Genomic DNA, 57,671 nt, shown 5'->3' on the forward strand with positions numbered 1-57,671 from the left:
CCGACAAGAGGGCGACCATTGTGCAATCGCAAGAAGATGACGGGGCGGAATGTCAATCCTGGTCTAACAGAGCCAAACAAAAACGAGCGAGGACCTCAAAATCCTCGCTCGTTTTTTTTGACCGGCAGTTAGGGACGTTCCTTTTCTGCCGGCAGTTTAGGAACGTCCCTAACTGCCGGCTCGGGAACGACAAAGCGCTAGCTCACTTCGACGGGTTTGGCGCCGGGATAGAGCTCCTCAAAGTCTAGGCGGTACTTATTGTCATTGGTGCCCGCCACGTTGTCGCGCGACAGCGGCGCCACAATCTCATTCTTGTGGTCCGCAGGCTTGTCGTATTTCAGGCTGATCTCCCAGGCATCACAGATTGCGTCAATGCGGTGATCCAGGTCGTCGTACAGGGCGATGATGTCCTTCCAGGAGCTGTAGTTCTTGGAGCTCGTCGGGACGTCTAGGTCCTCGACGATGTCGTAATACTGCTCGATGGTGTCCTCCGTGCGCTCGGCGACGTCGGCGAGATTTTGACGGGTGGTTCGATCCTCTTCCAGATAGCTGCCGTTGAAGTTCTGCGCGCAGCCACGGACGTAGTTGTCGAGGTCTTCGAGCAAGTCGTAGTATTCGCTCAGTCGGCGGTAGAGGTTCTGCTCGGAGAGCGTTGCTTCGCCGCCATCCTCGTCGTCATCGTCATCATCGTCATCATCGTCGTACAGGCTGTTGGGATCGCCGAGAGGCTTTAGGTCATCGTCGTCGACGTCATGGTGTAGCTTAGCTACCTCGGCAGTCGTCTGCGTGGCGGCGTTGTCGAACGGTCTGATTACAAAGAAGATGACCAGGGCGATGATAATCGCCACCAGCACAACGATAACGGCGATAAGCGGCCCGGTGCCGCTCTTTTTGGGAGCGGGGGTCTGTGGCGAAGCGGGCGCGTATGCGGGAGCCGGCTGTTGTTGGGGCGAGCCGCTCGAGACGGGTATGCGCTGCGTGGTCTCGACGGTCGCGGGGCCTGCGGCGGGGTCGGGGCGATAGGCGAGGGGGTCGTCCGCCTTGGCTTGCGGCGTATCGAGGGAACCGGTCTGCTCAAAAGCGGGCTGGCTATCGCTCGCGGTTGTTTGCTCAACGGGTGCACCGCACGAGGTGCAGAACTTGGCATCATCTGCAAGAAGCTTGCCGCACGAGGCGCAATACCGAGACATTGCCACTCCTTTCGCCACATTTCAATGCAATACGACGATTATACCCAGCGTCCAAAATTCCCCATCATAAGTTGCGGTGAAATAGGGACTGTTTGGCGGTCTAAGAGCTTCAATCAGTCCCTATTTCACCGCAACTTTGGAAAGGCACCTTTAGCCATTGGGGACGCACCGAGCACTGGGGTATCATGGCTTGGTTGATATATATCTGCATTTACGCGCCTTGTAGGAAGGGGCTGCGCCCATGGCTTTTGAGCCCGCTCAACATAGCTTCATTACGCTCGAGGGTGTCGATGGCGCCGGTAAATCTACGCAGGCGCGCCTGCTTGCCCGTGCGCTCGACCTTGCCGGCTACCAGGTTGTGACCCTGCGCGAGCCGGGCGGTACCGCCATCAGCGAAAAGATCCGTGCTCTGCTGCTCGACCCCGCCAATACGGCGATGGGCGACACCTGCGAGTTGTTGCTCTACGAGGCCGCGCGCGCCCAGTTGGTGCACGAGGTCATCGCGCCTGCCCTTGCTGCCGGCAAGGTGGTCCTGTGCGACCGCTTCTACGATTCCACAACTTGCTATCAGGCGTTTGCCGACGGCCTCGATCGCCAGATGGTGCGCGACGCCAACAACCTGGCCGTTGCGGGTACGCACCCGGCGCTCACGCTCGTCTACCACATCACGCCCGAGCAGGCGGCGCTGCGCATGGCGGCCCGTGGCGCGGCCGACCGCATGGAGGCAAAGGGCATAGCCTTCCAAGAGCGCGTCTACCAGGGATTTTGCGCTATCGCTGCCGAGGAGCCCGCTCGCGTAAAGCTCATCGACGCCACTGCGCCGATCGAGGACGTCTTCGCGCAGACGGTCGAGCAGGTTCGCGCGTACGGCCTCGATATCCCGCAGGATGCCGTCGCCGCCGCGCTTGCCCAGGAGGCCGAGTAACATGGCCCCCGCGCAGACAAGCTTGCTCGCCAAGCTCGATACCCAAGAGCGTGTGCGCGACTTTTTGACCAACGCCGTCGCCAGCGGTCGTGCATCGCACGCCTATCTGTTCTTGGGAGCGCCTGGTGCCGGCAAGCTCGATGCCGCATGGGCGCTCGCCCAGGCATTCCTGTGCGAGCAGGACGGCTGCGGATCGTGCGACAGCTGCGTGCGCGTCGCGCGCCATACGCACCCCGACGTGCACTATTACACGCCCGAAAGTGCTACGGGTTACCTCATCGCCCAGACGCGCGAGCTACTCGACGACGTGCCCCTGGCGCCCATCCGTGCCAAGGCCAAGGTCTACATCATTGACCGTGCCGAGCAGCTGCGCGCCAACACCGCCAACGCATTGCTCAAAACGCTCGAGGAACCGCCCGAGGGCGTCATGTTCATCCTGCTGGGCACCTCGGCAGACGTGATGCTGCCCACCATCGTGAGCCGCTGCCAGTGTGTGCCGTTTCGGCTGGTGTCGCCCACCGTGGCCGCGCAGGCCGTGAGCCGCGCCACCGGTCAGGATATCGCGCGTTGTCGCATGGCCGTCGCCGTGGCGGGCAGCCCCACGCGCGGTATCGAGTTCCTTAAGAGTGCCGAGCGCCAGGACGCCCGCCGTCAGATGGTCCGTGCCATCGACTCACTCATTGCCGCCGACGAGGCCGACGTGCTCGGCCGCGCCAAGGCGCTCATCGTCGCCGTCAAGGCGCCGTTGGCCGAGGTTAAGTCCACGCAGGAAAAAGTGCTCGAGCAAAATGCCGACTACCTGTCGCGTGGAGCATTGAAGCAGCTTGAGGACCGCAATAAGCGCGAACTCAACGCGCGCGAGCGTTCGGGTATCATGGAAGCGCTGGCGAGCGCGCGGACGCTCATGCGCGACGTGCTGCTGACGCTTCAGGATGAGGCGGCCGACGTCGTGAACGAGGATGTGCGCGACACGATCGGTCGGCTTGCCGCCGCGACCAATGTTGCGGGTGCCACCCAGGCGCTCGAGGCGGTCGCAACCGCCGAGCGCAACATCGCCAGAAACGTTACTCCCCAGCTGGCCATCGAGGTCATGCTGTTCGATATCAGGAAGGCACTGAAATGCCGTTAGTCGTACCCGTTAAGTTTACCTACGCCTCGCGCGACCTGTGGTTCGACCCGCAGGATCTGGATATCCTCGAGGCCGATTATGCTATCTGCTCCACCGAGCGCGGAACCGAGATCGGCCTGGTCACGGCCGATCCCTTCGAGGTGCCGCTCGACGAAATCGGTCAGCCGCTCAAGCCCGTGTTGCGCGTAGCGAGCGACATCGACCTGCAGCTTGCCGACGACCTGGCTATCCAGGGTGACGAGGCCATGGTCGACTTCCGCCGCCTGGTCAAGGAACTCGACCTCGAGATGAAGCCGGTCGGCGTCGAGTACCTGTTTGGCGGCGAGAAGGCCGTGTTCTACTTTGCGGCCGAGGAGCGCGTCGATTTTCGCCAGCTCGTCAAGGATCTGTCCTCGACGCTGCACATTCGCGTCGACATGCGCCAGATCGGCGTGCGCGACGAGACCCGCCTGGTGGGCGGCTATGCCCAGTGCGGACAGGAGCTCTGCTGCACGCGCTTTGGCGGACAGTTTGAGCCCGTCTCGATCCGCATGGCAAAAGAGCAGGACCTGCCGCTCAACTCGTCCAAGATCAGCGGCGTGTGCGGCCGCCTGATGTGCTGCCTGCGTTATGAGTTCGAGGCGTACAAGGACTTTAAGAGCCGTGCGCCCAAAAAGAAGACGCTCATCGATACGCCGCTCGGTAAGGCGCGTATCCAGGAGTATGACACGCCGCGTGAGCAGCTGGTGCTGCGCCTGGAGAACGGCAAAGTCTTTAAGGTCAACCTGGCCGATATGACGTGCTCGGAGGGTTGCAAAAAGAAGGCCGCCGAGCAGGGCTGCAACTGCCGCCCCGACTGCGTGACGCGCGACGTGCTCGAGCGCATTGAGTCGCCCGAGATGCGCCTGGCGCTCATGGAGCTCGATCGCGAGAACGGCGTCGACGTGGGCGATGGCCTGTCGAGTGCCGACCGTCTGGCCGGCACGTCGATGCCCAAGCGCCGTCGTCGCGATGCTGAATCCGATGCTCGCGCCGGTCAGGGTCAGGGCGAGGGCCATGGCCGCGGAAAGGGCCGCGGCAAGGCCGAGGCACCCGAGGCCGAGGAGGCCGCCGGTGCCCGTCGCCGCCGCAAGCGCGCGGGCTCGGGCGATGCTACCGAGGCTGCAGCCGCGGGCAAGAACGCCTCTCGCGAGCGCGAGGTCCAGCAGCCCCAGCAGCAGAACCGCGGCGGTGGCATGAACCCCACACGTCGCCGCCGCCGTCATCTGTCGAGCGAGGAGCGCGAGGACGCCTTCCGCGCCGCAGCTGCTCGCGAGGCTGGTGCCGCTTCCAAGGGCCCCTCGGCCTCCGATGCGTCTGCCGACAAGGGCGGCAAGTCGCGTGGCGAGGAGGAACGCGCGCCGCGTCCGCGCCGTCGCCATTCCTCGGGCGCGCAACAGAAGCCCTCAGTGCCCTCCGTGGCCGATCAGGTCTCGGATGGCGAGGTCAAGGTCACGCGCCGTCGTCCCGGAGATGGCGGGGGAGCGGCTGCCAAGGCTTCGCGTGGCGCCGCTCGTGACGAGCGCGAGCCGCGCGAGGATCGCGGTGGCGAGGGCTCGGCCGACCAGGGTCAAAAGCGCCGTCGCCGTCGCCGTTCCCGCAAGCCGCGCCAGGATGGTGACGAGGGCTCGACCCCGTCTTCGTCCGCACCACAACCGCCCGCCGGCGAATAACACCCGCGAGCGGATTTAGCCCGCCTTGCCCCGAGCGCATCGGGGTATCATAGCGCCGAATCAACAACCCTCCCTGCGACCGAACGTAGGGAGGGTTGTGTCTTGAAGAGCCATCTGAACATATTGAGCCGTCTGCAGAGTGCCGGTGCCCTACCGTTTGCGGACGAATTGCTACCGTTTGCCGAGCGCGCGACGTACGAGGCGCTCGAGGCATTGTCGCCAACACGATGTACCGGCTGCGAGCGCGCCGGTGCGCTTATTTGCCAAGACTGCCTGGCCGCGCTCACGCTCATCGACCCACGTCATAGCTGCACCCGATGTGGCGCCCCGTTTGGGGATTTGCTGTGCACTGAGTGTTCGGTCGAGGGCACGTCCTCGGCAATGGCGGAGGCGCTCGACCGCTGCCTGGCGTGCGCCGTCTATGCGCATCCGCTGCCGCGCATCATTAAAGCGTACAAGGATGCGGGCGAGCGACGTCTGGCTCCGTATCTGGCGGAGCTGCTCTACGACACCGCCCTGCATGCCCAGGTCGTAGCGCCCGATCGCTACGGAGGTGTGCTGTCCGGTGCGGATGCGGTGGTGTTTGTGCCTGCGACGGCGGCAGCGTTTCGGCGGCGTGGTTTTGATCATATGGAGGCTATTGCGCGCCCATTTTGCGAGCTGTCGGGTGTTCCCCTGCTCGATGCGCTCGTCAAGTACGGGCATGGCGACCAGCGCGAACTCGGTCGTGAGGAGCGCCGCGAGCGTGCCCAAGGCATGTACGAGACGGTTGAGGACGTGCACGGCCGCCGCTTGCTGCTTATCGATGACGTTATCACCACGGGCGCGACGATGGCAGCGGCTTCGGCGGAACTCAAGCGCGCCGGCGCCGTAGCGGTCGATGGCCTCGCTATCGCACGCGTTTGGTAGGGGTGGTTTTGTGGCAGTGAAGATTGAGCGGCGCAACGAGCCGACAGACGAACAGCTAGCGGCTTCCGTAATCCTAACGGGCGCCTCGGCGCTACGCATGATGCGCGCCGAACGCCGGCAGATGGGCTACATAAGCTGGAAGGACCTCGATTCCGATGAAGAGCGCCGTGTGCTGCGCACGTCGTCGCCCTCGACCGAGGACATCTATCTTCCCGACTTGGTGCGGATTGGGGCCGCAAGCGGCGAGGTGCAAGAAGATCTTTGCTTGCTGGTGGGATCTGCGGCGCAGCGCCGCCGCATGCCTGGCGTGGGCTGGTCCGTATGCTCCGGGTTGCCCGCCGGCTCGATTCTAGAGGTGGAACCGGGGGTGTGCAGTCTATCTCCCGAGGCCCTTTGTGTTGTCGTCGCCCGCGAGGTCGGCTGTATCCAGGCATTTGCCCTGGCCCAGGAGCTGTGCTCTAAGATTTCGCTGAGTGACCGCGGGAAGTATCTGCCTCCCTACACCTCGCCTGTTACGAATAAACTTGCAAAGGACAAGGACCAGCCGCCGGATGTGGGCTACTTTGAGGTTGAGCCGGTGCTGACGCCCGAACGCTTGACAGATTACCTCGCGGCATGCAAGGGGAGTGCGGCCAAGCAGCTGCAGCGTTTGTGTCCCTATCTTTCGGAAAACCTGCGCTCGCCCATGGAGTGCATCATGCTTGCTCTGTTTTCGCTTCCATTTTCCTATGGCGGATTTGCCTGCGGTCCCTTTAAGACCGACTACAAGATCGAGTTCGATGACCGCGCGCAGGCAATTTCGGGGATGCCGCATGCGGTTTGCGATGCGTATCAAGAAACAGCCCGGTTTGACCTGGAATACAACGGTGAGCTGGGCCATTCATCCCGGAGGGGGCGTATCCATGATGAAAAACGCAACACGGGCTTGATTACTATGGGAATCGAGGTCGCGACGGTCAACAACGAAATGCTCTGCGACATGGAGGCAATGGAGGCGCTCGCATGGCGCATGCACCAGCGTATGCGAAAGCGGTACCGGAATCGCGTCGATGCCCGCAGGAAGAAGCAAGAGGCGTTGCTTAACATGCTGCGGGCGTGTTTTGGACTTAAGCCGGCCTAACAATGCTTGAAAACAGGGGGTTGGATATACACTCTGGCCAAAATATGGCAAATATGAGTACTGTCACTAAATCAGTAACAGCAAAATCAAGGTATTTAGGACTCGGAGGCGGCGTAAAGTAAGAAGATAATAACCAAATGTAGAATAACTAAGCATCAGGTTGGCGACACTGAGCGCAAAATCAGTCCGAGAGGCCAAAAATGCCTGTTACTAAATTGGTAACAGTACTCATATTTGCCATTTTTTGGCCACGGCACCCTAAGAAGGGCGCCCCGGAGCTCCCCGTAGGGGAGCTCCGGGCTTCATAGGGGCACGAACAGCCCACTCCGACCTGCGAAATCTGTACTCGCGATGCGAATAACGCCCCTAACCTTAAACTTTAGCTTGAACTTAGCTATAATGCGCTTCGTTCCTACCAGGCTGTGGTTGCGGACGGACGAAATGCCCGTCCTAGTCCAAGACAGACGCGGTCAAAGGGATCCACGTAAGCGACCGCGTGTGCGCGGCGCGATCATGGCGCGTCCTAGATGTAAGCCGCACCGTCCGTTCTACTTTCTTTGGGGCAATACCGCCTCGCGGGCGAGCGGGTCAGTCGTGAAGGTGGCTGCGGCCTCCCGAGCAAACACCCCGGTGCGCAAGTGTGGGGTCAAATACCAGGTCAGCTGGTGGGAACAACCTGATATTCCGCGCAACGCACGGATCGTATACGACACAGAAGGCAGGGTAGTGGACATGGTGAGGGGCAGCTTGATGCACGCGGCTCGGTTAGGTGCTGGGACCGCAGCGGTCATCGCCGTTTTGGGCCTGAGCGGATGCGCGTTCAACCCGCTGTCTACGTTCACGACTCCCACGATCGACCAGATCGAGTACGAGACCGTCACGCCGGCGGTGTCGGACGATGCCCTGGTCACTCCCGGAACCCTGACGGTCGCCCTCGATACTTCCGATGCGCCGCAGGCCATGCAGGGCGCCGACGGCGAGCTCACGGGATATGCGGTTGACGCCGCCCGCGCCCTCGCAAGCCGCATGGGCCTTAAGGTCGCCTTTGTCGATGCGTCCTCGGCAGGTTCCGCGCTCGGCGACAAAAAGGCCGATATCTTTATCGGCGAGATCAACTCCACGGACGGGGACGTTAGCTCGCTCGGTACCTGCCTGTACGATGCCGCTTCCGTGTTCGGTAAAACCTGCGATGGTGGGTCGCTAAGCGTTTCCACCGATACCCTTAACACGTCTACTCTGGGCGTTCAGATGTCCTCGGCCTCGCAGGAGGCGCTTGCTAAGCAGAGCATCACCGCCAACCAAAAGACCTACTCCAACATCAACGAGTGCTTTGAGGCGCTCGAGTCCGGCGAGGTCGACTATGTGATCTGCGACTCCACGGCCGGCGGCTACCTTGCACGCCTGATGAGCGAGGTCTCCTATGTCGGTGCGCTCGAGGCGCCCTCGACGCTTGGTGTTGCGGGCCTCTCGTCCAATGACGAACTGTGCCGTGCCGTGAGCGATGCCCTCGACGGTATTACGGCCGACGGCACGCTCGAGGCGGTCCACTCTGTCTGGTATGGCACAATGCCCTACGACCTCGCCACTAAGACGGTTTCGGGCGTTAACGTGCAGTCGGGCGACTCTGAGTCCGGTGAGACCATGTCCTCCGGCGATGAATCCTCCGATTCCAACAATGAGACCGCATCCTCCGAGGACAAATCGTCCAGCCAGGAAGGCACCATCACCGACGACGACATTAACAAACTCAATAGCTAGTTATTACTAGGGGTGGTGTCTCCCATACGTTGGAAAGGACATCTCTTCACGGTTTCAACACGCACTGCCGGGCTCCCCCAATAGGGGAGCCCGGCTTTTTTATCCCTATAAAACCAGCAGGTCAAAGCCAATTTTCGGGACCAAATACAAATCTGTCGGCTCCCTCCTATAGCGCACTTTGCCATGGAAAAGTGCGAGACTTCGGTATGCGGTATCAAGCAATCGTTATTCGGGTCTTTAGGAATCCGCGTGATTAAATGCACGGCAATGGGTACATAGCCAGTACAGTAAGTCCCCGAGGCAGATTGGAGCCACGTATGGATATCAAGGTTTCTGGACGCAAGACGACGGTAACCGATGCTCTGCGTGCGCATGTGGATGAGAAGATCGGCGAGGCGCTCAAGGTTTTCGATATCGAGCCCATGACGGTCGACGTTGTACTTCGCTATGAGAAGAACCCCTCGAATCCCAACCCGGCAATCGTCGAGGTCACGGTTCGTGCCCGCGGTTCGGTGATTCGCGTTGCCGAGCACGGTGCAGATATGTACGCCGCCATCGACCTCTCCGCCGATAAGGTCACCCGCCAGCTGCGCAAGTTCAAGACCAAGGTCGTGGACAACCGCCAGGGCGGTGCCAGCGCCGCGGATGTCGTGCCGGTCGAGCGCGTCGAGGATCTGGCCGACCTGCTGCTGCCCGAGGAGGAGGACGACCTGCTCGTCCGCGAGAAGGTCATCGACGTCACCCCGATGACTGAGGAGCAGGCGCTGGTGCAGACCGATCTGCTGGGCCACGACTTCTACGTGTTCGAGAACGCGACGACCGGTCTCATCAATGTGGTGTATCACCGTAAGAATGGTGGATATGGCATCATCAAGCCCCGTATCGAAACACTTGACGAGTAAAATACGTTAACTTGCATGAGTTAACGGTTGGCGGCCATCCCATGCGGGTGGCCGCCTTTTTACGTAAGGAGTCGCTTTGATGGACAAGGCCGCATCTACCGGTCATTCGGACCGTTGCCGCATCGTCGTCGATACCTGCTGCGACTTTAGCCCCGAGGTCGCCGCGAACCTCGATGTCGATATCCTGGGTTTCCCCTTCATTATCGATGGCGAGGAGCGCACGGACGACATCTGGTCGAGCATCACGCCCAAGGAGTTCTATGACCGCATGCGCGCTGGTGCCCGCGTGTCCACCTCGGCTGTGTCGCTCGGTCGCTATATCGAGTTCTTTACCGAGTGCGCCAAAGAGGGCACGCCCACGGTCTACCTGTGCTTTACCTCGGCGCTGTCGTCGAGCTACAACTCCGCGTGCCAGGCGGCAGATGCCGTGCGCGCCGAGTATCCCAACTTTGAGCTCTACGTGGTCGACAACGCTCTGCCCTGCGCGACCGGCGCGCTCTTGGCGCTCGAGGCCGTGCGCCAGCGTTCGGCGGGACTGACCGCCAAGCAGCTGGTCGATTGGGCAAACGAGGCAAAGACCTACGTCCACGGCTACTTTACGCTCGAGAGCTTCGACGCGCTGGCTGCCGGCGGCCGCATTCCGCCCGCGGCGGCGCAGCTCACGGCAAAACTCGACGTCAAGCCCGAGCTTTCCTACGACCTGGCCGGCTCGCTGTCGCTGATCGGCGTCAACCGCGGCCGCAAGAAGGCGCTCAAGTCCATCCTCAAGTCGTTCCGCGAGAACTACGTGCCCGACCGCACCATGCCCATCGCCATCATGACGGCCGATGCCGAGAAGGACGGCGACTGGCTCGAAGCCGCCATCCGTAAGGAGGAGGGCTGCGCCGACGTCACGATCATTCGCAGCTCCGTGGGCCCCACCATCGGCTCGCACGTGGGCCCCGGCATGGTGGCCTGCGCGTTTTGGGGCAAGAACCGCGCCGACAAGGCGTCGCTTTCCGACCGCATCGCCCGCCGCGTGCGCGGTCAGTAGGCAAGTAACGCGGCCGTAATCGATCCCAACTCACAGCCCAAACGCTGGCACCGAGTATTCAACCTGGTAATAACACCCAACCCAAAAGGAAAGGTTTCATGGCAAATAAACTCTCTGTCGCATTTATCGGCACCGGAATCATGGGTGCCCCCATCGCCGGCCACATCCTGGATGCCGGCTATCCCGTCACGGTCAACAACCGCACCAAGTCCAAGGCCGCAGCGCTTATCGAGCGCGGTGCCGCCTGGGCCGATACGCCGGCCGATGCCGTGGCTAACGCCGATGTCGTCTTTACCATGGTGGGTTATCCCTCCGAGGTCGAGGAGCTCTACCTGGCGGGCGACGGTCTGCTCGCGTGCACTAAGCCCGGCGCGGTCCTGATCGACCTTACCACGAGCTCGCCCGAGCTGGCGCGCGACATTGCCGAGGCCGCCCAGGTTTCCGGCCGCATGGCGTTTGACTGCCCCGTCACCGGCGGCGAGTCGGGTGCTATCGCCGGCACGCTCACTGCTATCGTGGGCGCCACCGAGAATGACATCGCGCCGGTCCGCGACATCCTTGCCACCTTCGCGGCCAACATCTGCTGCTTCGACGGCGCCGGCAAGGGCCAGGCTGCCAAGCTCGCCAACCAGGTGTCGCTGGGCGCCTGCATGGTCGGCATGGCAGACGCCATGGCATTTGCCGAGCTGAGCGGCCTTGACCTGGAGAAGACCCGCCAGATGATCCTGGGCGGTACCGGCAAGTCCGGCGCCATGGAGAGCCTGGCTCCCAAGGCGCTCGACGGCGACTACAAGCCCGGCTTTATGGTCGAGCACTTCATTAAGGACCTGCGCTTGGCGCTCGCCTATGCCGACGATCGCGAGCTTGCGCTGCCCGGCGCCGACGTGGCCTTTACGCTCTACGACATGCTCGACGCCATCGGTGGTGCCAAGCTGGGCACCCAGGCCATCACAGTCCTCTACAAGGAGGAGGCCGACGCCATCGCCGCCGGTCTGGACTGGTCGCAGTATCGTCCTGAGGAGCATGGCGCTCACGAGGACGGCTGCGGTTGCGGCGAGCACGGCGACGACCATGAGTGCGGTTGCGGTCACCACCACGGCGAGGACCACGAGTGCTGCGGAGGCCACGGCCATGACGACGGCCACGAGTGCTGCTGCGGCCACCATCACGGGGAGTAGCGCCCATGAGCTGGACGTTCGTGGTGCTTGCGCTGGTGCTCTTTCTCTTTGCGATCTACATTGGCTTTTTGTGCGGTCAGTGGGCGTGCGAAAAGCGCGTCATCACCAAGCGCGACTACTGGATTGCCAACTTTGCGGGAGCGGCGGCAGTCGTCCTGCTGACCTGGGTGTTCTCGCTGTTCCCGCTGGTGCAGTTTGCGCCGATCGGCTGGCTCGGCGGCTTTATCGCCGGTCTTAAGATGAGTTTTGGCGAGTCTGTCGGCCCGTGGCGCAAGCACGACGAGGTCTTTAATGTCAACAAGGCCCATCGCGCCGCCGCCGATGCGGGCGACGCCGAGGACCGCCGCCGCACACGCCACAATGGCGCTGCCGACCGACAGCTCATCTCGGTCACCGATGACAGCAAGGATGCTGGCAAGCACGCCAAGAAATAAAAAGAAGAGGTAACTATGGCAGAAAACAAAGACGAACAGCTCACCGACGAGGAGCTGGCACAGCTTCAGCTGGCAGAGGAGAACGAGAACGCCGTCGACCGTCTGGTCAAGGAGCTCGGCTGCCCCACGCGCCGCATCCGCCAGTTTGCCGCCCGCGTGCTGCATCTGCTGGCCGAGCGTGACCCGCAGCGCGTCGTGCCCTGCGTGCCCGCGCTGATCGAGGCGCTCGACCGCCCCGAGGCGCAGACCCGCTGGGAGGCCCTCGATGCCCTGACGGCGCTCGCCATCACCTGCCCCGAGCAGCTGGGCGATGCCTTTGAGGGCGCCGAGACCGCGCTGTTCGACGAGATTTCCTCCACGCTGCGCTATGCCGCCTTCCGCCTGCTGTGCGTGTGGGGCGCCACAAGTGTCGAGCGTTCGCGCGAGGCTTGGCCCATCCTGGACGAGGCCATCCAGTGCTACCACGGCGACCTCGAGTATCGCGATATGCTCGGTTGCCTGTACGAGTTTGGCCAGGGTGAGATTGACGCCGAGGTCGCCGAGAAGCTCGCGCTGCGCCTTAAGTTCGACGCCGAGAACGGCAAGGGCAGCTATCTCAAGGCCCGTTCGAGCGAGATTTGCGAAATGCTTGTTAAACGTTTTGGCCTGGATCTCTCCAAAAAGAAGAAGCGTGCTAGCGTTAAAAAATCTGAGGCCGCCGAAGACGAGGAGTAACAGATTATGGCGCACGATGTAGTCCTGATTCCCGGTGACGGTATCGGTCCCGAGATTACGCAGGCCATGCGCCGCGTGGTCGAGGCCACCGGTGTCCAGATCAACTGGAACGTCCAGGAGGCCGGTGCCGGCGTCATGGACGAGTTTGGCACGCCGCTGCCCCAGCATGTGCTCGATGCGGTCGCCGAGACCAAGGTTGCCATCAAGGGCCCCATCACCACGCCGGTCGGCACGGGCTTCCGCAGCGTCAATGTGGCCCTGCGCAAACACTTCGACCTGTACGCCTGCGTGCGCCCTTGCCTGTCGCAGCCGGGCGACGGCTCTCGTTTCCGCGACGTCGACCTGGTTATCGTGCGCGAGAACACCGAGGACCTCTACGCCGGCATCGAGTTCGATGAGGGCGCTGCCGAAGTCGAGGAGCTCTCGCAGCTCGTCGAGCGTTCGGGCCAAAAGACCTTCGCCACCGATTCCGCGATCTCGATCAAGCCGATCTCTATCGCCAAGAGCCGCCGCATTGTGGAGTATGCCTTTGAGTATGCCCGCCGCTGCGGCCGCAAAAAGGTGACGGCCGTGCACAAGGCCAACATCATGAAGGCGACCGACGGCCTGTTCCTGCGCGTGGCGCGCGAGGTGGCCGCCAGCTATCCCGATATCGAGTTCAACGACAAGATTGTCGACGCCACCTGCATGGGTCTGGTCCAGAACCCCAATGACTTCGATGTCCTGGTGCTGCCCAACTTGTACGGCGATATCGTCAGCGACCTGTGCGCCGGCCTGGTGGGCGGCTTAGGGATGGCCCCCGGCTCCAACATCGGTGCCGACTGCGCAATCTTTGAGGCAACGCACGGCTCCGCGCCCGATATCGCGGGCCAGGATATCGCCAACCCCACGGCCGAGATTCTGTCTGCGGCTATGATGCTCGATCATCTGGGCGAGAACGATGCGGCCAATCGCATCCGCGCCGCCGTGTCCGCCACGCTCGACGAGGGCAAGCAGGTTACCGGCGACGTACGTCGTGCCCAGACCGGTTCCGTTGAGGGTGCGGTGGGTACGCAGGCCTTTGCCGATGCCGTTATTGAGCACCTGGCCTAAGACATGCACGCTGCAAACGCCTAAATAGTACTTAAGTGTTTGCGTATAACCTGAGAATCAATACGCCCGGCGCTCTGCCGGGCGTATTCTATTGGGGACTATGTTTCCTAACAAGGAGTAACTGATATGGGTCTGATTCAAAAGAAGGACGAGAAGGACGAGATCGACGGCATCCAGATCATCGAGCGCGGCGAAGGCCCCGACGGTGACGAGGACGAGAAGATCGACCTGGTCGCCGGCACGTCTGCCGAACATATTGCCGCCGTCACGACCGCCGAGGAGGAGGACGCCCGCCTGGAGGCTCAGATTGCCGCGGATGCCGCTGACGAGAACCTGATGCCCGAGGATCAAGACGAGGACGACGACTCCGACGAAGACGACCATGCATCCAAGCACAAGAAGACGATGGTTGCCGCCTTCGTGGTTGCAGTCGTGATCGCTGCGGTGGTCGGCTTCTTTATTGGCAATGGAGGCTTTGGCGGCAAGGGCGTCGGCTCGGCGACCCTCACCGAGGACCAGCTTGATTCGACCGTGGCAAGCTACAGCTACAACGGCAAGAAGAGCGACATCACCGCGCGTGAGGCCATCGAGAGCCAGTACAGCCTTGATACCGTCAAGGATGGCGATGGTAACTACACCGCTCCTTCCGCCGACGTCATCCTGTCTTACGTGCGCAACAAGATCCTGCTCGATGCTGCCGAGGACGAGGGCATCACCGTCTCTTCTAAGGAAATGAAGAAGTACGCCGAGGATTCCATCGGCACTTCGGACTACAAGACCATGGCCACGCAGTATGGCGTGTCCAAGGACCAGGCCAAGCAGATCATCCGCCAGTCCGCGACGTTGCAGAAGCTCTACAAGAAGAAGGTCGGTGACAGCTCCGCAAGCATGCCGACCGCCCCGACCGAGCCTGCTGACGGCAACGAGGAGACCGCGAGCAAGGACTACGCCGACTACATCATCAACCTTGCCGGCGACGAGTGGGATAGCGAGAAAGGAACCTGGAAGGACGCCGATGGCACCTACGCTAAGGCCTTCGCTGACGATGCCTTTACGGCTGATAGCGCTACCTACAAGCAGGCCATGACCGCCTATTACACCGCCTACCAGCAGTACTCTTCGCAGGCTTCGAGCGCCAGCTCCAAGTGGACCGAGTACGCCAACGGCCTCTACGCCAAGGCCAATATCAGCATCTACGGCCTGTTTGCGTAAGGTTTGCCTGCACTACTGCGCGTTAACCGATCACCTGATTAAGCCCGCTAGAACGGACAACGTTCTAGCGGGCTTTTTGTTGCCGAAATCAATAGGATAGGCCTCGCGCCCGCGCAAGCGCTCCATCGGGTTCCCCTAATTCATATGGGAAAATAGCTGCAAACGATTGCAAGTAACCGGTGAACGGTCGAAAACTATCGTTCACCGATAATCTCAAAACTGGTTCTAACTGGTATTAAGTCAAAAAGACCAATTCACATATCTTCACAATGACCTGCAATTTTTCTACACGCTATTTTTAGCCGCCCTGCGTTGTTTAGACACAGGAAAAGATCCGAATTTTTGCCAAAGCATTTCGAAACGGTTTCAAAACCGCAGGTAGAAGTGTTAACGACCGGTAAACGGTCGATTTATCACCGTGAGCGGTGCAAAAACGTTTTACCGTATGAATCAACGAAAGCGACCTCTTCTGGGGTGATATAGTGACAACAACACGTCACGTGGTTACTACCAGTTTAGAAACCACTGGTCTTCAAAGAACGCTTTCTAAGAAGCTTTAAGGGCGAGTGCCCGCTGGCTTCCGAAAATCATCGGACTCAGATTGTACACACCTTCGGAAGGGAAATTTGAATGGTTGGCTTTATTCTTACCGGTCATGGACAGTTCGCACCCGGCCTTGCAAGCGCTATCGCTATGGTTGCCGGCGACCAGCCTGCTTTTACCGTCGTTCCTTTTGAGGGCGACCAGGCCGCATCCTACGGTGAGGATCTCCGCGCCGCTATTACCGCCATGCGCGAGGAGTGCGATGGCGTGCTTGTCTTTACCGACCTGCTTGGCGGCACCCCGTTCAACCAGTCGATGATGATTGCCCAGGATGTCGACAACGTCGAGGTTCTGACTGGCACCAACCTTCCCATGGTTATTGAGCTTCTGTTCCTCCGCGGCAATGCCACGCTCGCCGAGCTTGGCGAGCAGGCCGTGACCGTTGGCCAGACGGGCATCACCGCCCAGACGGTCGCATCCGTTGCCGGCTCCGAGGAAGAGGATATCTTCGGCGACGAGGACGGCATCTAATGGCCGATTTCGGAGCCAACGTCCTGAGCTCCTCGGTCGCCCTTTTAGGCCTGCTTGTCATCATGGGCTTGATTTACACCATCTGGTCGCAAATCAACATGAAGAAGAAGCAGAAGTACTTCAAGGAGCTGCACACCGAGCTCAAGCCGGGTCAGGAGGTTCTTTTCGCCGGCGGTATCTACGGAACCGTAAAAGGCATCGAAGGCGAAAAGGTCCAGATCAAAGTCCGATCCGGAGCCGTCGTAGACGTTTCGCGTTACGCGATTCAGGAGATCAAGTAACTGTCGTCAGCAAATAACGAAAGGAAGCTGATCAACATGGCAGAACCCAACATTCTTCTTACCCGCATCGATAACCGACTGGTTCATGGTCAGGTTGCCACCCAGTGGAACTCCACTCTGGGCTCCAACCTCATCCTCGTTGCCAACGACGACGTGGCGACCAACACCATGCGCCAGAACCTCATGAAGATGGCCGCTCCCGCCGGCGTCGCTACGCGTTTCTTCTCTCTGCAGAAGACCATCGACGTCATTGGCAAGGCGAGCCCGCGCCAGAAGATCTTCATCGTGGCCGAAACACCGGAAGACGTGCTTACGCTCGTCAAGGGCGGTGTGCCTATAAAGAAGGTAAACATCGGCAACATGCACATGTCGGAAGGAAAGCGCCAAGTCGCCACCTCCGTCGCAGTTAACGACGAGGATGTCGCTGCGTTTAAAGAGCTGCAGGAATTGGGGGTGGAGTTGGAGATCAGGCGCGTTCCGAGCACGCCTGTTGAGGACACGAGCAAGCTCTTCTCGTAATCCTCATGATCCACGTTGTCAGGAATGAAAACCTGACATTCTGTACGTGAAATCCAAAGTGCGTACATACATTTTGAAAGGAGGAGCAAGATGGAATACTCGATCATCCAGGTCGCTCTGGTCTTCATCGTCACGTTCGTCGCGGCAATCGACCAGTTCAACTTCCTCGAGTCTCTCTATCAGCCCATCGTCACCGGCGCCGTCATCGGTCTTATCCTTGGCGACCTCAACACCGGTCTTCTCGTGGGTGGTACTTATCAGCTCATGACGATCGGCAACATGCCGATCGGAGGCGCTCAGCCGCCTAACGCCGTCATCGGCGGCATCATGGCAGCCATTCTCGCTATCGCTACGGGCCTTGAGCCCAACGCGGCAGTCGGCCTTGCCATTCCGTTCGCTCTGCTTGGTCAGCTCGGCGTTACCCTGGTCTTCACGCTTATGTCGCCGCTCATGTCCTCCGCGGACAACATGGCTCACAACGCTGACACCAAGGGTATCGAGCGTCTGAACTACTTCGCCATGGCTCTGCTCGGCCTGATCTTCGCTGTCGTCGTCACCCTGTTCTTCATCGCTGGCGCTACCATCGGTCAGACCATCGCTTCCGCAATCCCGACTTGGCTGCAGACCGGTCTCTCCGCTGCAGGCGGCATGATGCGCTTCGTCGGCTTCGCCGTCCTGCTCAAGGTTATGATGAACCGCGATATGTGGGGCTTCTTCCTCATGGGCTTTGGCCTCGCGCTCATCACCGTTGCCAACGATTCGCTGGCAACCCCTGCTCTGCTCATCCTCGCTCTCATCGGCTTCGGCATCGCTTTCTGGGACTTCCAGCAGCAGACCGAGCTGAAGGGTGCAGCTGTTTCTGACGGAGGTGACTTCGAAGATGGCATCTAATGAGTATGTGATCCCGGAGCACTACGAGGATCTCACTCCTGCTCCGCAGCTCGACCAGAAGACCCTCAACAAGATGGCTTGGCGCTCCTGCTTCCTGCAGGCCTCGTTCAACTACGAGCGTATGCAGGCCGCTGGCTGGCTCTACTCCATCATCCCCGGTCTGGAGAAGATCCACACCAACAAGAACGACCTCGCGGCTTCCATGAGCCACAACCTGGAGTTCTTCAACACCCACCCGTTCCTCGTCACCTTTGTTATGGGCATCGTGCTTTCGCTCGAGCAGAACAAGGTTGACATCCCCACGATCCGCGCCGTCCGCGTCGCCGCAATGGGCCCGCTCGGTGGTATCGGTGACGCCCTGTTCTGGCTGACGCTCGTGCCTATCACGGCCGGCATTACCTCCAACATGGCCATCAACGGCAACGCCGCTGCACCGATCATCTTCCTGGTGATCTTCAACGTCGTCCAGTTCGCTCTCCGCTTCTGGCTCATGAACTGGTCCTACAAGCTTGGCACCAGCGCTATTGACGCTCTGACTGCCAACATGCAGGCCTTCACGCGTGCCGCTTCCATCATGGGCGTCTTCGTCGTCGGTTGCCTGGTCGTCACCATGGGTGGCACCCAGATCAACCTCCAGATCCCCAACGGCACCACCCGTGGCCTCTCCGCTACTACCGTGATCGTCTCCGAGAAGGAGGCCGAGAACTTCACCGGTATGGAGGGCATCGATACCGAGACCGCTGAGGCCGGTACCATCGCCATGACCGATGAGGACGGCAACGCCCTCACCGCTTCCGATGCCGACGGCAACGCTGTCGAGTGCGGCGTCACCGATCTGGGCAACGGCATGGAGTCCGTTACCTACGGCACCGTTACCGAGGATCCGGTCAACTTCTCTGTTGCCGACACCCTCAACACCATCGTCCCGAAGCTCGTCCCGCTTATGCTTACGCTGCTGCTTTACTACATGTTCGCTAAGCACAGCTGGACCCCGACCAAGGGCATTCTCCTGCTCTTCGTCCTTGGCATCCTGGGCGCTGGCCCGCTTGGTCTCTGGCCGAGCATCTGGTAAGGCTCTAGCTTGAGGGGTGTGTCCCTACGCGGCTCACACCCCGACCCCTTAAGCCATGTGTATGTTAAAAGCCGCGTGCTCGAAAGAGCGCGCGGCTTTTGTTTTCTTGATGATTCGGGTGTGGCAGACAGATAATGCTAAACACCCTAGGTAGTTAGCCGAATTCGAGCAAAAGGGAGGATAGGATGGCGATCGGAGCGCGTAAGCAACCGCTGTACGATCAGCTGGTCGATATTCTGACCGAAAAGATCGACCATGAATATCGCGCCGGTGACATGATTCCTTCCGAGCGCGAACTTTCGGAGCGCTATGGTCTCTCGCGCACTACGGTACGCCTGGCTCTGCAGGAACTAGAGCGTTTAGGACTGGTGGTTCGGCAGCACGGTCGCGGTACCTTTGTGACCGACCGTTCGGCAAAGGCAACCAATCTTATGCAGTCCTACAGCTTTACCGAGCAGATGCGCGCGATGGGTCGCGACCCCGAGACCACGATTCTCGAGTTTTGCGAGATGGAGGCCGATAAGAATCTGGCCGAGCATATGGGATTGCGTATCGGTGATCGCATTTTTAAGCTTAAGCGCCTTCGTTCTGCCGACAATATGCCCATGATGGTCGAACGCAGCTATCTACCAGTTCGTCAATTTCTGTCCCTAAAGCGACCGCTGCTGGAGCGTAAGCCGCTTTACGATGTGATTGAGCAAGACTTTCAGCAAAAGATACGCGTGGCCGAAGAGGAGTTCTATGCGAGCATAGCCCGTCCCACCGACGCCCACCTTTTGGGAATTGTCGAGGGCTCGCCTGTGCTCGATTTGGTCAGGACTACGTATAACGAGTCATACGAGGTTGTGGAGTATACACTCTCGGTTGCTCGTGCCGATCAGTTTAAATACAAGGTTTACCACCAGCGTAGCGACTAGTGTTCGCATCGTATCCATATGATGATTCTTTGCATTTAACTGGTTACTACCAGATAACCAACTGAAGTGTATAATTGCACGTCAAAGGATTACTTCTAGAGAGAGGTATTAGAAATGTTCGAGAAGAGTGTCGAGGAGCTCACCGAGCTCGGCGCCCAGATCACCACGGCCGAGATTGCTCAGCAGCCCGAGCTTTGGCGTGATACGCTCAACATCTATCGCGAGAACAAGGAGGCCATCGAGGCCTTCCTGGCCGAGGCTCGCGCTATGGGCGAGGGCCGTCTGTCCGTTGTCTTCACCGGTGCCGGTACGTCCGACTACGTTGGCGATACCTGTGCCCCGTACCTGCGTCACGCTGGCAACACTGATCTCTACGACTTTAAGCCCATCGCCACGACCGACATCGTGAGCGCCCCGCGTGACTTCCTGCGCGCCGAGGATCCCACGCTCGTGGTTTCCTTTGCCCGCTCTGGCAACAGCCCCGAGAGCCTTGCCGCCGTTGCCGTTGCCAAGGAGCTCGTCCACAACGTCAAGTTCCTCAACATCACCTGCGCTCCCGAGGGCAAGCTCGCCGTCGAGTCTGCCGATGATCCCAACGCGCTGACGCTGCTCATTCCGCGCGCCAACGACAAGGGCTTCGCCATGACCGGTTCTTATTCCTGCATGACCCTGCTCTCCACCCTTATTTTCGACACTGCCTCTGACGAGCAGAAGGCCGAGTGGGTCGAGACAATTGCCAAGATGGGCGAGGAGGTCATCTCCCGTGAGCCCGAGATCGCCGATTACCTGGCTGGCGACTTCAACCGCGTGACCTACTTGGGTTCTGGCTCCTTCGGTGGCCTTGCCCAGGAGAGCCAGCTCAAGATCCTTGAGCTCGCTCACGGTCTGGTCGCTACTTCCTACGACACCTCCATGGGCTATCGTCACGGACCTAAGTCCTTCGTCGACGATAAGACGCTCGTCTTCGTGTTCGTCAATAACGACGCCTACACCCGTCAGTACGACATCGACATCCTCAACGAGATCGGTGGCGACGAGATCGCTCAGCACACCATCGCCGTTCAGCAGGAAGGTGCCACCGTCTATGAGGGTGAGTCCTTCACCTTTAAGGGCTACGAGGCACTTCCCGAGGGCTACCTTGCTCTGCCGTTCGTGATGTTTGCCCAGGCTATCAGCCTGCTCAACTCCGTGCGCGTGGGCAACACGCCCGATACGCCGAGCCCCACCGGCACGGTCAACCGCGTGGTTAAGGGCGTGACGATTCACCCCTTCACCGCTTAATCGCGTCCCCCCTGTAAGGGCGCCCGTCCGCTCATAACGGCGGGCGGGCGCTTTTTGTTTTTACATGGACCGGGTATAAGTATCACCACGGTCAACTGCTTCAAGAAGCAAGGAGTGCATATGAGCACATACGCAATTAAGGCTGACAAGTTCTTCTTGCCGGCAGGCCCGCAACTGGGCGGCTATCTTATGGTCGAGGATGGCGTCTTTGGCGCCTGGCAGGCCGACGAGCCCTCTTGCGAGATTAAGGACTACACGGGATCGTGGATCGCACCGGGCATGGTCGATACTCACATCCATGGTTTCTACAACCACTCAACTACCGATAACGATCCCGAGGGCATCGATATAAGCTCGACCGAGCTCGCCCGTCGCGGTACCACCAGCTGGCTGCCCACGACGTTCACCGATGGCGTCGAGCAGATCAAGGACGCCTGCGCCGCCATCGCCCAGGCGGACGAGGGCCGCGGCCCCGACTTCTGTGGTGCTCGTATCCAAGGCATCTACCTGGAGGGCCCCTTCTTTACCATGAAGCACGTGGGTGCGCAGAACCCCGCTTATCTTATCGATCCCTCCGAGGAGGTCTTCGATCAGTGGCAGGAGGCTGCCGGCGGCCGCATCGTCAAGAGCGCCATGGCGGCCGAGCGCGATGGTGCCGCTGCTTATGCGGCTGCTCTGAACGCTAAGGGTGTGGTGACCAGTATCGGTCACTCCGACGCCACCTACGATGAGTGCATCGCCGCCATCAACGCCGGTGCCAGCTGCTTTACGCATACCTATAACGGCCAGCGCGGGCTGCATCACCGTGAGCCCGGCGTCGTGGGCGCTGCCATGTCCACGCCCGAGACCTACGCCGAGATCATCTGTGACGGCAAGCACGTAAACCCTGCCGCCATCAAGGCGCTGCTGCAGGCAAAGGGCTGGCAGCACACGGTGCTCATCACCGACTGCCTGGGTTGCGGCGGCATGCCTGAGGGCAGCTACACCAGTGGTGGCATGGACGTCATCATGAAGGACAACCTGTGCTGGCTCGCCGACGGCAAGAGCATTGCCGGCTCGGTGCTCACGCTTGCCCAGGGCGTCAAGAACATCGTCGACTGGGGCATCGCCAGCGCCGATATCGCCATTCGCATGGCAACCGAGGTGCCGGCACGCTCCGCGCACATCGAGGATAAGTGCGGCAGCATCATGCCGGGTCGCGACGCCGACTTTGTCGTGTTCGACCATGAGCTCACCCTCGTCGAGACGTATGTTGGCGGCCAGAGCGTCGGCAACGCCTTTACCGAGTAACGATAGAAAAAGACGGCGGGCCCGAATCTGCTCGGACCCGCCGTATGGGTTAAACGCTCAAAAGCACCTTAACAGTTACAGCTTGTTAGCGATCTTCTTTGCCGTGCGCTTAACGCCGGCCACCAGGCCTCCTGCAGGATGCTCCTTCTCGTATGCTAGGCGCTTCTCGCGCTTGGCGTACTCTTCGACGATGATGTCGCCATACTCGTCTTCGATCTTGTCGAAAAAGTCGACGGCGCCCTTAATTTCCTCAGCGGTCGGGTGTCCCTTTTGGACACCGCCGGCGAGCTTGAACGGACCCCACGTATCAAAGCCGGGGCAGCCGTAGACACCCATAAAGATGGCCTGCCTCATGCGGCAGATGCCATCGATATCCTTGCCGTACCACTTGTTTTTGCCACCGTAGGTCATAAGGCCAAACACCTTGTCCTGCGGCTGCAGCACGTTCGTGAGCACGCGTGCCATGTCCTTGTCGATCTCGGAGTAATAGATGCCCGTGGCGACACCGATCAGATGATATTCGTGCAGGTTGGGATACTCGTTTTTACCGAGTGACTTCACGTCGAGGGTATCGATTTCGGGGTGCGCCTCGACGATGGCGTCCACGAGCTTTTTCGTATTGCCGTGATGGCGCGAGGCGTAGAGGATGATGGTTCGCATAAGAAGGCCTTTCAGCTGTAATTGCATCAATGTCTGTATGGTACCCCGTTACATGGCGGGGATACCGGACGCATCGATGAACGTGCGGGTTTGTCCTTTGGTCAGGGCCGAGACGGGTTCTTGCGAGCAAAAAGCAGTTGTTCGAAAGGATGGGCAATGGAATACGCTCTCTCCAACGATTCGATTTCTATTAAGGTGTCCACGGCTGGTGGTTCGTTTACCTCGATTGAGGCCGGAGGTCGCGAGTATCTGTGGCAGGGCGATCCCGCCGTGTGGTCCGGCCAGGCACCAATTTGCTTCCCGATTTGCGGAGGCTTGCGCGATAACAGCGCCATGACGTTTGCCGGGCATCATGTAAAGCTCGCTCGCCACGGGCTTGCGCGCAAACAGGAGTGGAGGCTGCTGAGTCAAGGCGAGAACGAGCTGGCGATGTGCCTGGCTTCGGAGGATAACGCCGCGCTGCTGAGCGATTATCCGTACCCGTTTAAGCTCGTCGCCCGCTATGCGCTTGAGGGGACTGCCGTGCGCGTCTCCTACGAGGTGACCAACGAGGGCACCGAGGACATGCCGTTCTTTATCGGTGGACACCCGGGATTTAGGTGTCCGCTCGATGAGGGCGAGGCCTATACGGACTACGAGCTGCGCTTTGAGAAAGACGAGGCTGCGGAGCTCTGCACCGCCGTTCCCTCGACTGGATTGATTGACGTGGCAAACCGCTCCAAGAACCCCATGGTGGGAAAGACGCTGCCTCTGTCGCATGAGCTCTTCGATTTTGCGGAGACCATCTTTGACGTGCTCGAGAGCCGTCAGGTCACGCTTTCCAAGAAGGGTGAGGACAAGGGCGTTCGCCTGAGCTTTGAGGGCTTCCCGTATCTCATTGTGTGGAGTAAGCCCGAGGGCGATTTTGTGGCAGTTGAACCCTGGGGCGGCCTTTCGACCTGCTCCGATGAGGACGACGTGCTTGAGCACAAGCGCGGCTGCCTTATCGCCAAGCCCAAAGAAACCATCGTGCGCTCGTTCACGATTGAGATCCTGTAATTCCGTTTTGTCGACTCGTATCGCGAGGCACAAGGAGCCTGCGAGATAAGGAGCTAAAAATGATCCTCACCGTTACGATGAACCCGTCTGTCGATACGCGCTATCAGCTCGATGAGCTCGTCATCGACGACGTCAACCGTGTGACGCCCGAAAAGACCGCCGGCGGCAAGGGCCTTAACGTAGCCCGCGTCCTTGGTCAGCTGGGCGACGACGTTGTGGCAACCGGTCTGCTCGGCGGCCACATGGGCGCCTACATGGCTGAGCTCATGGATGCCAACGGCATTAAGAATGATTTTGTACCCATCAAGGGCGAGACTCGTATTTGCCTCAACATCCTCCACGCCGGCAACCAGACCGAGCTGCTCGAGAGCGGCCCGACGATTGCTCCCGAGGAGCTCGATGCCTTTACCGCCAAGTTTACCGAGCTTGCGAGCAAGGCCGCTGTCGTTACCATCTCGGGTTCGCTACCCCGCGGTGTCGAGGCAGACTACTATGCCAAGATCACGGGCATTGCCGAGAACGCCGGTGCCAAGGTGCTGCTCGATACCTCGGGTGCTTCGCTCGAGGCCGCCCTTAAGTCCGAAATTAAGCCCGAGCTGGTCAAGCCTAACCTGACCGAGATCAACGGCCTTTTGGGTACGAGCTTTACCACCGACGATGTGGACGAGCTCCGCGCCGCGCTCGCCTCTGATGCCCGCTTCTCCGATATCCCCTGGGTCGTCGTGTCCATGGGTGCTGCCGGCTCCGTTGGCTTCCACAATGGCCGTGCGTTCCGCGCAAAGACGCCCGATATCCCTGCCGTTAACGCCACGGGCTCTGGTGACTCCACTATCGCAGGCTTCGCGCATGCCATCGCTGCCGGCGCAGACGACGAGACGGTGCTGCGTACCGCCAACACCTGCGGCAAGCTCAACGCCATGGATCCCATGACCGGCCATCTGGTCATGGACCGTTGGGACGAGGTCTACAACGGCGTTGTCGTGACCGAGCTGTAAGAGTTTGGGTGACGGCCCCGGCATCGCTTGCTAGCTCCTGTCGACGATAAGTGCAGTAGCATTATGCCGGGGCGCGACGCTGACACAGTCGTGTTCAATCCCGACCTTACCCTGGTCGAGACGTATGTGGGTGGCAAGAGCGTCGGCAATGCGTTTGCCGAGTAGCCGCCAAAGAAACGATCCGAGAGGGGATTTAGATGATTTACGGTGCATTGGGCGATATCGAGGAGTACCGCGGAATGCTCAAGGGCCTCGACGTGCTGATCGACTGGCTCGAGGAGAACGACCCGGCGCAGCTCGAGGTCGGCAGCCATCCGATTCTGGGCGACAAGGTCTATGCGAACGTCATGGCTCCCACGACGCGTCCCGAGGCCGAGGCTCACTATGAGACGCATCAGCGCTATCACGACCTGCAGATCGACGTTGAGGGTCGTGAGGCCTTTAAGGTCGCTACGGGCAGCCTGACGCTGGTCCAGGAGTTTGACGAGAAGGACGACTACGATCTGGTCGATTCCGACGCCTCGATCGCCGGCGATCTTGCTGACGATAAGTTTGCGCTGTTCGTTGCCGGCGAGCCTCATATGCCCACGCTCGAGTTCCCGGGCGATGGCGCACAGCCGGTCAAGAAGATCTGCTTTAAGCTGCTTGCAGACGCTTACTGGGAGGAGTAGCGAACTGCCTGGCAGAGCTATTCGTCTGATGGCGTGATTCCCCTAGGGAAATCACGCTAGGACCCCGCTAAACGTGTTTCCCTAGGGGAATCACGTTTAGCGGGGTTTTCTGTTTTTGAATAGGGAAGCCTCATTTATTTGCGAAGAACATCGGCTAGCCGCAGGATTGAAATCATCGACCGATAAGTGAGTTCCACTTTTTCGCCCGCAAGCAGTCGTTTCGAGCCAATCTCATCTAGCCCCACAAGCCGAGAAAACAGCGGGCCGCTCATCGTGCCATCGTCAATTGATTCCCTTATGGTCTTCAAAACGTCCGTATCATGAAGCGATGCCGAGCTGTAGGGGGCAACACGAGCGGAACTCTCAATTAACGACGAGACAAAAGGATGGAGATGCTTTGGACATAGTCCATCAAACACCACATCCCCATTGTCGTTCGAGCCGACCAGGCGCCAAGTATAATGATCGACCCAGTCATCTCCGTCATATATGGCGTCCATGAGCAACTTCCCGTCTAGAGAGAGAAACCTATTTGGACATCGGGGCGCAAGACCGCAATCCATATCGGGCCTGCAGCAGCTCCAACCCAACGCACCACATAGGTTCCCTTTCGTACATGTGTATCAATCTGCCCCGAAATGCCGGTGAATGCAATTCCAGACCCGTTTGTCGGATAGCAATCGACGTATTTTTGTTTTCCGCTCACAACCTTGTATAGAAATATCGTTCCAGCAAAAGAGAAGGTATCGTGGCTATTTTAAATCTATATGGCCAATTCGAGCCCTCACCATGGCAATTGTTGCAGCTGGGTTTCTTTTCATTAAAATTTCACTTTGGTAAATCCCCGCCCCCTAAGCATTAAATCCGAAGTCCACCGAGTGGGCGAATCGGCAACAAAAAAGCCGCCCGAAGGCGGCTATCTTGTGCAATGGAGCCAGCGACCGGGCTCGAACCGGTGACCCCCGCTTTACGAGAGCGGTGCTCTACCAACTGAGCTACGCTGGCGGCCATGTGGTGACGCAACTGAGGCGTCAACGGCTGTCTATGATACGGGACATCGCACATCCGTGCAAGTGTTCTGACGGCTTTTCTCACTTTAAATGCACTAATATTGGAGACGTGATGTCTCGCTCTTACGAGTCTCAAACAGAATGGGACTGCCATGGCTCAACCCAAGATCCTTCTCACGCGTATCGATGACCGGTTTATTTACGGGCAAGACGTCGAGCTGTGGAACGAGGCTATGGGTTCCAACCTCGTCCTAATCGTCAACGACGAGATTGCGGCGGATTCGCGCAAGTGGGCGCCTATGAGGGTCGCGGCGCCCGAGGGCGTGTGGACGCGGTTTTTCTCGGTGCAAAGGACCATCGACATCATTCATACCGCAACGCCGCGCCAATGGATTCTCATCATGGTGGCGTCGCCCGCGGATGCGCTCGCGCTGGTCAAGGGCGGTGTGCCCATTACCAAGATCAGTATCGGTCACATGCAAGCAGGGGAGGGCAAGCGTCCCGCGACGCCCACAGTTGCCGTAGACGACACAGACGTCGCCGCCTTCAAAGAGCTGCAAGAACTCGGCATAGAGCTAGAAATCCGCTCCCTCCCCAGCTCCAATCCCGACCCCATTCAACTAGTCGTTGGGGACACCCTTGGCACTTGGGGACGTTCCTTTTAATATGAGCAGGACATTGTCAAGAGGCAAAATCGGGCCTGGCCCCAACGATATGGGGTCAGGCCCCCTCCCTATATCAGCCCGTCCGCGGCGACCTCGGCGTGTCTTCCCGACGCTCGTCTTTGCAGTTTAATATCCGCCCGCGGCGATCTCTCGCTGGGCAATCCGTTGCTACGGCTGAGGCTTCTTCGTCGAACCGACAGTCTGCGCACGCGTGTGGCGCCCTGGGCGCTCGCAGAAAAGGGACCTGAGGTTCGCCTCAACGGCTTCGGATACAACCGCTTCCGGGGTGATCGGCTTATGTGCGGGGGAACGCCCCCCTACGCCTCCTCGGCCATGAGGCCGACCGCCCATACCCAGCAGGCGAGCACGCGCGCCGTGGCGACGTTCTGCCGTGGACCCCGCGCGCGAGCAGGGCCTCGCGCCTCTCGACCAGCCTCCGCACGCCCTTGGCGGCATGCCTCCGGGCGCCCCGGTCCGGGTCCTGGCCCCTGGCGAGGCCCTTCGGCCGAGCGGAGCACGTCGGGTAGTGCCACGCGGCCTCGACCAGAGCCTTCCTCAGGTGCTTGTTGCCGGCCTTGGTGATCGCGCCCCTGCTGTCGCTCTCCCCGCTGGAGTGCTCGGAGGGCGTCAGGCCGACCCACGCCGCGAACGAGCGGGCGTTCGACTGGATAGAAAAACGCCCGTCGGCGGTGGTGCCGGCGGGCGCTGCTGTGCGATATGTTGCGTTGTGGGCTTAGTGCCTCATAAAGTGGTACTCGATCACATTGCTATAGGGGTGACCCGGGCCCACAATGCCCTGCGGGAACAGCGGCTGGTGCGGCGTGTCGGGGTACATCTCTGCCTCGAGGGCAAAGCCAGCGCCCCAGCCATAGTTGGCATCGTCCTTGGCATGTTCGTCGCCCAGCCAGTTGCCGGTGTAGAGCTGCACGCCCGGGGCGGTGGTGTAGTAGTCCAGCTCACGACCGGTCCACATCTCCTCGACGTGCATCGCGCGGCGCAGATTACGGCCGTACTGATAGCCATCGATGCACAGACAGTGGTCGTAGCCACGGGCTTGCTTAATCTGCGGGTCGTCGGCCTCCATGCCAGGCGCGACGGGGTGCAGCTCACGGAAGTCAAACGGCGTGCCCTCGACCGGAGCAATCTCGCCGGTGGGGATGTTCTGCTCGTTGATGGGCAGGTAGTGGGTAGCGTTGGCAACAAAGAAGTGTTCGCAGTCCATGCCGGCGTTATGGCCGGCAAGGTTAAAGTACGTGTGGTTGGTCATGGAAACGTAGGTGGCGCGGTCGCTCTCGCAGCCATACTCGACACGAAAGACGCCGGTGCGCGTCACGGTAAACACGGCCGTAAAGGTGCGGTTGCCGGGGAGACCCAGCTCGCCATCCTCAAGCGAGGTGGTCATGCGCACGGCATTGTGGACCTCGTCGAGCTCAACATCCCACACGCGCTTGTGCAGACCATGCTCAAGATCGCTGTGCAGGTTGTTGGCGCCTTCGTTGGCCGGCATATGCCAGTCGGTGCCGTTAATATTAATCGTGGCGCCTGCGGTGCGGTTTGCCACGGGGCCGATAGTCGCGCCAAAGCAGGCGGGGTTGTCAAGGTAATCCTCGAGCTTATCGAAGCCCAGCACCACATCGCGCACGTTGCCGGGAATGTCGGGCACGTCGATACCAAGCACGGTGGCACCATAGTCCATAATGCGAACGCAGATCTCGGGCCCGTTGAGGGTGTAACGATGAACGGGGGTACCGCACGGCGCGGTGCCGAAAAGCTCGGAAGTGATCATTTGGTTCCTAACATCGAGGTATTTCCGACAAACTGTAGCGCGAACAGGCGAGATTATCACTACACCCCACTAAAGCAGGAGGTATTTTTCTCAAAAAAGTGATGATTGGAGCTGTGCGGGCGTTCATTTCTGACGCGCGCGAGTCTGATACAATTTGTTCGTTATTGTTTGAATTGACGTGAGCGTGGAACAGCGAGGACTCATCGTGATTAAAGCGGAGCGACAGGATAAGGTTCGGCAGCTGCTCGAGGAACAGGGAACGGTCTCGGTCAAGGAGATTTCGGATGCGTTAGGTGTCTCGGATATGACGATCCGCCGTGACCTTGAGGAGCTTGCGAGCCTGGGCGAGATCGAGCGCGTGCACGGCGGAGCCCGCAGTGCGCAGGGCCGTCCACACGCTATGCTGCGCCATGAGTATTCGCACAGCGAAAAGCGCACCAAGCATGCCGAGGAAAAGTTGCAGATCGCGCGCCGCGCCGTGGAGCTTATCGAGGAGGGCTCGACCATCTTTTTGGGTACGGGCACCACGGTTGAGCAGATGGCCTCGATGCTGCCGGCATTTCGTCTGCGCATCGTGACCAATTCGCTTTCGGTGTTTAACCTGCTCGAGGCGCGCGAGGACTGCGACCTGTGCCTAGTGGGCGGCATGTACCGTCGCCGTACCGCCGCTTTTGTGGGACCAACGGCCGAGGATACCCTGCGTGCGCTGGGTATCGACGCGGCGTTTATCGGCGCCAACGGCATTCTGGATGGCGACGTGTCTACGTCTAATATGGATGAGGGTCGTATCCAGCAGCTCGCCTTTAGCAAGGCCGACTCGCGCTATCTGATCGCCGACTCCAGTAAGATCGGCAAGCGCGACTTCTACACCTTCTGCCGTCTGGACAGCCTGGACGCCGTGGTGTGCGAGCCGGGTATTACCGCCGAGGACCGCACTGCCATCGAGGAGCACACGCAGGTCATCTGCTAGCTAACGCTGCAGGCGATACTTCTGCCCCCTGCCGGCGCGGGGATTATCGCTTCACAATGACGCGTAAATAATTTTGGGCAACAAGGATGAGACTATTCTGGGATATGACTAGACTCCGTATTTCGTCTTTATGTCCCTTGAGAATGAATCGTAGTCTTCATAGAGCCCCTCTCTGCTTTCATCCTCGGCGCGGTTTACACGTTCAAGAAGCTTATCCTTTGGAGCCTCTTTTGTTATTGCGGCCTCGCTGTCGGGTATTGTGGATTGCAAGAATAGTTCTAGAGCATGGACGTCTTTGAGTATGTAGCCCGTCGAACGACCCGCTCCTGTTTTTTCGATTGCGCTGCAGCTAACAAGCTGGCCGAGGGTTCGTTTAACGGTTACCTCGCTGATATCGGGGCAGCTGGACCGGATGTCGGATTTCTTAATGACGCCGGGTCTCTGTTGAAATAGAACAGCGATGCGCGCTTGCTTCGACATGGGACGAGTGCTTGATTCAATTAAGGTACGCTGCTCGAGCTGTCGGTAGGCGGCCAGGGTTGTTCCGAGCATGAAACGGATAAAGGGTACTTCGGTGTTTTGATTTTCATTCCATCCAGTGGAGCTTGCAGCGAGGGCGTTGTAGTAAAGCGCTTTGTTGTCTTCAATAAGTCGTTCGATGCTGATGTAACGCGCAACATCGTATCCAGTCTTTTCGAGCAGCAGCGTTGTAAGGAGCCGGCTCATCCTGCCATTGCCATCGTTGAAGGGATGAATGCTAACAAAATCGAAGATAAAGCGGAGCGATATAAGGAGGGGATCGCAAACTTGGCGAGATAAAGCATCGTTGAGGGACTGGCAGGCTTCTTTAATAAGTCCCGGGGTTGCTAGAGCCGAAGGGGGCCTAAAGCGCACAAATCGATTACCTTGATCGTCAATGGAGACGATTTCGTTATCGCCATCTTTCCAATGGCCTCCATACGAGATTGCCGTGTGCGCCATGAGGTCACGATGCAACTGCAGAATGACCGATGGCGTTACGGGAATGGAATCGTGTTGCTCGTGAATAAGCGACAGCACATCTCGGTATCCAGCGATTTCTTCCTCTGCGCGGGAGCTTGGCTTGGCGGAATACGCCATGATCGCTTTGAGTCTTTTTTGGGTGGTAACAATTCCTTCAAGTCCGTTGGAGGATCGGGTGCTTTGGATCTTAGCCTCCTCCATTAGGGACGATAGAAGCTCGGGTTTGACTTGACTCAGAGCAAGCTGACGGCCTTTATGCTCGCGTATCGAGAGGAGGAGGTTGGTGATTGGAGTTGCTTCGAGTTCCGCTGGGACTGTGGTGTAATCGAACTGGCGCATGCGGCTCCTTTCGGTATCACGAACATACTTTCGGTATCATAATACCATTAAATGATACCGAAAGTATGTTCGTGATACCGAAAACTGGAAACCATGGTTCATAACTGCTTGGAAAGTTCGGATTTGACTATCTTATTGTCTCGATCTGTAACAGTTAGACGGTTAAAAGTGGGCTACGTGTTACAGATTGAGATCTTTCAGCCCTGGTCGCCCGTTCGTCTAAATCTATAACAGTTAGGATTGAAAATCCCTGCTAGATGTTACAGATCGAGATAAACGGTCCGCACGGGCTCACCAAAAACAAAAAGACCGCATGCGAACCCGTGGAGGGATTCGCATGCGGCCGACAGGGGGTATGCGGCAAAAGTTAGGCCATAAGCAGGCCGGTCTCCGCGACGTTCTTGTACCAGTACGCGCTCGCCTTGGGATAGCGCTTCTGGGTCTCAAAGTCGATGTAGAACAGGCCATAACGCTTGTTGTAGCCGTTGGTCCAGGAGAACTGGTCCTGCAGCGACCACACAAAGTAACCGTCGACGTTTACGCCGCCGTCGATTGCCTTGAGGATCCACGCGAGATGCTGACGCATGTAGTCGATACGAGGGGCGTCATCGATAAAGCCATCCTCGAAGTCGTCCTTATAGCCCATGCCGTTCTCGGTGATGTAGATCTTCTTGTAGTTGGGGTAATCGTTCTTAATGCGGAGCAGCAGGTCGTACAGGCCCTCGGGATAGATGATCCAGTCCCAATCGGTGGTGGGTACGCCTTCGCGCACGCACGACTCGCCCACGCCCTTGAGGAACCAGCGCGAGGAGCCCTTGTCGCCGGTGCCATTGTGGTTGATGTCGTTTTCGCCCTCGGCGGCACGCAGGAACTGGCACTTGTAGGTGTTGACGCCCAGGCAATCGTTGTAGGGGAGCGCGGCGGTCAGCGCGGCGATGTCCTCGTCGCGGACGTCGAGCTCGCCGCCGGCGATATGGGCCAGCTTGGTTGCGGCTTCCATGGTGTCGGCTGCATAGTGGCCGCGGAAGGTGGCGTCGAGCACCCAGCGGTTGTTGATGACGTCGGCCATGCGAGCTGCCTCGCAGTCGGCGGCATTGTTGGGGTTGAGGGGATACTTGGGCTCCAGGTTCTGGACAATGCCGATCTCGCCCTCAAAGCCGCCCTCATGGAAGGCGACGACGGCCTTGGCGTGGGCCACCATCATGTTGTGCATGAGCTGGAAGGCCTTGTCCAGGCGGTACTTCTCGCCGTGCGGCCAGTTGCCGACGATAAAGCTGCCCTCGGCGGTCGCGGGAATCTCGTTAAAGGTAAACCAGTGCTTGACCTCGGTGAACTCGGCAAAGCAGAACTTGGCGTACTCGACAAAGGCATCGATGGTCGTGCGCGTCAGGAAGCCCTCGCCGCCGTTCTGGTAGAAGACCTCGGGCGTATCGAAGTGATCGAGCGTGACATAGGGGATAACGCCGGCTTTGTTGCAGGTGGCGAAAAGCTCGTGATAGAAAGAGACGCCCTCGGGGTTAATCTCACCAGTGCCGTTGGGGAAGATGCGGCTCCAAGCGATGGAGACGCGAATGCCGTTGATGCCGAAGCGCTGGCACAGGTCGATATCGACCGGATACTTGTTGTAGAAATCGCTTGCGGGGTCGGGGGAGAAGCGACCCTGAGCAGCCAGGAAATCGTCCCAGGGCACTTTGCCCTTGCCGTGCGTGCGGGTCTCGCCCTCAACCTGGTAAGCGGCGGTGGCGCCGCCAAACACAAAGCCGTCGGGGAACTGCATGGGGTTGGTCATGAGTCATCCTTTCTGTGGGATACGAATAGGGAGAGGTGCCCGAACCGGGAATCCGGGCACCAACAGAGGGAGGAACTAGTCGAGGTTCTCGCGGAGCCACTTGATGGCGCCAGCGGGGTCGCGAGTAAGGTCGATATATTCCTTACCGCGCGGGGCGAGCAGCTTAATGCCCAGGCGATCGGTATCGGCCTTCATGTCGTTGTAGTAGCTACGAACCTGCGGGGCAAGCACGATAACGTCGTACTGATCCATGATGGCAGTGTGCTGACCGTAGGCGCCTGCGGAGGAAGCTATGTTCTCTCCGGTCTGTGCGGCACCTTCCTTGATGGCGTTGGCGAGCATGGCAGAGGTGCCGGCGCCGGCGCACAGGACGAGGACCTTCAGACCGTCGACATCCTTCTTAGCGGATGCGTCGGAGGCGGGCTCGGGCTGATCGGCGACAGGCTTGCTGTCGACGGAAGCGGCGGTCTGCTCGACAGCGGGCGCAGAGGTGCTGGCGGCGATGGTGGCGGCACCATCGGACTCAAGACCCAGCTCGGCGGCGCGCTCGGCCTCCTGGTCGCAGAGCAGCTTATCGTATGCCTTCAAGAACGGCAGGTAGATGATGGCGTCCAGCAAGATGATGATTGCGACAAACACCAGGGCGATAAGCTGGAAGTTCGTGGTGATGAAGATGCCGATGGGGGCAGGGGTAGCCCAAGGCACCACGAAGGAGAAGCCGTTCATGCCCACGTTATCGATAAAGAACTTGGCAACACTCACGTTGACGCAGCCGGCGGCAACAAAGGGGATGAGCATGTAGGGGTTAAGGATCATCGGCGCGCCAAAGAGCAGCGGCTCGTTGACAGCAAAGGCAACAGGAACAATCGAGGCCTTACCGACGGCTTTGAGCTGCTTGGACTTCATAAAGAGAATCAGCAGAAGCGGCACGATGAACGTGGCGCCGGTGCCGCCGAACTCACCCACGAGCGACATGTTGAAGGTGAGGGAATGGGCGGGGTGACCACCGGCCAGCAGAACCTGCAGGTTCTCGGCCTGGTTGGCAAGACGGATGGGGTCGATGCCCGGCTGGACGATCGAGGGGCCGTGGACGCCGATGAACCAGAAGAACGCGGTGGCTGCCTGGATAAGGATAAGTCCGGGGTAGGTCTCTGCTGCAGTGAAAAGCGGGGAGAGCAGTTTGATAAGCAGCTCGGAGAACGGAACGCCCATGAGGTTACGCACGACGACATCGATGATGCCGCAGATGATGACGGCGCCGCCAAAGGGGATAATGTCGCGGAAGTTCTGAGCGATGGCGCCCGGGACCTCCTTGGGCAGCTTAATGGTCAGATCGCGCGAGACACAGAACTTATAGACCCAAACGGTAATGAACGCGGCGATATAGGCCGAGAACAGACCGCGCGTGCCCATGCTGGTGCAATCGAAGACCGAAAGTTCGGAGCCGTCGAACTTGGTGGTGAACTGCGTAACAGCGAGCAGCAGCATGCTGCACTGGGCGGCCACCATGGTGGAGCCGTCGTTGAGCACCTTGCCGGCGGGCATGCGACGGTTCATGGAAGCCGTGAAGTTCTTGGCGGTGGTACCGGCAACCATGATGCCCATGACGCCCATGGTGAAGTTGTACAGCTTGTCGCACCAGTCGATGAGCGGCTGGGGCAGCGTGATGCCAACTACGCCAGGAAGGGTGGCAATGAGCAGAAAGATCGAAGAGGTGAGGACGATGGGCATGCACCCAAGGAATCCGTCCTTAATAGCCTGGAGGTAGATGTTCCTCGAGATCTTCTCAAAGAACGGCTGATGCTTTTCGAGCATCTTTACGATGGCGTCCATAAAGCTCCTTTGCTACTTGATGCGCGATGCATGTGGATGGAACTGGTCGTCGATGGATGGTCAGGACTGCCCGGAAACCTTCCTGCTTAAGGAAGGCATTGCGAAATGACAACGTTGTCATTTCGTTAATGACAACGTAAGACATTTTTGGAAGAGCAACAAGGATACACGGGTGAGCGGTCGATATTGTCCGATAAACGGTTGATTTATCAGTCAGGCAGGTAGTGTATGCTAGAACGCAAAAAACAAGCGATAGAGAACCGAGTGGAGAAGCAGTGGCAACGATGGACAAGAAAAATGTCTCAATGAATGATGTGGCAGTTGCCGCGGGCGTTTCTCTCAAGACGGTTTCGCGTGTGATCAACGAGCCCAATAGCGTGCGAGAGTCGACACGCGATAAGGTCCATTCGGCTATGGAGGCGCTCGGGTTTCGAACCAACTTTGCCGCGCGTTCGCTCAAGTTGGGCCGTTACGGGTGCATCGGCGTGGTGATGTTCCACTTGTCGGGCGGCGCCGTGGACATGATTGACGGTATCGCCGATGCCGCCGAAGAACGCGGCTTTGCGCTCACGATGATTAAGAAGCGGGCGGGGGAGAAGATGACCCTTGCCGAAGCGGCGCGTAGGATGTCGCAGCTGCCTGTTGATGGCATGATCTTCAACCTGCGTCAGATGGTCGATGACTTTGATACCTTTGAGGCACCGAAGGACCTCAAGACGGTGATTATCACACCGATGGAACATCCTACCTGCTCCACCGTCAGTGACGACCAAGAGGGCGGCGCGCGCATGGCGTGCGAGTACTTCTTGAACCACGGGCATAAAAACGTGTACTTCGTCTCTGGTAAGAAAGAGTCGTTGTCGAGCCAGTGCCGTATGAAAGGTTGGCGTGCGGCACTCGAGGCGCGTGGCATTGAGCCGCCCGAGCCTCTGCAAGGCGATTGGAATGCGGATAGTGGCTATGCCGCGGGCCTTGTGCTTGCCGATAAGCCCGATTGCACGGCGGTCCTCGCTGCTAACGACTGCATGGCAAACGGCGTGATGATGGCTCTACGTGACAAAGGGCTCAGTGTGCCCAATGATGTGTCCGTGATCGGCTTCGACGATGAGCTCTATAAGACGATTCCCAACTCGATTCTGACGTCGGTGAAGTTCCGTCACCGCGAGCTGGGCGTCCGTGCGCTTAACGAGGTCGTCGCAGGTCTGGAAGCCCCGAGCTCCAGAAGCCGTACGCTCGTCTCGGGCGTGTTGGTCGAACGTTCCAGCGTAAAGGACCTGCGGGCGTAGGGTTTTTCGGCCCGTTCGTCTCAATCTGTAACAGTTAGGACCGAAAAACTCAGCTAAATATTACAGATTGAGATATTTCTGCTCGGGCGTTCTGTTTGTCTCGATCTGTAACAGCTAGGATCCAAAAACTCGGCTAGATGTTACAGATTGAGATGAACAGGAGGGCGGGTGCGGTCTAAACAAAATGGCCCGCGCATCACGCATCGATGCACGGGCCATTTTTTGTCTGCGAGCGGCAGGTGGCGTCAGCGTCTTATGCCTTGAGGTTTTCCTCGATCCAGGCGACGGCACCCTTGGGATCCTTAGTGAGGTCGATGTACTGTTTGCCCTTGGGCGACAGCAGCGTGATGCCCAGGCGGTCGGTGTCGGCCTTCATCTCGTTGTAATAGGTGCGAACCTGCGGAGCCAGGACGATGACGTTGTACTGGTCCATGATGGCGTAGTGGCTGCCGTAGGCACCGGCGTTGGCGGTAATGTCGATGCCCAGCTCGTCGGCGCCTTCCTTAAGCGCGTTGGCGAGCAGTGCAGAGGTGCCGGCGCCAGCGCACAGAACCAGAACCCTCAGATCCTTGCCCTTAAGGGCGGACGGAGCTGCGGAGGCCTCGGTGGCAGAAGCGGTCTCGACAACAGGAGCCTCAACGGCGGGGGCGGCAGCGGTCTTGACGGCCTTGGTCTCCTCGGCCTCTTCTTCGGCCAGGGTCTCGGCCTCCTGCTTGCACAGGACGTTGTCGTAGGCCTTGCAGAACGGGTAGTAGATCAAGAAGTCAACGACCAGCAGGACGACAACCAGGACCAGAGAGATCGGCTGGAAGTTGGTGTCGATGAAGGTGCCGATCGGTCCGGGGAGTGCCCACGGCATGGCATAGATAAAGCCGTTCATGCCCAAAAAGTCGATGAAGAACTTACCAATGAGGACGTTGGCCACGGGGGCAAACAGGAACGGGATCAGGAAGTACGGGTTGAGGATGATGGGCGCGGCGAACAGCAGCGGCTCGTTGACGGCGAACATCACGGGTACGACAGAGGCTTTGCCGACGGCCTTGAGCTGCTTGGAGCGCATAAAGAGCAGGAAGATGATCGGGACAATGAACGTGGCGCCGGTGCCGCCGAGTTCGCCGATGTAGTTACCGAAGTTCTCGGTCAGGGCGAGGGCGGGGTGACCGCCGGCCTGCAGCGTGGCGAGGTTGGTGGTGATGTTGCCAAACAGCGCGGCGTTGAGGGCAGGCTTAACGACCGAGGGGCCGTGGATGCCCATGAACCAGAACAGCGGGATCATGAACCAGATGAGGGCGAGGCCGGCGTAGGAATCGGCAGCGGCGAACAGCGGGCTCACCAGCGTGGAGATGACGTTGGCAAACGGGACGGCCAAGCAGGTGCGGCAGATAACGTCGATGACGGCGACAAACAGGATGGAGAAGCTGAAGGCGAAGATGTCGCGGAAGTTCTGGGCGATGGCGCCGGGGACTTCTTTGGGCAGCTTGATGGTGATGTCTCGCTTAATGCAGAAGGCATAGATGTTGACCGTGGCAAATGCGGCGACAAAGGAGCTCAGCAGGCCCTTGGTGCCCATGTTGTCGGTAAAGAACACCGAGACATCGGCGCCGTCGATCTTGGCACTCGTCTGGGTAACGGCCAAGATGAGCATAGCGCACATGGCGGCGACCATGGTGCTCGTGGCGTTGATGGCCTTGCCGGCAGGCATGCGGCGGTTCTTGGAGCCGGTCAGCGCGCTTGCGGTGGTGCCGGCGACCATGATGCCCACGACGCCCATCGTGAAGTTGTAAACCTTGTTGCAGAAGTTCACGACGTCGACGTTCCACCAGTCGGGCAGCGTAAAGCCGCCGACCGTGGCGACAACGCCCGGCAGGGTCGAAATAAGCAGGAAGACAGAAGAAGACAGGATGATGGGCATTGCTGCCAAAAAGCCGTCTTTAATGGCCTGAAGGTAGATGTTCTTAGAGACCTTGTCGAAGTACGGCTGACCTTTCTCCAAGAACTTAACGATCGATTCCATAGTTCACGCTCCTCTTTGCATGAAATCTTAATGGCATGGACGTTGAAAACCTATATGGTCTCCCGCTTGCTAAAAGCCCGGGTGCAGGCGGGGTCGGTCCCAGGGGGAGAGAGGGGAGCGGCTGGGTTTGTATCGCATAGGGCCGCTCCCTTCTCGGGGGAAAGCGAGGCGATGCGCTACTGCGCGTCCGCCATAGTGTCGGCGAGCTCCTTGTACCAGAGTGCCGACTGCTTGATGTAGCGTTTTTGCGTGTCGAAGTCGATGTAGAACAGGCCGTAGCGCTTGTTATAGCCATTGGCCCACGAGAACTGGTCCTGCAGGCTCCAGATAAAGTAGCCCTGGACGTCGACGCCCTCGGCGCGCGCCTGGAGCACCTTCTCCATGTGCTGGTCGACAAAGTCGATGCGCTCGGGATCGGCGACGATGCCGTTTGCGTCGGGCTCGGGGTCCTTGTGGCCCAGGCCGTTTTCGGTGATATAGATGACGGGGAGGTTGGGATAGGTGGCGCTGATGTGCTTGAGCGTGTCGTAGAGGCCTTGCGGGTAGATGAGCCAATCCCAGTCGGTGGTGGGGATACCCGGCATATCGACCTGCTGCCCGACGCCCTTAAACTTAAAGCACGAGGTGCCCTTGTCTCCGGTGCCGTTAAAGCTGTTGGTGGACTCGCCATCGTAGGCGGCGATAAACGCCGACTGATAGTAGTTGAGGCCGAACATATCGTTGCGGGGCGCCGCCTTGGCGAGCTCCTCCATGTCGCTGTCCTCAACCGTAAGTGTGGCGTTGTTGGCACGCAGAATCTCGTTGATGAGTGAGAGGGTGCGCGCGGAGTAGTGACCCAGGAAGGCGCCGTCCATGATGAAGTCGGTGTAGAAGGCGTTGTACAGGTCGGCGGCGTGCTGGTCGGCGGGCGAGTCGGTGGCAGGATATGCCGGCGTCAGGACGTTGACCATGCCAATGCGTCCGCCCAGGTGCTCGGTCTCGTCAAGATCCTTATACAGGTTGACGGCGCGGGCGTGGGCAACGAGCTCGTTGTGCTGGCTCTGGATGCCGCTCGTCACATCAAAGTGATGGTTGGGCGGGAAGTTGCCTTGGATGTATTGGGAGTGCGAGAGGCTGATGAGCTCGTTGATGGTGAACCAATTCTTGACCTCGCGGAACTCGCGGAAGCAGAACTCGGCATAGCGCACATAGGCGTCGACGGTCTTGCGGTTGAGCCAGTCGCCCTGGTTGAACAGGGCGGCGGGGGAGTCAAAGTGATGCAGGGACACATAGGGCTCGACGCCATACTTTTTGCAGCAGGCGAACAGCTCGTGGTAGTGCTTAACGCCCTCGGCGAGGGGTTCGGCATCGTCGCCGTTGGGGAAGATGCGGGTCCAGGCGATGGACACACGAATGGCGTTGAGTCCATGCTCGGCAGAAAGGCGGATATCCTCCTCGTAGCGGTTGTAGAAATCACTGGCCGGGTCGGGCAAAAAGCGACCCTGGGCGACAAGGTAATCGTCCCACATGGTCTTACCCTTGCCTGCCACCTTCGTGGAACCTTCCGTTTGGTACGCGGCGGTTGCGGCGCCCCAAACAAAGCCCTTCGGCAGCTGCTGTACGCGGTTTAGCAAAGACATATGCATACACCCTCTCGTCTCGCTGTTCGATATTGTTCGTTTGCGCTCAGGAGGCTCCCTGGTTAGCGTTCAGCGGTGAAAAAGCCCGATAAACACTATCTTAAAATGATTAGAACCAAAATGAGCACGTGAACATTTGACAATGAGCACGTTAACATCCGGCTGGGATGTATAGAAACAAAACAACTTCAAACAGCCGCGAACGGTTGTATTTGTTCGGTAAGCGGTTTTGATTGACAGAAGTTTTCATGTTGTGGTATATGGCTCGGGTATCATGAGCACGTTATCAATGTATGTACGATGCGCCATGGGCGCGGGGAATAGTTGGGAAGCAGGTTAGCGTGGAAGGCATGGATCAGCAGACAAGGAATGGTCGTTCGGCGAGCGCGGCAGAGGTTGCGGCGCTCGCTGGCGTGAGCCGCCAGACTGTGTCTCGCGTGGTCAACGGTATGCCCAACGTGACGGAAAAGACGCGCAAGCGTGTGCTGGCCGCCATGGAAGAGCTGGGCTTTCGTCCCAATTTTGCTGGAGCGGCGTTGCGCGGCGGGTCGTATCGTTCTATTGGCCTGTGCATGTACAACATCACACGTGTCGGTAACCTGGCGACGCTCGAGGGTATCATGCAAGCGGCGCGCGAGCACGATTTTGCCGTCACTATGATCGAGATGGGCGGCGACAAGCCCTATGCACTTGCCGATGCCTCGCGCCGCATGGTCGAGCGACCCGTCGACGGTATGATTCTCAACATGAACCGCATGGCTCCCGATTTTGAGGAGTTTGTTCCCCAGCCGGGAGTGCGAACGGTCATCCTGTCCATGTATGCGCATCCGCGCTGCACGACGATCGACTCCGACCAGTATGGTTCGTGCGAGCTGTTGACCAATTATCTGCTGGAACATGGTCACTCGAATATGCGGTTTGTGGCGGGTCCGGAAAACTCGATTTCCTCACGTTTTCGTGAGGCCGGTTGGCGCGATACGCTGGGTCGTGCTCATGTCGATGCCGCTCCGATGCTGCGTGGCGATTGGAGTGCGGACAGTGGGTACGCCATGGGCGAGCGGATTGCGGCCGAGGTGCTTGCCGGCGGGTCGCAGGCGCCGACTGCCGTGCTTGCGGCAAATGACCAGATGGCGCTGGGCGTTATCGCCGCGCTCGAGAACGCGGGCCTGTCCGTGCCCGACGACGTGAGCGTGGTTGGTATCGACGACGCACTCGAGGGACTTGTTCCTCACAATCGGCTGACGACGCTGCGATTTGATTTGCGCGGTGTCGGTAAGCTTGCGTTTGAGGCGGCGATTGGAGAGAGCTCGTCTATCGAGGCGATTCATGTGCCGAGCACGCTGGTCGAACGCTCGACTGTTAGGGACATACGGGGTTAGGTCCTACTCCGTTTGTCTCGATTTGTAACAGGTAGACGGTCAAAAGCGGGCTACGTGTTACAGATTTAGATTCTTCGGAAAGAGCAATCCTGTTCGTCTCAATCTGTAACAGCTAGGACCCAAAAACTCGGCTAGATGTTACAGATTGAGACAAACGGACTCCGAACCGCCCAAAAAGGCCGGGGGCGGCGCGCCGTGTGACGTGCCACCCCCGGCTGAGAAATGGGGGACAGGTTATGTGGGCGGTGCAACTCCGCCAACCGCTCGTCGCAAGCCGCTAGTCCAGACGACGGGTTTGCGCCACGTGCTTATACCAGTATGCGCTTGCCTTGGGTGTGCGCTTCTGGGTTTCAAAGTCAACGTAGAAGAAGCCGTAACGCTTGTTGTAGCCATTGGTCCAGGAGAACTGATCCTGCAGGCTCCACAGGAAGTAGCCGCCCACGTTGACGCCCACCTCCATGGCCTTGAGCAACCAGCGCAGGTGCTGCTCGATGTAGTCGATGCGCGGCTGGTCGTCCACAAAACCGTCCTTGTAGGGGTCCTTGTAGCCCATGCCGTTCTCGGTGATGAAGATCTGCTTGTAGTTGGGGTAGCGCTGCTTAATGTAGACGAGCAGATCGAACAGACCCTCGGGATAGATGATCCAGTCCCAGTCGGTGGTGGGGATGCCAGGCTTGTTCACGTGCTCGCCAATGCCCTTGACGCGCCAGCGGCCGGTGCCCTTCTCGCCCGTACCGTTGTGGTGCAGGTCGTTCTCGCCATCGTAAGCCTTCAAGAAACGGCACTGGTAGTTGTTAACGCCCAGGTAGTCGTTGTAGAGCGCGGCCTCGCGCATGATCTCGAGGTCCTCATCCGGGATCTCGATGGTGCCGCCCGAGACGGCAGCCAGGCGGTTAGCGCACTCGAGCGTATCGGGCGCATAGTCGCCGCGGAAGGTGGCGTCGAGCAAAAACTGGTTCTGCAGCACGTGCTCGTTGTTGGCGGCTTTGATGTCGGCGGGGTCGTTCTCGTTGAGCGGATACTTAAACTCCAACGACTGGATGACGCCGATCTTGCCCTTAAAACCGCCGTTGTGGAAGGCCAGTACTGCCTTGGCGTGGGCGAGCATCATGTTGTGCTCGCACTGGAAGGCCTCGGCCAGATGCGCCTTGACGCCACCGGGGAAGGTGCCCTCGATGTAGGTGTTGGAGGCGTCGGCCCAGATCTCGTTAAAGGTGAACCAATAGGTCACCTGGTCGGCGTACTCCTTAAAGCAGAAGGTGGCAAAGTCCACAAAGGCGTCGATGGTCTCGCGGTTGAGGAAGTCGCCCTTCTCAAAGAGGGACAGCGGCGTATCAAAGTGATGCAGCGTGACAAACGGCTCAACGTGGTGCTTGTGGCACTCGGCGAAGAGATCGTGATAGAACTGGACGCCCTCGGGGTTAATCTCACCGGTGCCGTTGGGAAAGATGCGGCTCCAGGCGATGGAGAGGCGAATGCCGTTGATGCCGAACTCCTCGCACAGCTCCAAATCGACGGGGTACTGGTTGTAGAAGTCCGAAGCGGGATCGGGGGAGAAACGGCCCTGGGCCTCCAGGAAGTCGTCCCAGGCAACCTTGCCCTTACCGTGAGTGCGGGTCTCGCCCTCTACCTGGTAGGCAGCAGTGGCGCCGCCAAAGACAAAGTCCTCGGGAAACTGCGCGGGCGGGTTGGTTACGCTAGCAGGGTTAACGGACATGATGATCCAATCGTCTAAATCGAAGGGCCAGCCGGTCTCGGATAGTCGGCTGGCCCTGAGCGTTACTTACTTCGAGAGTTGCTCGCTTACGAAGGCGAGAGACTTGTCGCCGTTCTGGGAGAGCTCGATGTACTGCTTACCGCGGCAGGCGACGCATTTGTTGCCCACGCGCTCGCAGTCCTTCTGCAGGTCGGCCAGGTAGCTTGCGGCCTGCGGGGCCAGGACGACCAGGTCAAAGTCGGGGAGCATGTCAACGTGGTTGCCATAGGCCTCGGCAGCGGTCTCAAGATTGATGCCGCGCTCTTTGGCAGCCTTGGCCAGCGCGTTGGCGAGAAGGCCCGAGGTACCGCCGCCCTGGCAGAGCACGAGCACGCGCTTGCCGTTGAGGTCGCTGGCGGCCGTTGTCTCAGTGGCGACAACGGCGGGAGCGTCGGCCTTCACGGCCTCGACAGCAGCGCCGGCGGCAACGCTCTTGGCGTCAGCCTTGCCCTGGAAGGCATCGTTGAGCTTAGCGGCCTTCTCCGCGTTCTTGGCGGCGAGCTCCTCCTGGGAGATCTCGGCCTCCTCGGCGCACTTCTGGGCGTCATAGGCACGGAAGAACGGATAGTACAGGACGAAGTCGACGACCAGGATAAGGGCGAGCATCACAAAGGCGAGCGGCTGGAAGCCCAGGCCCATGATGGTGCCGATGGGGCCGGGGACGGTCCAGGGCAGGGTGTACATAAAGCCGTTCATGCCCAAGAAGTCGATAAAGATCTTGAGGATCCAGATGTTGGCGATCGGGGCAAAGACAAACGGGACAAAGAAGACGGGATTGAGCACGATGGGTGCGGCGAACAGCAGCGGCTCGTTGACGGCAAAGCACACGGGGACGATGGCGGCCTTACCGACGGCGCGCATCTCCTGGGACTTGGCCAGGAAGCAGAACATAAAGACCAGGACGAGCGTGGCGCCGGTGCCACCCATGCAGACGACGAAGTACTGGGCACCCTGGGTCAGGACAGCGGAAGCGTGCTGGCCAGCCTGGAACGCAGCCAGGTTGTCGGTCATGTTGGCAACGAGAGCGGCGGCGATGGCGGGCTCGACGATCGAGGGGCCGTGGACGCCGACGAACCAGAAGAGGCTCATGGCGCCGTAGATCACAGCGAGGCCGATATAGCCGTCGGCAGCGGTGAACAGGGGCTGGAACACCTGGATGACGCCCTGGGCAAAGCAGAAGCCAAAAGCAGCGCGGAAGACGATGTCAAAAACCCAAAAGACGGTGATGCAGACGGAGAAGGGGATGATGTCCTTGAAGGTCTGCGAGATGTTGGGCGGAACCTGCTCGGGCATCTTGACGGTGATGTTGCGCTTAATGAAGAACTTGTAGATGATGCCGGTCACAAACGCAGCGATGAAAGCGGTCAGCAGGCCCTTGGAACCAAGGTAGGTGGTGTTGAAACCGCTGGCGGCGTCCGTGGCGATCGTGTCGCTCGAAAGGAGCAAGAAGCCGATGATGGCCGCGCACATGCACGAGATGAAGTTGATCTGGTTGTTCTTGGGCAGATCGCGGTTCTGAGCGTCGGCGAAGTGCTTGGCCGTGGTGGCGGCGCAGGCGATGGCCAGGATGCCCATGGAGTAGTTGTAGCACTTCCACAGGGCGTTGTTGATGTCATCGGGCCAGTAGAAACCCCAGATGTTGGGGACCGAGGCTACCAGGCAGAAGATGGACGAGAAGATGATGATGGGGATGACGGAGATAAAGCCGTCGCGGATCGCCTTGAGGTACTTGTTGCGGGCGATCGCGTTGAAAAAGGGCTGGCCCTTTTCGATGATGGCGATGAGTTGCTCCATGCAATGCTCCTAAGAGTCGGTGGGTTAGCAACGATGGTAGCTTTTGACTTTCGGTTGCCAAAATGTTGACGTTGCCATTTTGTGACACAAAAAAAGACGCGAACCGGTGGTTCCTGTGCCTGCGAACCGTCGATTCCTTACGCGTAAACGTTTGAGCCGCCCGGTAGCTCTGTGTTTGCACAATGGCAACGTTAACATTAGGGCGACAAAAGCCGTTCGGGGAAGCAAAAATGTCGGTGAACGGTAGGTTTTGGGTGGTGAGCGTATGGTGGGGGAGGCGTTAGATATACTTGAAGACGTTTCATTTGACTGCGTAGGGTGCCACCAATGGCATCGTTGACATAGAAAGATCGACCTATGGCCGCTGTTAAAAAATCGGTATCCGTCAAAGACGTGGCGCGCCTCGCGGGCGTTTCGGAGCAGACGGTCTCGCGCACCGTGCACGATTCGCCCAGTGTGCGCCCCGAGACCAAGGAACGCGTGCGTGCCGCCATGCGCGAGCTGGGGTATCGCCCCAATTTCGCCGGTCGATCGCTGCGCCGTGGCAAGTTTAAGACCGTCGGCGTCGCCATGTTCAACATTACCGGTACCGGCAACCTCGACCGTATGGAGGGCTTTGCCGCCGCGGCCGACAAACATGGCTATGCCATCACCCTCACTAAAGTAGATGGACATCCCTATACCCTCGAGAGCGCATCGTCGCGCATGAGCGCGCTGCCGGTGGATGGCATGGTCGTGATCATGAATCGCATGCCGGCGGACTTTGGCACCTTCGAGCCGCTGCCCGGCATGCAGACGGTGCTCGTTACGATGCTGGAGCACCCGCTCTGTTCAACGGTCGATAACGACCAGTTCGATTGCTCGCGCCAGGTGGTCGAGTACTTGCTGGGGCGGGGGCACAAAACCGTGCACTTTATCTCGTGTCCCGAGCGCTCACTTTCGGGCATGCGGCGCGAGGAAGGCTGGCGCGAGACATTGCGCGCGCATGGAATTGAGCCGCCGCGACTCGTCCGTGGGGATTGGACGGCACAGAGCGGATATGCTGCCGGTCAGGCTCTGGCGGAAGATCCGACCTGTACGGCCATTTATGCTTCCAACGATGCCATGGCATACGGCTGCATTCGCGGGCTCGAGTCGTGCGGAAGGCGTGTGCCCGAGGACGTGAGCGTGGTGGGTGTTGATGACAGCCTGGGCGATATCGTGCCCGACCGTCGCCTGACCACGGTGCGCTTTGACAACAAGCGCGTCGGCATGTGGGCGGTCGACAAGATTGCCGGCGCCGATGGGGGTGCGTCTGGCGTGGAGCACATGCTGATCCCCGGTGTGCTCGTAGAGGGCGATACGGTGCGCGATTTGCGTTAGGTGCGGCCCTGTTTGGGTTGCCGCTAATTGTGTTCGATATTGTTCAGATTGGTTTAAAAACCGTTCACGGGCGAAAAGTGACCGTTCATAGTTTGAAATTACGTTTTGAGCTGTTCTTTTTTGTTTGAATGTTATTGTTTCTGTCATACACAACGCAGCGCGTATGCCCGGACGCGATGCTCTCCATTGGTTCATATGTGAAAGGAACGCAATATGGCAACCAAAGAAGAAATCTCGATGGTTGGATTCGAGATCGTCGCATACGCAGGTGACGCCCAGACCGATCTGCTTGCAGCGCTCGATGCTGCTCGCGAGGGTGACTTTGAGAAGGCCGAACAGCTGCACAAGGATGCCAGCGATGCACTTATCGGTGCCCACGACACGCAGACCAAACTGCTTTCGCAGGAGGCCGGCGGCGGCGAGATGGAGATGACCTTCATCATGGCTCACGCTCAGGACACTCTCATGACCACTATGATTCTGGAGAAGCAGACCCGCTTTACCATCGATGCCTACAAGCGCATCGCCGAGCTCGAGGCCAAGCTCGCCTAACGAGCCCTCACAACCAAGTCCCCTTCCAAAAGCTCTGCCGCTACCCGCGGCAGGGCTTTTTCTGTCCTCCTCCAAGTTGCGGTGAAATGGGGACTGAATAGGGGCCGGCGGGCGCAAAACAATCCCTATTCCACCGCAACTCATCCGGAGATAGTCATTGGGGACAGTCTTGGTGCGCTTCGTTCGTCCTCCCGTTCGATTTTTGCTCGGTGGGTATACTTCCTTTCGCATTAAGCCCCGGACTGAGGAGGTATCCAAATGCCGGATAACGGGTCAATACAAAAAAGAGACGCGCACGAGATGGCTCATGGGCGTCCTGTCCAGATAACCGAGCACACGACGGTAACCGAGCTGCAGCCCAGCCTGTCCGATGTCGTGTGCGCAAACAAAAAGCTTCAGATTGGCTTTATCGTTGCGCTCGTGGTACTGGCGCTGCTGTCGGGCTTTGTGGCTCGTCCGCATTTTGCCGATACCAAAACATGGGACTCCACCATCGAGGTCATCGATCAAAAGAAAGGTAACGTACTGGCGCTCACGACCTCGTGCGTGGCGCTGTCTGCGGGCATTACCGCGCTGCCGGGTGATACGGGAACACCGGTTGCCGAGCAGCTCGCGCAGCTTTCGGGAAACTTGGGCATCGTACTTGCTGTGCTCTACCTCGAGAAATACCTGCTAACCATTTTGTGGTCGGTTGGTCTGGGTATCCTGATTCCGTTTGCGCTGGTGCTCTTTGCAGCGTCGCTTGGTATTCACGGACGCTGGAGCACGAGCGCCGTCCTGCGCCGCGTGGCGACTCGCGTGCTGGTGGTCGCCATGATCGGCATGGCGTTGGTGCCTGCAAGCGTATGGGTGTCGCAAAAGGTCGACGAAACGTATCGGGTGAGCATCGAAGCGGCGGAGCAAAAGGCGGCCGACGCTGCGGGTACGGCAAATAGCGATAGCTCCAAAGCAAGCAAGAAAAAGACCGAGTCCACAGAGTCCAAGAACGTGCTTGAGCAGCTTGCCGACGGTGCCTCGAGCCTGGTCACGTCGGTAACCAGTGGTGCCAAGCAGATGACCGACGAGATCGTGCAGCAGGTGACCGATTTGATTGAAGGCGTCATCGTGATGATCGTGACCTCGTGCGTTATCCCGCTGCTGGTGCTCGTTGCGTTTCTGTGGCTGGGTCACGTGCTGCTGGGGATTGATATTTCCGGCCCGGCGAACTATTTGACGGGCCGCTTTCTGAGTGCTCCGTCCAAGCATGCCAAAAAGGGCGGGCAGTCCGAGTAGCTAAAACAGCTGTATATACCGGGGAATACCGCCGAAGGGCGGCCGAGACACGTTCTCGGTCGCCCTTTTTGTTTGTTGAATGCGTGGCAAGTCGAGCTTTCCTGAGTCCAAACGGTCAACAATCATCTGTGAACGGTATTCGTTCAAAAAAGAACAAAGATAAACAAATAGTTGTTGCAGTTGATGTTTGAATGTGTTCAAATAAACATGAACAGTGAAGAACCGCACATTCAGATGCCCGGACCTGAACGCGATTCAACACTTCCAAACAGAAACTACGCACCTGCGTATCTCTCAAGGAGGATGTCATGAGGGTTGTAATCGCTTCCGATGCCGACGGTATGTCGATGAAGGAGTCCATCAAGGAGATGCTCATCGCCGACGGTCACGAGGTCGTCGACTATTCTGAGACCCCTGCCGCGGACTTTGTCGATTCCGCGACCGCCGTTGCCAAGGACCTGCTGGAGCACAAGGATTCCCAGGGCTTCGCATTCGATAAGTACGGCGTCGGCTCCTATATGGCCGCCGTCAAGATTAAGGGCATGGTCGTCGCCAACATTTCCGACGAGCGTTCCGCTTACATGACCCGCGAGCACAACGGCTCGCGCATGGTCACCATGGGCCCGGGCGTTGTGGGCACCGAGGTCGCCAAGAAGATCGCCCGCGAGTTCCTGCGCGCCCAGTACGCCGGCGGCCGTCACCAGATCCGTGTCGACATGCTCAACAAGATGGCCTAACGAGAGCCACCGAGAACTCGAACTTCTACCTCAACTTGTGAATTCAGACGAAAGGACGTTCTGATGAAGAAGACCATCGCAATCGGTTGCGACCATATCGTTACGGACGAGAAGATCTATCTGGCCGACCGCCTGGAGCAGGCTGGCTACAAGGTGCTCGACTGCGGCACCTACAGCCACACCCGTACGCACTATCCCATCTACGGCAAGGCCGTGGGCGAGGCTGTTGCCAGCGGCAAGGCCGACTTTGGTGTGGCCCTGTGCGGCACCGGCATCGGCATCACCAACGCCGTCAACAAGGTCCCCGGCGCCCGTTGCGCCCTGGTCCGCGACATGACCTCTGCCCTGTATGCCCGTCGTGAGCTCAACGCCAACATCGTGGGCTTTGGTGGCAAGATCACCGGCGAGTTCCTGATGGCCGATATCATGCTTGCCTTCCTGGAGGAGCCCTACGAGAAGACTCCCGAGCACGATGCCCTGATCGCCAAGATCGATGCCTGCAATAAGGCCGACGCCGAGGCTCAGGCTGACCCGCACTTCTTTGACGAGTTCCTCGAGAAGTGGGACCGCGGCGAGTATCACGACTAATTAGGTTCCGGCGTTCTGCCGAACGCCGGACCGGTCGACGCTGCGCGGCGCTCAGGCACCCCATCTCGCCGCTCAAACCGTCGCTCGCGTACATGAAGTACGCGTCGCTCCTCTTTCGCGGCGACCTGGGGCACCTGAGCGCCGCTCGCTGACGTTTGAGTGACCTGTGAGATCGCCCCTGTTGTTGCGAAGTGTTCTGGTACGGCGAGCTGCTCCGATAACACGTTTGCTTGCTTGGCTTGAGTGCTTCGCTCTTGGCGGGACCCGGTATTCTGCAGCTTTTCAATTGACGGCTCGCGTTTCTGTGAGGGGGCGCGGGCCGGTTTTCTATCAGCCCTATTGACTTGGTGGGCTGTCGTAAGAAAGGGAAGGCTCCTATGGAGTTTGTTCTTGATAACGGTTCTATCCGCGTGGCACTGAGCACGGCGGGCGGGTCGTTCACTTCTATTGCGGCCAACGGCCGTGAGTACCTGTGGCAGGGCGACCCGGCGGTGTGGTCGGGCCAGGCACCCATTTGTTTCCCGATCTGCGGCGGCCTTCGCGACGGTCACGCAATGACCATGGGCGGCCGCGAGGTTAAGCTCGCCCGTCACGGCTTTGCTCGCAAACAGGAGTGGAAGCTCGAGGAGCAGAGCGACAACATGGTCGCGCTGAGCCTAAGCTCTGCCGACCATGCCGAGTTGCTCGAGCAGTACCCGTATCCGTTTAAGATCGTTGCTCGTTACACGATCGATGCGGCAAAGGTGGCCGTGTCGTACGAGGTGACCAATGAGGGCACCGAGGACATGCCGTTTTTTGTGGGCGGCCACCCCGGCTTTAAGTGCCCGCTCGACGAGGGCGAGTCCTATGACGATTATGAGCTTCGTTTTGAGCAGCGTGAGGCCACCGAGCTCTGTACTGCCGTTCCCTCGACGGGCCTGATTGATGTTGAGCATCGCAGCAAGAACCCCATGATCGGCCATGACCTGCCGCTTACCCACGAACTCTTCGACTTCGCGGAGACCATCTTTGACGTGCTCGAGAGCCGCGTGGTTACGCTGACCAAGAAGACCGAGGACAAGGGCGTGCGCCTGACGTTCCCCGATATGCCGTACCTGATTGTGTGGAGCAAGCCCGAGGGGGACTTTGTGGCCGTGGAACCGTGGGGCGGCCTGTCCACCTGCTCCGACGAGGACGATATTCTGGAGCACAAGCGCGGCTGCCTGGTGGCCAAGCCGGGGGAGACCGTCACTCGCGGCTTTGAGATCGAGATCCTTTAACGAGCTATCGTATGTTTGGGGCGGGTTATGCCGCCCCGGAACAGGAGTTCAACATGATTCTGACCGTTACCATGAACCCGTCGATTGATACGCGCTATCAGCTCGACAAGCTGATCATCGACGACGTGAACCGTGTGACGCCCGAAAAGACCGCTGGCGGCAAGGGCCTCAACGTGAGTCGCGTGCTGCTGCAGCTGGGTGACGATGTGCTCGCGACCGGTCTGCTCGGCGGCCACATGGGTGCCTATATGGCCGAGCTTATGGATGCCGATGGCGTCAAGAATGACTTTGTGCCCATCGCCGGTGAGACGCGCATTTGCCTGAATATCCTGCACGAGGGTAATCAGACCGAGCTGCTGGAGAGCGGCCCGCAGATCGCCCCGGCCGAGCTCGAGGCCTTTACGGCCAAGTTTGCCGAGCTTGCAGCGAAGGCGGACGTTGTGACGCTTTCGGGCTCGCTGCCGCGCGGCGTCGATGCCGGCTACTATGCCGAGCTCGTCAAGATCGCCGAGGAGGCGGGCGCCAAGGTGCTGCTCGACACCTCGGGTGCATCGCTGGAGGCCGCGCTGGAGTCCGACGCTAAGCCTGAGCTCGTAAAGCCCAACCTGACCGAGATCAACGGCCTGCTGGGTACGTCCTTTACGACCGATGATGTCGATGCCCTGCGCGAGGCGCTTGCCGCCGATGGCCGCTTTGCCGGTATTCCCTGGGTTGTCGTTTCGATGGGCGCTGCCGGTTCGGTGGGCTTCCATGAGGGCCGTGCGTTCCGCGCCAAGACGCCCGCGATTGCGGCTGTGAACGCGACGGGTTCCGGCGACTCGACCATCGCCGGCTTTGCGCATGCGATTGCTGCTGGTGCCGACGACGTCACGGTGCTCAAGACCGCCAATACCTGCGGCAAGCTTAACGCCATGGATCCCAAGACCGGCCACCTGGTCATGGATCGCTGGGACGAGGTCTACAACAACGTTGAAGTAACGGAGCTTTAGAGTTACGCGGTTTTACCAAACCGCGTAACGGCTCGACGCTGCGCGGGCCGCATTTGGACAATCTGACGTTCAACTTCAAGGGCGCGACCAGAAGGTCAGCGCCCTTTCGTTTCACGTCACCTTGTCTCAAATGCGGCCCGCTCGCTGCCGTTGCCAAAACATCGGCGTTGTCTTGCTTCGGGAATGCGGCAGATAGAGACGTTCCTTTTTTGCCGGCAGTTTGGGACACTCCTTACGGGGCACCCCCTCCACAGCGCCTATGCTAGCTTGTCGATTTGCCCAATCTCCCAGAGCGGAATGTTGACGAGCGTGCCCTCGTCTCTATATGCCGCTAACGATGTTCTCACGCAGCGCTCGAGCTTGAACTTCTCGCAGGCAATCCTCAGGCTCTTTGCTTTGAGGTTCTCTGCCGCCTTGACCTCGAGCGGAAGCACGGTCCCCGCATGGTCGATGGCAAAGTCAGTCTCTGCATTGCCGGAGGAGGATGACCAATACGCGGGAGTTTTGCCTTGGAGCAAAAGCTCCTGTGCGACGTATTGCTCGGTCAGCGAGCCTTTGAACTCCGTAAAAACAGCGGGCCCGTTCAGAACAATGGCTGGCGAGAGGCCGGAGAGTGCTCCGAGGATGCCGGTGTCGATGCAGAACAGCTTGAAGCCCGAGAGATCCTCGTAGCTTGTGAGCGGTGCTCTTAGGGCGGAAACACGTGGCACCTTATGAACGATTCCATAGTCCATGAGCCACTGGAGGCTTTCCTCAAAATCGCGTGCGCGCGCCCCGGGACGGAGCGCACCGTAGACGAACTTCTTGTTTTCCTTTGCGAGCTGGCCGGTAAGGGATTTCCAAACCAGCCTCATGCGCTCGACGATGCGGGCTGGCGCATGCTTGCCAAAATCGGATTCGTAAGCTTCGATGATTTGCTGCTGAAGCCTGCGGGCCTCGATGAAATCGTGGGAGGCGGCGAAAGCGGAGACAACTTCTGGCATGCCACCGACAACGAGGTATTCCTTGAGCAGGCGCTCGAGCTTTTCGGAAACGTTTGCCAGCAGGTCCATGTCTGCGGCAAGGATGGCATCTGCGAGCGGATCGCCATCGACGGCACGAACGAACTCGACAAACCCCATGGGGCGCATGGTGAGCTGGTCAATCTTGCCGACGGGGAACGACTCGTTTTCGCGTCGGAGCGCGAGCCCCATATAGGAGCCGGCTGCCACGATATGGTATTCCGGCGCCAGCTCGTTGAAGTATTTGAGCGAGGTGATGCCACGCGGTGCCTCTTGGATTTCGTCGAAGATGATGAGCGTGTCTGTCGGCGTTATGGTCTGGCCGCGCAGGAGCTCTATCTGGGAGATGATGCGTTTGGGGTCAAGGCTTCCGTCGAACAGCGAACGTGCGCCCGGTTCGAGCATAAAGTCAAAACGGATGACGTTTTGATACTGCTGGCCTGCGAATTCGTTGAGAAGCCAGGTTTTTCCCGTCTGGCGGGCCCCCTTAAGCAGGAGGGGCTTGCGGTTTGCCCTAGATTTCCAAGCGATGAGTTCGTCCATTAGCTGTCGCTGCATACTGCCTCCTAACGATCATGGTTAGTATAAGACCGTCTTGGTCTTTCCATCGAAAAATGTGGGAGTAAACCACGTTTTTCCATCGAATAATGTGTGAGGCAACCACTTTTTTCCATCGAATAATGTGGGAGTTTAGGTCGGCACCTGGGGACGTTCCTTCTCTGCCGGCAGTTTGGAACACTCCTTGTTTTGGTGCAAATTAGCTACCCTTGCATCAGAAAACGGCGCCCGTCGGCGATGTTGCCGGTGGGCGCCGTGGTCGTGTAGGTGGCTATGTCGTGGGGGCTGCCGTTGAGCGTCCGGGTCTGTGCTCTACAGCGAGTCGATAAAGCGCTGCTGGGCGGCACGTCCTGCCTCGTCCCACTTAAAGACGCCGGCGTTGTCGAGCACGTGGCCAAACACCACGCCGACCTCCTCGTGCAGGATATCGATGGCGTTGTCGGCCGTAAGCTCGTCGGCGCGGCGGGCAAAGACGTCCTCAGCCCATGCGGCGTGGCTGCGGCAAAGATCATCGCCCTCGAGCGCACCGGCAAGGTCGTAGCTGGCATCGACCTTGGCTGCCAGCAGATGCTCACGGACAGCGCCAAGCTCGGGAACCAGGCGCGGCGGCAAAATGGCCAGGCCCATGACTTCGATCAGGCCGATGTTCTCCTTCTTAATGTGGTGGTACTCGGCATGTGGGTGGAAAACGCCTAGCGGGTGCTCGTCGGTCGTGATATTGCAGCGAAGCGCCAGGTAGGCCTCGTAAATCTCGCCGCCGGCGTTGCCGCGGGAGTCCACGCGGCGAATGACGGGCGTCACGGTGTTGTGGGCCACGCCGTCGGCTGTGTGCGCGATGACGCCCACAGACTCATCGGTCCACTCGCGCCAGGCGAGGATAATCTTCTCGGTGGCGTCGAGCAGCTGGGCGCGGTCGTGCGAGCGCAGTCGCAGCACCGAAAGCGGCCACTGCAACACGGTACCGCTGACCTGGTCAAAGCCGGGCATGCTAAACTGCGAGACCTCGGCGGCGTGCATCATGGGGAACTCGTGCGCGCCGCCCTGGAAGTGGTCGTGCGACAGAATCGAGCCGCCCACGATGGGCAGGTCGGCGTTGGAGCCAATAAAGTAGTGCGGGAACAGGTCGACAAAGTCGAGCAGGCAGGTCAGCCCCTTGCGGTCGACGTGCATCGGACGATGCTCGGAGCTCATGGCAATGCAGTGCTCGTTAAAGTACGCGTACGGGCTGTATTGGAAGCCCCAGCGCTCGCCGTCGAGCTGGATAGGGATAACTCGCAGGTTCTGACGGGCGGGATGGGCACCGCCGTCGGCTGCGGCGGAGCGTCCAGGGTAGCCCTCGTTCTCGATGCACAGCTGACAGGCGGGATACTTCTCGCTCGTGTTTTTGGCGGCACCGGCCGCGGCAATATCGCGCGGGTCCTTCTCAGGCTTGGACAGGTTGATGGTGATCTCCAGGTCGCCCCAGTTGGTGGGGGTGCTCCATTTGATATTGCGCGCGATGGCGGCGCGGCGCACGTAGCCGGCGTCGCAGCATAGACCGTAGAACCAGTCGGTTGCGGCGCGGGGCTCGTTGACACCAATGCGGCCGTTGAATTCCTCGTTTACAACCGAAGGCCTCGGCATCAGCACACCCATGATGCGCATGGCGATGCGATCGCGGCCCGATGCCGTATCCTCGGCAGCACCGTTGGTAACGGCGGCCTCGGAAAGCGCGGCAAGTGTGCCTTCAAGGTCAAAGTTGGGCAGGGTGTCGGGGTGCAAGAGCGAGAGTTTCTCGACCTGGAGCGCCCAGGCCATATCGAGCGCGGGGCCCGTGGCGCCAATGCACTCAAGAATGGTGTTGTAGGCCCAGATACGGTCGTCCTGCCCAATCATGGATCGGTGGATGGCGTACTCAATCAGGTTCTGCGCAGCTTCGCGCACGTCGGTCGTTACAGCCATGCCGCGTAAGCCCCCTTGTCAGAAATCGCGTAGTGGCGGGCAGATCCCTCGCCCAGCCAGCCGTTCATCTTGGCAATGAAGGTGTCGACCAGGTCGAGCGGCACGAAGGCCTGAATGGTGCCGCCAAAGCCACCGCCGTGGATGCGGACGGCGCCGCGGCCGTCGAGCACGTGCTCGGCAAGTGCCAGCGCATACATGGAGGGCTGCTCGGAGCCCAGCTTGGCAACGACATTCTGCAGGTACATGGCAGAGCTGGCGCCGGACTCGCGCGTCAGGGTCAGGAACTGGTCGATATCGCCGGCGTTCAGGGCTGCCCAGCGCTTGTCGACTAGGCCGTTCTCGTACCAGTAGTGAACGGCGCGCAGGCAGGCGCGGTCGCCCAGCTTGGCGCGCAGCTCGGGGAGCTTGGCGTCAAAGTCGGCAACGTCGACCTCGCACAGTCGTGCCTTGCCAAGCTCGGCGGCGACGTCCTGCATCTCGCGCGGAACGGCGGCGTAGTCATCGGTAGCTGCCACATGGTCTGCGCCAACCTTAACGAGCACGAGCGCATAGCCGTGATCCTCAAAGTTGAGCTCGAGCTTTTGGGTCTTAGGCTGAGCTTGGTCCTCAAAGTCCATGTAGGCAAGGCCGCCCAGGCACACAGCGGCCTGGTCCATCAGACCGCAGGGCTTGCCGTAGTAGTTGTTCTCGGTGCGCTGGCTCATCTGCGCAAGCGTGACGGGCTCAATGGCGGGTGCGCTCCAGAGCGTCTCCATGGCGCGGCCGTATGCGGCCTCGACGGCAGCGGAGCTGGAGAGGCCACCGCCCGAGGGAACGGAGCAGGTGAAGGCGAAATCAAAGCCGTGGGGCTCAACACCCAGGGCTGCAATCTCGTGGGCCATACCGCGCACAAGGCTTGCGGACGTGCCCTTCTCGGACTCCTGAACGTCTAGCGTGTCGAGCGCGATTTCAAACGTGGGATAGCCCTCGTCGGCTACGCGAACCTTGTTGGAATCGGTTGCCACGGCGATGCCGTCGACGGCGACATCGAGCGAGCCGGCGATAACGTGGCCACCCTCGTGGTCGGTGTGGTTGCCGCTGATTTCGGAACGGCCGGGCGCGTGCACGTAGAGCACCTGGCGGTCGCCGATGGGGCCAAACTCCTCCTCAAACAGCTTGGTGAGTGTGGCGAATGTCTTTTCGTCGGGGGTGGTCATGGGGGTCCTTTCCTTGGCGTGCCCGGGTGGGTTTTGCGTCGTTATGAGTACGTTAACAACTTGTAGCGGTATGAACCAAGTGTTCACGATACCGCACGTTACGGGCTATGTTAACGTACTCATAACACATCGCTTGTCACTTTTTGAGAATCTGGTAATCGGTAGAAATACAGCCGTGAACGGTACTGCCGTATGGACTTATAAAGCAGAAGAGATGCAGATAGAAAAAGTAGAGTACGTTAACATGCGTCCGACGATAGCGGGCCTCGGCGCGGGATGTATTACTGCCCGGGCCGGCATTCACGCTATTCAGATCTCGCAAGGGTGAAGGTGATCCTGTGGCAAGGCGCCCGTCCAACGATACCAGTTCGCGTCCGGTCTCCATGGCTGACGTCGCCCGCGCTGCCGGCGTTTCGCAGCAGACGGTTTCGCGCGTCGCCAACGGCTTGCCCAACGTTAACGAGCAGACGCGCCAGCGCGTGCAGGCCGCTATGCAAGAGCTCGGCTTTCGTCCGAGTTATGCCGGTCGCTCGCTGCGCGACGGCCGTTACCATTCGGTCGGCCTATGCATCAACGATGTCACCAAGTTTGGCAACCTCTCAATGATCGACGGCATCGCCAGTGCTGCTCGCGAGCATAATTGCGCCATCACGCTGGTCGAGATGTCCAAGACCGAGGAGTTTTCGCTTGCCGAGGCCACGCGTCGTATGGCCGCATTGCCGGTGGACGGCATCATCATCGGCATGAGCCGCATGGCGCCCGATTTTGAGACGTTTGATCCACTGCCGGGCATTGGCACGGTCATCGTTACCATGTACGCGCACCCGCGGGTGACCACGGTCGATTCCGACCATTACGGCTGCTCGCTCTTGCTAATGGATCATCTGTTTGAGCTGGGGCACGAGCAGATTCGCTATATCGGCGGCCCGTCGTTCTCAGTCGACGAGCAATTTCGTCGCGCCGGTTGGCAGGATGCGCTCGAGCGTAAACACATTCAA

The 57,671-nt window shown here is 59.4% G+C and carries 51 protein-coding genes and 1 tRNA gene (1 of these 52 running past the window's edge); 36 read left to right on the plus strand and 16 right to left on the minus strand.

Annotated features, from left to right (window positions below; translation table 11 throughout):
* Positions 1–197 precede the first annotated feature (197 nt).
* A complete protein-coding gene (locus AB5202_RS04145) occupies positions 198–1,190 on the minus strand; it encodes a zinc-ribbon domain-containing protein (RefSeq protein WP_368143732.1) in 993 nt (330 codons plus the stop codon).
* Positions 1,191–1,431: 241 nt separating this feature from the next.
* Here AB5202_RS04145 and tmk point away from each other — a divergent pair, with 241 nt between their 5' ends.
* The 21 genes from tmk to nagA all read left to right on the plus strand — a co-directional run bounded on the left by tmk (position 1,432) and on the right by nagA (position 22,612).
* Positions 1,432–2,115, plus strand: a complete 684-nt coding sequence (gene tmk / locus AB5202_RS04150) for a dTMP kinase (protein WP_368143731.1) — start codon at positions 1,432–1,434, stop codon at positions 2,113–2,115.
* A gap of 1 nt (position 2,116) precedes the next feature.
* Positions 2,117–3,244 (plus strand): DNA polymerase III subunit, encoded by a 1,128-nt coding sequence (locus AB5202_RS04155; protein ID WP_368143729.1) that lies wholly within the window; start codon positions 2,117–2,119, stop codon positions 3,242–3,244.
* Positions 3,235–4,935: a PSP1 domain-containing protein gene (locus AB5202_RS04160; protein WP_368143728.1), complete on the plus strand. Its 1,701-nt coding sequence runs from the start codon at positions 3,235–3,237 to the stop codon at positions 4,933–4,935. Before AB5202_RS04155 ends, AB5202_RS04160 begins: the two co-directional genes overlap by 10 nt.
* A 102-nt stretch (positions 4,936–5,037) precedes the next feature.
* Positions 5,038–5,844, plus strand: coding sequence for a ComF family protein (locus AB5202_RS04165; RefSeq protein WP_368143726.1), 807 nt, complete (start codon positions 5,038–5,040; stop codon positions 5,842–5,844).
* A gap of 10 nt (positions 5,845–5,854) precedes the next feature.
* Positions 5,855–6,964, plus strand: coding sequence for a hypothetical protein (locus AB5202_RS04170; protein WP_368143725.1), 1,110 nt, complete (start codon positions 5,855–5,857; stop codon positions 6,962–6,964).
* Positions 6,965–7,696: 732 nt separating this feature from the next.
* The gene (locus tag AB5202_RS04175) at positions 7,697–8,722 is read left to right on the plus strand and encodes a substrate-binding periplasmic protein (protein WP_368147486.1); all 1,026 of its coding nucleotides are present in this window, start codon (positions 7,697–7,699) and stop codon (positions 8,720–8,722) included.
* A gap of 317 nt (positions 8,723–9,039) precedes the next feature.
* Positions 9,040–9,624 (plus strand): ribosome hibernation-promoting factor, HPF/YfiA family, encoded by a 585-nt coding sequence (hpf, locus tag AB5202_RS04180; protein WP_260699507.1) that lies wholly within the window; start codon positions 9,040–9,042, stop codon positions 9,622–9,624.
* Positions 9,625–9,703: 79 nt separating this feature from the next.
* On the plus strand, positions 9,704–10,657 hold the full coding sequence (locus tag AB5202_RS04185) for a DegV family protein (protein WP_349070441.1): 954 nt from the start codon (positions 9,704–9,706) through the stop codon (positions 10,655–10,657).
* Positions 10,658–10,755: 98 nt separating this feature from the next.
* Positions 10,756–11,835 (plus strand): NAD(P)-dependent oxidoreductase, encoded by a 1,080-nt coding sequence (locus tag AB5202_RS04190; protein WP_118206489.1) that lies wholly within the window; start codon positions 10,756–10,758, stop codon positions 11,833–11,835.
* A gap of 5 nt (positions 11,836–11,840) precedes the next feature.
* The gene (locus AB5202_RS04195; protein WP_368143723.1) at positions 11,841–12,269 is read left to right on the plus strand and encodes a hypothetical protein; all 429 of its coding nucleotides are present in this window, start codon (positions 11,841–11,843) and stop codon (positions 12,267–12,269) included.
* 15 nt (positions 12,270–12,284) lie between these two features.
* Positions 12,285–12,983 (plus strand): HEAT repeat domain-containing protein, encoded by a 699-nt coding sequence (locus AB5202_RS04200; protein ID WP_368143721.1) that lies wholly within the window; start codon positions 12,285–12,287, stop codon positions 12,981–12,983.
* 6 nt (positions 12,984–12,989) lie between these two features.
* On the plus strand, positions 12,990–14,075 hold the full coding sequence (locus AB5202_RS04205) for an isocitrate/isopropylmalate dehydrogenase family protein (protein WP_368143720.1): 1,086 nt from the start codon (positions 12,990–12,992) through the stop codon (positions 14,073–14,075).
* A 126-nt stretch (positions 14,076–14,201) separates the two neighbouring features.
* Positions 14,202–15,287 carry a hypothetical protein gene (locus AB5202_RS04210; protein ID WP_368143719.1) on the plus strand — a complete coding sequence of 362 codons (1,086 nt, stop codon included), beginning with the start codon at positions 14,202–14,204 and terminating at the stop codon, positions 15,285–15,287.
* A 630-nt stretch (positions 15,288–15,917) separates the two neighbouring features.
* Positions 15,918–16,361: a PTS sugar transporter subunit IIA domain-containing protein gene (locus AB5202_RS04215; RefSeq protein ID WP_055310428.1), complete on the plus strand. Its 444-nt coding sequence runs from the start codon at positions 15,918–15,920 to the stop codon at positions 16,359–16,361.
* A complete protein-coding gene (yajC, locus tag AB5202_RS04220) occupies positions 16,361–16,642 on the plus strand; it encodes a preprotein translocase subunit YajC (RefSeq protein ID WP_022094612.1) in 282 nt (93 codons plus the stop codon). The genes AB5202_RS04215 and yajC overlap by 1 nt, the downstream gene beginning before the upstream one ends.
* A 36-nt stretch (positions 16,643–16,678) precedes the next feature.
* A complete protein-coding gene (agaV, locus tag AB5202_RS04225; protein ID WP_117716286.1) occupies positions 16,679–17,161 on the plus strand; it encodes a PTS N-acetylgalactosamine transporter subunit IIB in 483 nt (160 codons plus the stop codon).
* A 90-nt stretch (positions 17,162–17,251) separates the two neighbouring features.
* A complete protein-coding gene (locus AB5202_RS04230) occupies positions 17,252–18,052 on the plus strand; it encodes a PTS mannose/fructose/sorbose/N-acetylgalactosamine transporter subunit IIC (protein ID WP_089572403.1) in 801 nt (266 codons plus the stop codon).
* Positions 18,042–19,124 carry a PTS system mannose/fructose/sorbose family transporter subunit IID gene (locus AB5202_RS04235; protein WP_022094609.1) on the plus strand — a complete coding sequence of 361 codons (1,083 nt, stop codon included), beginning with the start codon at positions 18,042–18,044 and terminating at the stop codon, positions 19,122–19,124. Before AB5202_RS04230 ends, AB5202_RS04235 begins: the two co-directional genes overlap by 11 nt.
* 185 nt (positions 19,125–19,309) lie before the next feature.
* A complete protein-coding gene (locus AB5202_RS04240; RefSeq protein WP_368143718.1) occupies positions 19,310–20,041 on the plus strand; it encodes a GntR family transcriptional regulator in 732 nt (243 codons plus the stop codon).
* Positions 20,042–20,155: 114 nt separating this feature from the next.
* Positions 20,156–21,322, plus strand: a complete 1,167-nt coding sequence (locus AB5202_RS04245; RefSeq protein WP_035137674.1) for an AgaS family sugar isomerase — start codon at positions 20,156–20,158, stop codon at positions 21,320–21,322.
* Positions 21,323–21,442: 120 nt separating this feature from the next.
* The gene (gene nagA / locus AB5202_RS04250; protein WP_022094606.1) at positions 21,443–22,612 is read left to right on the plus strand and encodes an N-acetylglucosamine-6-phosphate deacetylase; all 1,170 of its coding nucleotides are present in this window, start codon (positions 21,443–21,445) and stop codon (positions 22,610–22,612) included.
* A gap of 75 nt (positions 22,613–22,687) precedes the next feature.
* Here the strand turns inward: nagA and AB5202_RS04255 are convergent, their stop codons facing one another.
* Entirely contained in the window at positions 22,688–23,272 is a 585-nt protein-coding gene (locus AB5202_RS04255; RefSeq protein ID WP_195246910.1) for a flavodoxin domain-containing protein, read from the minus strand.
* Positions 23,273–23,428: 156 nt separating this feature from the next.
* Here AB5202_RS04255 and AB5202_RS04260 point away from each other — a divergent pair, with 156 nt between their 5' ends.
* The 3 genes from AB5202_RS04260 to AB5202_RS04270 all read left to right on the plus strand — a co-directional run bounded on the left by AB5202_RS04260 (position 23,429) and on the right by AB5202_RS04270 (position 25,976).
* Positions 23,429–24,310 carry an aldose 1-epimerase family protein gene (locus AB5202_RS04260; RefSeq protein WP_368143717.1) on the plus strand — a complete coding sequence of 294 codons (882 nt, stop codon included), beginning with the start codon at positions 23,429–23,431 and terminating at the stop codon, positions 24,308–24,310.
* 59 nt (positions 24,311–24,369) lie between these two features.
* Positions 24,370–25,305, plus strand: a complete 936-nt coding sequence (locus tag AB5202_RS04265; RefSeq protein WP_368143716.1) for a hexose kinase — start codon at positions 24,370–24,372, stop codon at positions 25,303–25,305.
* Between the two features lie 197 nt (positions 25,306–25,502).
* Complete coding sequence (locus AB5202_RS04270; protein ID WP_117743267.1) at positions 25,503–25,976, plus strand: NanQ anomerase/TabA/YiaL family protein; 474 nt, start codon at positions 25,503–25,505, stop codon at positions 25,974–25,976.
* Between the two features lie 134 nt (positions 25,977–26,110).
* On the opposite strand, the gene AB5202_RS04275 is transcribed toward AB5202_RS04270, so the two are convergent.
* Positions 26,111–26,476, minus strand: a complete 366-nt coding sequence (locus AB5202_RS04275; protein WP_117564756.1) for a hypothetical protein — start codon at positions 26,474–26,476, stop codon at positions 26,111–26,113.
* 429 nt (positions 26,477–26,905) lie between these two features.
* A tRNA-Thr gene (locus tag AB5202_RS04280) sits at positions 26,906–26,981 on the minus strand.
* 157 nt (positions 26,982–27,138) lie between these two features.
* Between AB5202_RS04280 and AB5202_RS04285 the strand changes: the two genes are divergently transcribed.
* Positions 27,139–27,651, plus strand: a complete 513-nt coding sequence (locus AB5202_RS04285; protein ID WP_368130779.1) for a PTS sugar transporter subunit IIB — start codon at positions 27,139–27,141, stop codon at positions 27,649–27,651.
* A gap of 295 nt (positions 27,652–27,946) precedes the next feature.
* Here AB5202_RS04285 and AB5202_RS09980 read toward each other — a convergent pair whose 3' ends face one another.
* Both AB5202_RS09980 and AB5202_RS04295 read right to left on the minus strand, forming a co-directional pair.
* On the minus strand, positions 27,947–28,321 hold the full coding sequence (locus AB5202_RS09980) for a transposase (RefSeq protein ID WP_438265661.1): 375 nt from the start codon (positions 28,319–28,321) through the stop codon (positions 27,947–27,949).
* Between the two features lie 63 nt (positions 28,322–28,384).
* A complete protein-coding gene (locus AB5202_RS04295) occupies positions 28,385–29,437 on the minus strand; it encodes an aldose epimerase family protein (protein WP_368143715.1) in 1,053 nt (350 codons plus the stop codon).
* 205 nt (positions 29,438–29,642) lie between these two features.
* Here AB5202_RS04295 and AB5202_RS04300 point away from each other — a divergent pair, with 205 nt between their 5' ends.
* Complete coding sequence (locus tag AB5202_RS04300) at positions 29,643–30,407, plus strand: DeoR/GlpR family DNA-binding transcription regulator (protein WP_271747001.1); 765 nt, start codon at positions 29,643–29,645, stop codon at positions 30,405–30,407.
* Positions 30,408–30,515: 108 nt separating this feature from the next.
* On the opposite strand, the gene AB5202_RS04305 is transcribed toward AB5202_RS04300, so the two are convergent.
* From AB5202_RS04305 to AB5202_RS04315, 3 genes are all read right to left on the minus strand, one after another.
* Positions 30,516–31,748 carry a Fic family protein gene (locus AB5202_RS04305; RefSeq protein ID WP_368143714.1) on the minus strand — a complete coding sequence of 411 codons (1,233 nt, stop codon included), beginning with the start codon at positions 31,746–31,748 and terminating at the stop codon, positions 30,516–30,518.
* 367 nt (positions 31,749–32,115) lie between these two features.
* Positions 32,116–33,537 (minus strand): 6-phospho-beta-galactosidase, encoded by a 1,422-nt coding sequence (lacG, locus tag AB5202_RS04310; RefSeq protein WP_368143712.1) that lies wholly within the window; start codon positions 33,535–33,537, stop codon positions 32,116–32,118.
* Between the two features lie 75 nt (positions 33,538–33,612).
* Positions 33,613–35,370, minus strand: a complete 1,758-nt coding sequence (locus tag AB5202_RS04315) for a PTS lactose transporter subunit IIBC (RefSeq protein WP_368143710.1) — start codon at positions 35,368–35,370, stop codon at positions 33,613–33,615.
* A 284-nt stretch (positions 35,371–35,654) separates the two neighbouring features.
* Between AB5202_RS04315 and AB5202_RS04320 the strand changes: the two genes are divergently transcribed.
* Entirely contained in the window at positions 35,655–36,656 is a 1,002-nt protein-coding gene (locus AB5202_RS04320; protein WP_271758892.1) for a LacI family DNA-binding transcriptional regulator, read from the plus strand.
* Positions 36,657–36,909: 253 nt separating this feature from the next.
* On the opposite strand, the gene AB5202_RS04325 is transcribed toward AB5202_RS04320, so the two are convergent.
* Together AB5202_RS04325 and lacG (AB5202_RS04330) are read right to left on the minus strand one after the other, a co-directional pair.
* Positions 36,910–38,670 carry a PTS lactose transporter subunit IIBC gene (locus AB5202_RS04325; protein ID WP_006234821.1) on the minus strand — a complete coding sequence of 587 codons (1,761 nt, stop codon included), beginning with the start codon at positions 38,668–38,670 and terminating at the stop codon, positions 36,910–36,912.
* Positions 38,671–38,846: 176 nt separating this feature from the next.
* Positions 38,847–40,289: a 6-phospho-beta-galactosidase gene (gene lacG / locus AB5202_RS04330; RefSeq protein WP_022094683.1), complete on the minus strand. Its 1,443-nt coding sequence runs from the start codon at positions 40,287–40,289 to the stop codon at positions 38,847–38,849.
* 350 nt (positions 40,290–40,639) lie between these two features.
* Here lacG (AB5202_RS04330) and AB5202_RS04335 point away from each other — a divergent pair, with 350 nt between their 5' ends.
* Complete coding sequence (locus AB5202_RS04335; protein ID WP_040358938.1) at positions 40,640–41,668, plus strand: LacI family DNA-binding transcriptional regulator; 1,029 nt, start codon at positions 40,640–40,642, stop codon at positions 41,666–41,668.
* 277 nt (positions 41,669–41,945) lie between these two features.
* Here AB5202_RS04335 and lacG (AB5202_RS04340) read toward each other — a convergent pair whose 3' ends face one another.
* Both lacG (AB5202_RS04340) and AB5202_RS04345 read right to left on the minus strand, forming a co-directional pair.
* Positions 41,946–43,385, minus strand: coding sequence for a 6-phospho-beta-galactosidase (lacG, locus tag AB5202_RS04340; protein ID WP_368143709.1), 1,440 nt, complete (start codon positions 43,383–43,385; stop codon positions 41,946–41,948).
* 66 nt (positions 43,386–43,451) lie between these two features.
* Complete coding sequence (locus AB5202_RS04345; protein ID WP_368143708.1) at positions 43,452–45,218, minus strand: PTS transporter subunit EIIC; 1,767 nt, start codon at positions 45,216–45,218, stop codon at positions 43,452–43,454.
* 357 nt (positions 45,219–45,575) lie between these two features.
* Here AB5202_RS04345 and AB5202_RS04350 point away from each other — a divergent pair, with 357 nt between their 5' ends.
* From AB5202_RS04350 to AB5202_RS04380, 7 genes are all read left to right on the plus strand, one after another.
* Entirely contained in the window at positions 45,576–46,580 is a 1,005-nt protein-coding gene (locus AB5202_RS04350; protein ID WP_368139457.1) for a LacI family DNA-binding transcriptional regulator, read from the plus strand.
* Positions 46,581–46,793: 213 nt separating this feature from the next.
* A complete protein-coding gene (locus AB5202_RS04355) occupies positions 46,794–47,132 on the plus strand; it encodes a PTS lactose/cellobiose transporter subunit IIA (protein ID WP_006234827.1) in 339 nt (112 codons plus the stop codon).
* Positions 47,133–47,390: 258 nt separating this feature from the next.
* The gene (locus tag AB5202_RS04360; RefSeq protein WP_368143707.1) at positions 47,391–48,404 is read left to right on the plus strand and encodes a hypothetical protein; all 1,014 of its coding nucleotides are present in this window, start codon (positions 47,391–47,393) and stop codon (positions 48,402–48,404) included.
* 308 nt (positions 48,405–48,712) lie between these two features.
* Complete coding sequence (gene lacA, locus AB5202_RS04365) at positions 48,713–49,141, plus strand: galactose-6-phosphate isomerase subunit LacA (RefSeq protein WP_006234830.1); 429 nt, start codon at positions 48,713–48,715, stop codon at positions 49,139–49,141.
* A 63-nt stretch (positions 49,142–49,204) separates the two neighbouring features.
* Positions 49,205–49,729: a galactose-6-phosphate isomerase subunit LacB gene (lacB, locus tag AB5202_RS04370; RefSeq protein ID WP_006234831.1), complete on the plus strand. Its 525-nt coding sequence runs from the start codon at positions 49,205–49,207 to the stop codon at positions 49,727–49,729.
* A 377-nt stretch (positions 49,730–50,106) separates the two neighbouring features.
* The gene (locus AB5202_RS04375; RefSeq protein ID WP_368143706.1) at positions 50,107–50,988 is read left to right on the plus strand and encodes an aldose 1-epimerase family protein; all 882 of its coding nucleotides are present in this window, start codon (positions 50,107–50,109) and stop codon (positions 50,986–50,988) included.
* A 53-nt stretch (positions 50,989–51,041) separates the two neighbouring features.
* Positions 51,042–51,977, plus strand: coding sequence for a hexose kinase (locus AB5202_RS04380; RefSeq protein WP_368143705.1), 936 nt, complete (start codon positions 51,042–51,044; stop codon positions 51,975–51,977).
* 257 nt (positions 51,978–52,234) lie between these two features.
* On the opposite strand, the gene AB5202_RS04385 is transcribed toward AB5202_RS04380, so the two are convergent.
* The 3 genes from AB5202_RS04385 to AB5202_RS04395 all read right to left on the minus strand — a co-directional run bounded on the left by AB5202_RS04385 (position 52,235) and on the right by AB5202_RS04395 (position 56,673).
* On the minus strand, positions 52,235–53,536 hold the full coding sequence (locus AB5202_RS04385; RefSeq protein WP_368143704.1) for an ATP-binding protein: 1,302 nt from the start codon (positions 53,534–53,536) through the stop codon (positions 52,235–52,237).
* 312 nt (positions 53,537–53,848) lie between these two features.
* Positions 53,849–55,477: a UDP-glucose--hexose-1-phosphate uridylyltransferase gene (locus AB5202_RS04390; RefSeq protein WP_368143702.1), complete on the minus strand. Its 1,629-nt coding sequence runs from the start codon at positions 55,475–55,477 to the stop codon at positions 53,849–53,851.
* The gene (locus tag AB5202_RS04395; RefSeq protein ID WP_368143701.1) at positions 55,468–56,673 is read right to left on the minus strand and encodes a galactokinase; all 1,206 of its coding nucleotides are present in this window, start codon (positions 56,671–56,673) and stop codon (positions 55,468–55,470) included. Before AB5202_RS04395 ends, AB5202_RS04390 begins: the two co-directional genes overlap by 10 nt.
* 383 nt (positions 56,674–57,056) lie before the next feature.
* Between AB5202_RS04395 and AB5202_RS04400 the strand changes: the two genes are divergently transcribed.
* Positions 57,057–57,671, plus strand: the 5' portion of a protein-coding gene (locus tag AB5202_RS04400; RefSeq protein WP_368143733.1) for a LacI family DNA-binding transcriptional regulator. It continues 372 nt past the right edge of the window; the window shows 615 of its 987 coding nt (coding positions 1–615); its start codon is at positions 57,057–57,059; its stop codon lies beyond the right edge, outside the window.

Origin of the sequence: Collinsella aerofaciens (assembly GCF_040915545.1) — a bacterium.
GTDB lineage: Bacteria > Actinomycetota > Coriobacteriia > Coriobacteriales > Coriobacteriaceae > Collinsella > Collinsella aerofaciens_BE.

Coding starts and splice junctions, on each gene's coding strand:
- AB5202_RS04145 (WP_368143732.1), bottom strand. CDS start 1,190: ATGTCTCGGTATTGCGCCTCGTGCGGCAAGCTTCTTGCAGATGATGCC.
- tmk (WP_368143731.1), top strand. CDS start 1,432: ATGGCTTTTGAGCCCGCTCAACATAGCTTCATTACGCTCGAGGGTGTC.
- AB5202_RS04155 (WP_368143729.1), top strand. CDS start 2,117: ATGGCCCCCGCGCAGACAAGCTTGCTCGCCAAGCTCGATACCCAAGAG.
- AB5202_RS04160 (WP_368143728.1), top strand. CDS start 3,235: ATGCCGTTAGTCGTACCCGTTAAGTTTACCTACGCCTCGCGCGACCTG.
- AB5202_RS04175 (WP_368147486.1), top strand. CDS start 7,697: ATGGTGAGGGGCAGCTTGATGCACGCGGCTCGGTTAGGTGCTGGGACC.
- hpf (WP_260699507.1), top strand. CDS start 9,040: ATGGATATCAAGGTTTCTGGACGCAAGACGACGGTAACCGATGCTCTG.
- AB5202_RS04185 (WP_349070441.1), top strand. CDS start 9,704: ATGGACAAGGCCGCATCTACCGGTCATTCGGACCGTTGCCGCATCGTC.
- AB5202_RS04190 (WP_118206489.1), top strand. CDS start 10,756: ATGGCAAATAAACTCTCTGTCGCATTTATCGGCACCGGAATCATGGGT.
- AB5202_RS04195 (WP_368143723.1), top strand. CDS start 11,841: ATGAGCTGGACGTTCGTGGTGCTTGCGCTGGTGCTCTTTCTCTTTGCG.
- AB5202_RS04200 (WP_368143721.1), top strand. CDS start 12,285: ATGGCAGAAAACAAAGACGAACAGCTCACCGACGAGGAGCTGGCACAG.
- AB5202_RS04205 (WP_368143720.1), top strand. CDS start 12,990: ATGGCGCACGATGTAGTCCTGATTCCCGGTGACGGTATCGGTCCCGAG.
- AB5202_RS04210 (WP_368143719.1), top strand. CDS start 14,202: ATGGGTCTGATTCAAAAGAAGGACGAGAAGGACGAGATCGACGGCATC.
- AB5202_RS04215 (WP_055310428.1), top strand. CDS start 15,918: ATGGTTGGCTTTATTCTTACCGGTCATGGACAGTTCGCACCCGGCCTT.
- yajC (WP_022094612.1), top strand. CDS start 16,361: ATGGCCGATTTCGGAGCCAACGTCCTGAGCTCCTCGGTCGCCCTTTTA.
- agaV (WP_117716286.1), top strand. CDS start 16,679: ATGGCAGAACCCAACATTCTTCTTACCCGCATCGATAACCGACTGGTT.
- AB5202_RS04230 (WP_089572403.1), top strand. CDS start 17,252: ATGGAATACTCGATCATCCAGGTCGCTCTGGTCTTCATCGTCACGTTC.
- AB5202_RS04235 (WP_022094609.1), top strand. CDS start 18,042: ATGGCATCTAATGAGTATGTGATCCCGGAGCACTACGAGGATCTCACT.
- AB5202_RS04240 (WP_368143718.1), top strand. CDS start 19,310: ATGGCGATCGGAGCGCGTAAGCAACCGCTGTACGATCAGCTGGTCGAT.
- AB5202_RS04245 (WP_035137674.1), top strand. CDS start 20,156: ATGTTCGAGAAGAGTGTCGAGGAGCTCACCGAGCTCGGCGCCCAGATC.
- nagA (WP_022094606.1), top strand. CDS start 21,443: ATGAGCACATACGCAATTAAGGCTGACAAGTTCTTCTTGCCGGCAGGC.
- AB5202_RS04255 (WP_195246910.1), bottom strand. CDS start 23,272: ATGCGAACCATCATCCTCTACGCCTCGCGCCATCACGGCAATACGAAA.
- AB5202_RS04260 (WP_368143717.1), top strand. CDS start 23,429: ATGGAATACGCTCTCTCCAACGATTCGATTTCTATTAAGGTGTCCACG.
- AB5202_RS04265 (WP_368143716.1), top strand. CDS start 24,370: ATGATCCTCACCGTTACGATGAACCCGTCTGTCGATACGCGCTATCAG.
- AB5202_RS04270 (WP_117743267.1), top strand. CDS start 25,503: ATGATTTACGGTGCATTGGGCGATATCGAGGAGTACCGCGGAATGCTC.
- AB5202_RS04275 (WP_117564756.1), bottom strand. CDS start 26,476: ATGGACGCCATATATGACGGAGATGACTGGGTCGATCATTATACTTGG.
- AB5202_RS04285 (WP_368130779.1), top strand. CDS start 27,139: ATGGCTCAACCCAAGATCCTTCTCACGCGTATCGATGACCGGTTTATT.
- AB5202_RS04295 (WP_368143715.1), bottom strand. CDS start 29,437: ATGATCACTTCCGAGCTTTTCGGCACCGCGCCGTGCGGTACCCCCGTT.
- AB5202_RS04305 (WP_368143714.1), bottom strand. CDS start 31,748: ATGCGCCAGTTCGATTACACCACAGTCCCAGCGGAACTCGAAGCAACT.
- lacG (WP_368143712.1), bottom strand. CDS start 33,537: ATGACCAACCCCATGCAGTTCCCCGACGGCTTTGTGTTTGGCGGCGCC.
- AB5202_RS04315 (WP_368143710.1), bottom strand. CDS start 35,370: ATGGACGCCATCGTAAAGATGCTCGAAAAGCATCAGCCGTTCTTTGAG.
- AB5202_RS04320 (WP_271758892.1), top strand. CDS start 35,655: ATGGACAAGAAAAATGTCTCAATGAATGATGTGGCAGTTGCCGCGGGC.
- AB5202_RS04325 (WP_006234821.1), bottom strand. CDS start 38,670: ATGGAATCGATCGTTAAGTTCTTGGAGAAAGGTCAGCCGTACTTCGAC.
- lacG (WP_022094683.1), bottom strand. CDS start 40,289: ATGTCTTTGCTAAACCGCGTACAGCAGCTGCCGAAGGGCTTTGTTTGG.
- AB5202_RS04335 (WP_040358938.1), top strand. CDS start 40,640: ATGGATCAGCAGACAAGGAATGGTCGTTCGGCGAGCGCGGCAGAGGTT.
- lacG (WP_368143709.1), bottom strand. CDS start 43,385: ATGTCCGTTAACCCTGCTAGCGTAACCAACCCGCCCGCGCAGTTTCCC.
- AB5202_RS04345 (WP_368143708.1), bottom strand. CDS start 45,218: ATGGAGCAACTCATCGCCATCATCGAAAAGGGCCAGCCCTTTTTCAAC.
- AB5202_RS04350 (WP_368139457.1), top strand. CDS start 45,576: ATGGCCGCTGTTAAAAAATCGGTATCCGTCAAAGACGTGGCGCGCCTC.
- AB5202_RS04355 (WP_006234827.1), top strand. CDS start 46,794: ATGGCAACCAAAGAAGAAATCTCGATGGTTGGATTCGAGATCGTCGCA.
- AB5202_RS04360 (WP_368143707.1), top strand. CDS start 47,391: ATGCCGGATAACGGGTCAATACAAAAAAGAGACGCGCACGAGATGGCT.
- lacA (WP_006234830.1), top strand. CDS start 48,713: ATGAGGGTTGTAATCGCTTCCGATGCCGACGGTATGTCGATGAAGGAG.
- lacB (WP_006234831.1), top strand. CDS start 49,205: ATGAAGAAGACCATCGCAATCGGTTGCGACCATATCGTTACGGACGAG.
- AB5202_RS04375 (WP_368143706.1), top strand. CDS start 50,107: ATGGAGTTTGTTCTTGATAACGGTTCTATCCGCGTGGCACTGAGCACG.
- AB5202_RS04380 (WP_368143705.1), top strand. CDS start 51,042: ATGATTCTGACCGTTACCATGAACCCGTCGATTGATACGCGCTATCAG.
- AB5202_RS04385 (WP_368143704.1), bottom strand. CDS start 53,536: ATGCAGCGACAGCTAATGGACGAACTCATCGCTTGGAAATCTAGGGCA.
- AB5202_RS04390 (WP_368143702.1), bottom strand. CDS start 55,477: ATGGCTGTAACGACCGACGTGCGCGAAGCTGCGCAGAACCTGATTGAG.
- AB5202_RS04395 (WP_368143701.1), bottom strand. CDS start 56,673: ATGACCACCCCCGACGAAAAGACATTCGCCACACTCACCAAGCTGTTT.